The sequence below is a fragment of the Massilia sp. METH4 genome, from assembly GCF_037094685.1.
GTDB lineage: Bacteria > Pseudomonadota > Gammaproteobacteria > Burkholderiales > Burkholderiaceae_D > Rugamonas.
Genome location: NZ_CP146614.1, coordinates 6,743,046 through 6,800,528, shown reverse-complemented (window position 1 = coordinate 6,800,528; position 57,483 = coordinate 6,743,046). Strand labels below are relative to the sequence as shown.

Annotated in this window: 49 protein-coding genes and 1 riboswitch (1 of these 50 cut by a window edge); of the genes, 26 read left to right on the top strand and 23 right to left on the bottom strand. The window is 66.6% G+C overall.

The annotated features are described in order from the left end of the window. The 3 genes in view from V6Z91_RS29535 to dgt are tightly spaced (at most 17 nt apart) and all read right to left on the bottom strand, a layout consistent with a single transcriptional unit that may run on beyond the window. Positions 1-93, bottom strand: the 5' end (the start) of a protein-coding gene (locus V6Z91_RS29535) for a DUF3861 domain-containing protein (protein ID WP_338764772.1). Its footprint begins 234 nt before the window's first position; the window shows 93 of its 327 coding nt (coding positions 1-93); its start codon is at positions 91-93; its stop codon lies beyond the left edge, outside the window. Positions 94-110: 17 nt separating this feature from the next. Beyond that, a complete protein-coding gene (locus V6Z91_RS29530) occupies positions 111-1,235 on the bottom strand; it encodes an acyl-CoA dehydrogenase (RefSeq protein ID WP_338764770.1) in 1,125 nt (374 codons plus the stop codon). Beyond that, complete coding sequence (dgt, locus tag V6Z91_RS29525; protein WP_338764769.1) at positions 1,228-2,445, bottom strand: dGTP triphosphohydrolase; 1,218 nt, start codon at positions 2,443-2,445, stop codon at positions 1,228-1,230. The genes V6Z91_RS29530 and dgt overlap by 8 nt, the downstream gene beginning before the upstream one ends. 83 nt (positions 2,446-2,528) lie before the next feature. On the opposite strand from dgt, the gene V6Z91_RS29520 reads away from it, so the two are divergent. The 10 genes from V6Z91_RS29520 (at position 2,529) to V6Z91_RS29475 (ending at position 22,804) form a co-directional block, all read left to right on the top strand. Next, positions 2,529-3,995 (top strand): sodium:solute symporter, encoded by a 1,467-nt coding sequence (locus V6Z91_RS29520; protein ID WP_338764766.1) that lies wholly within the window; start codon positions 2,529-2,531, stop codon positions 3,993-3,995. A gap of 46 nt (positions 3,996-4,041) precedes the next feature. After that, positions 4,042-5,922: a signal peptide peptidase SppA gene (gene sppA, locus V6Z91_RS29515; protein WP_338764764.1), complete on the top strand. Its 1,881-nt coding sequence runs from the start codon at positions 4,042-4,044 to the stop codon at positions 5,920-5,922. Then, positions 5,919-6,311, top strand: coding sequence for a hypothetical protein (locus V6Z91_RS29510; RefSeq protein ID WP_338764762.1), 393 nt, complete (start codon positions 5,919-5,921; stop codon positions 6,309-6,311). The genes sppA and V6Z91_RS29510 overlap by 4 nt, the downstream gene beginning before the upstream one ends. A 203-nt stretch (positions 6,312-6,514) precedes the next feature. After that, positions 6,515-10,402 carry a DUF4214 domain-containing protein gene (locus tag V6Z91_RS29505; protein ID WP_338764760.1) on the top strand — a complete coding sequence of 1,296 codons (3,888 nt, stop codon included), beginning with the start codon at positions 6,515-6,517 and terminating at the stop codon, positions 10,400-10,402. Between the two features lie 204 nt (positions 10,403-10,606). Continuing rightward, the gene (locus V6Z91_RS29500) at positions 10,607-10,951 is read left to right on the top strand and encodes a hypothetical protein (protein ID WP_338764758.1); all 345 of its coding nucleotides are present in this window, start codon (positions 10,607-10,609) and stop codon (positions 10,949-10,951) included. Positions 10,952-11,179: 228 nt separating this feature from the next. Further along, a complete protein-coding gene (locus V6Z91_RS29495) occupies positions 11,180-12,673 on the top strand; it encodes an efflux RND transporter periplasmic adaptor subunit (RefSeq protein ID WP_338764755.1) in 1,494 nt (497 codons plus the stop codon). Then, entirely contained in the window at positions 12,670-15,774 is a 3,105-nt protein-coding gene (locus tag V6Z91_RS29490) for an efflux RND transporter permease subunit (protein ID WP_338764753.1), read from the top strand. The genes V6Z91_RS29495 and V6Z91_RS29490 overlap by 4 nt, the downstream gene beginning before the upstream one ends. Beyond that, entirely contained in the window at positions 15,771-19,004 is a 3,234-nt protein-coding gene (locus tag V6Z91_RS29485; protein ID WP_338764750.1) for an efflux RND transporter permease subunit, read from the top strand. Before V6Z91_RS29490 ends, V6Z91_RS29485 begins: the two co-directional genes overlap by 4 nt. Then, entirely contained in the window at positions 19,001-20,395 is a 1,395-nt protein-coding gene (locus V6Z91_RS29480; RefSeq protein ID WP_338764748.1) for an efflux transporter outer membrane subunit, read from the top strand. Before V6Z91_RS29485 ends, V6Z91_RS29480 begins: the two co-directional genes overlap by 4 nt. 273 nt (positions 20,396-20,668) lie before the next feature. Then, positions 20,669-22,804 (top strand): S46 family peptidase, encoded by a 2,136-nt coding sequence (locus V6Z91_RS29475; RefSeq protein WP_338764746.1) that lies wholly within the window; start codon positions 20,669-20,671, stop codon positions 22,802-22,804. Positions 22,805-22,854: 50 nt separating this feature from the next. Here V6Z91_RS29475 and V6Z91_RS29470 read toward each other — a convergent pair whose 3' ends face one another. Then, on the bottom strand, positions 22,855-23,274 hold the full coding sequence (locus V6Z91_RS29470; RefSeq protein ID WP_338764744.1) for a DUF1810 domain-containing protein: 420 nt from the start codon (positions 23,272-23,274) through the stop codon (positions 22,855-22,857). Between the two features lie 32 nt (positions 23,275-23,306). Next, entirely contained in the window at positions 23,307-25,256 is a 1,950-nt protein-coding gene (locus V6Z91_RS29465; RefSeq protein WP_338764741.1) for an alpha/beta fold hydrolase, read from the bottom strand. A gap of 169 nt (positions 25,257-25,425) precedes the next feature. Between V6Z91_RS29465 and pnuC the strand changes: the two genes are divergently transcribed. Next, positions 25,426-26,049 (top strand): nicotinamide riboside transporter PnuC, encoded by a 624-nt coding sequence (gene pnuC, locus V6Z91_RS29460; protein WP_338764738.1) that lies wholly within the window; start codon positions 25,426-25,428, stop codon positions 26,047-26,049. Then, complete coding sequence (locus V6Z91_RS29455; protein ID WP_338764736.1) at positions 26,046-26,561, top strand: ATP-binding protein; 516 nt, start codon at positions 26,046-26,048, stop codon at positions 26,559-26,561. The genes pnuC and V6Z91_RS29455 overlap by 4 nt, the downstream gene beginning before the upstream one ends. 224 nt (positions 26,562-26,785) lie before the next feature. Here the strand turns inward: V6Z91_RS29455 and V6Z91_RS29450 are convergent, their stop codons facing one another. Next, positions 26,786-28,879, bottom strand: a complete 2,094-nt coding sequence (locus V6Z91_RS29450; protein WP_338764734.1) for a TonB-dependent siderophore receptor — start codon at positions 28,877-28,879, stop codon at positions 26,786-26,788. A 90-nt stretch (positions 28,880-28,969) separates the two neighbouring features. Continuing rightward, positions 28,970-29,068: riboswitch (TPP riboswitch) on the bottom strand. Between the two features lie 195 nt (positions 29,069-29,263). Between V6Z91_RS29450 and V6Z91_RS29445 the strand changes: the two genes are divergently transcribed. The 3 genes from V6Z91_RS29445 to V6Z91_RS29435 are packed head-to-tail and all read left to right on the top strand — an operon-like array spanning position 29,264 to position 30,490. Continuing rightward, positions 29,264-29,572: a hypothetical protein gene (locus V6Z91_RS29445; protein ID WP_338764731.1), complete on the top strand. Its 309-nt coding sequence runs from the start codon at positions 29,264-29,266 to the stop codon at positions 29,570-29,572. A 24-nt stretch (positions 29,573-29,596) separates the two neighbouring features. Then, positions 29,597-30,052: an Imm26 family immunity protein gene (locus V6Z91_RS29440; protein ID WP_338764729.1), complete on the top strand. Its 456-nt coding sequence runs from the start codon at positions 29,597-29,599 to the stop codon at positions 30,050-30,052. Positions 30,053-30,070: 18 nt separating this feature from the next. Continuing rightward, complete coding sequence (locus V6Z91_RS29435; RefSeq protein ID WP_338764727.1) at positions 30,071-30,490, top strand: GFA family protein; 420 nt, start codon at positions 30,071-30,073, stop codon at positions 30,488-30,490. A 3-nt stretch (positions 30,491-30,493) separates the two neighbouring features. On the opposite strand, the gene V6Z91_RS29430 is transcribed toward V6Z91_RS29435, so the two are convergent. The 6 genes from V6Z91_RS29430 to ompR all read right to left on the bottom strand — a co-directional run bounded on the left by V6Z91_RS29430 (position 30,494) and on the right by ompR (position 35,691). Next, a complete protein-coding gene (locus V6Z91_RS29430; RefSeq protein ID WP_338764724.1) occupies positions 30,494-31,768 on the bottom strand; it encodes an RNA polymerase sigma factor in 1,275 nt (424 codons plus the stop codon). A 5-nt stretch (positions 31,769-31,773) separates the two neighbouring features. After that, positions 31,774-32,472: a YciI family protein gene (locus V6Z91_RS29425; protein WP_338764722.1), complete on the bottom strand. Its 699-nt coding sequence runs from the start codon at positions 32,470-32,472 to the stop codon at positions 31,774-31,776. Between the two features lie 21 nt (positions 32,473-32,493). Beyond that, positions 32,494-32,913 carry a YciI family protein gene (locus tag V6Z91_RS29420; protein ID WP_338764720.1) on the bottom strand — a complete coding sequence of 140 codons (420 nt, stop codon included), beginning with the start codon at positions 32,911-32,913 and terminating at the stop codon, positions 32,494-32,496. Positions 32,914-32,927: 14 nt separating this feature from the next. Then, positions 32,928-33,416, bottom strand: a complete 489-nt coding sequence (locus V6Z91_RS29415) for a VOC family protein (protein WP_338764718.1) — start codon at positions 33,414-33,416, stop codon at positions 32,928-32,930. A gap of 201 nt (positions 33,417-33,617) precedes the next feature. Next, positions 33,618-34,985 carry an ATP-binding protein gene (locus tag V6Z91_RS29410; protein ID WP_338764716.1) on the bottom strand — a complete coding sequence of 456 codons (1,368 nt, stop codon included), beginning with the start codon at positions 34,983-34,985 and terminating at the stop codon, positions 33,618-33,620. A gap of 4 nt (positions 34,986-34,989) precedes the next feature. Continuing rightward, positions 34,990-35,691: a two-component system response regulator OmpR gene (gene ompR, locus V6Z91_RS29405; RefSeq protein WP_229418989.1), complete on the bottom strand. Its 702-nt coding sequence runs from the start codon at positions 35,689-35,691 to the stop codon at positions 34,990-34,992. A gap of 252 nt (positions 35,692-35,943) precedes the next feature. Between ompR and V6Z91_RS29400 the strand changes: the two genes are divergently transcribed. After that, positions 35,944-36,318, top strand: a complete 375-nt coding sequence (locus V6Z91_RS29400; RefSeq protein WP_338764714.1) for a hypothetical protein — start codon at positions 35,944-35,946, stop codon at positions 36,316-36,318. A gap of 136 nt (positions 36,319-36,454) precedes the next feature. On the opposite strand, the gene V6Z91_RS29395 is transcribed toward V6Z91_RS29400, so the two are convergent. After that, positions 36,455-37,429, bottom strand: a complete 975-nt coding sequence (locus tag V6Z91_RS29395; RefSeq protein ID WP_338764712.1) for an IS1595 family transposase — start codon at positions 37,427-37,429, stop codon at positions 36,455-36,457. A gap of 442 nt (positions 37,430-37,871) precedes the next feature. Between V6Z91_RS29395 and V6Z91_RS29390 the strand changes: the two genes are divergently transcribed. Both V6Z91_RS29390 and V6Z91_RS29385 read left to right on the top strand, forming a co-directional pair. Further along, positions 37,872-39,779 (top strand): flagellar assembly protein A, encoded by a 1,908-nt coding sequence (locus V6Z91_RS29390; RefSeq protein WP_338764710.1) that lies wholly within the window; start codon positions 37,872-37,874, stop codon positions 39,777-39,779. Between the two features lie 56 nt (positions 39,780-39,835). Continuing rightward, on the top strand, positions 39,836-40,366 hold the full coding sequence (locus V6Z91_RS29385; RefSeq protein ID WP_338764708.1) for a chemotaxis protein CheW: 531 nt from the start codon (positions 39,836-39,838) through the stop codon (positions 40,364-40,366). Positions 40,367-40,416: 50 nt separating this feature from the next. Here the strand turns inward: V6Z91_RS29385 and V6Z91_RS29380 are convergent, their stop codons facing one another. The 5 genes from V6Z91_RS29380 to V6Z91_RS29360 form a co-directional block, all read right to left on the bottom strand. Beyond that, entirely contained in the window at positions 40,417-42,417 is a 2,001-nt protein-coding gene (locus V6Z91_RS29380; RefSeq protein ID WP_338764706.1) for an ATP-binding cassette domain-containing protein, read from the bottom strand. Between the two features lie 3 nt (positions 42,418-42,420). Then, complete coding sequence (gene prmB, locus V6Z91_RS29375) at positions 42,421-43,305, bottom strand: 50S ribosomal protein L3 N(5)-glutamine methyltransferase (RefSeq protein WP_338764704.1); 885 nt, start codon at positions 43,303-43,305, stop codon at positions 42,421-42,423. A 13-nt stretch (positions 43,306-43,318) separates the two neighbouring features. Beyond that, the gene (gene dapE, locus V6Z91_RS29370) at positions 43,319-44,452 is read right to left on the bottom strand and encodes a succinyl-diaminopimelate desuccinylase (protein WP_338764702.1); all 1,134 of its coding nucleotides are present in this window, start codon (positions 44,450-44,452) and stop codon (positions 43,319-43,321) included. A gap of 4 nt (positions 44,453-44,456) precedes the next feature. Beyond that, positions 44,457-44,807 carry an ArsC family reductase gene (locus V6Z91_RS29365; RefSeq protein WP_338764700.1) on the bottom strand — a complete coding sequence of 117 codons (351 nt, stop codon included), beginning with the start codon at positions 44,805-44,807 and terminating at the stop codon, positions 44,457-44,459. A 233-nt stretch (positions 44,808-45,040) separates the two neighbouring features. Further along, on the bottom strand, positions 45,041-45,232 hold the full coding sequence (locus tag V6Z91_RS29360) for a hypothetical protein (protein WP_338764698.1): 192 nt from the start codon (positions 45,230-45,232) through the stop codon (positions 45,041-45,043). A 258-nt stretch (positions 45,233-45,490) separates the two neighbouring features. Between V6Z91_RS29360 and V6Z91_RS29355 the strand changes: the two genes are divergently transcribed. Continuing rightward, a complete protein-coding gene (locus V6Z91_RS29355; protein ID WP_338764696.1) occupies positions 45,491-46,552 on the top strand; it encodes a PEP-CTERM sorting domain-containing protein in 1,062 nt (353 codons plus the stop codon). Here V6Z91_RS29355 and V6Z91_RS29350 read toward each other — a convergent pair. The 5 genes from V6Z91_RS29350 to V6Z91_RS29330 form a co-directional block, all read right to left on the bottom strand. After that, positions 46,536-47,669, bottom strand: coding sequence for a PilT/PilU family type 4a pilus ATPase (locus V6Z91_RS29350; protein ID WP_338772104.1), 1,134 nt, complete (start codon positions 47,667-47,669; stop codon positions 46,536-46,538). The two genes, V6Z91_RS29355 and V6Z91_RS29350, sit on opposite strands and share 17 nt — an antisense overlap. A gap of 150 nt (positions 47,670-47,819) precedes the next feature. Then, positions 47,820-48,647 (bottom strand): 2,3,4,5-tetrahydropyridine-2,6-dicarboxylate N-succinyltransferase, encoded by an 828-nt coding sequence (gene dapD / locus V6Z91_RS29345; protein WP_338764694.1) that lies wholly within the window; start codon positions 48,645-48,647, stop codon positions 47,820-47,822. Further along, positions 48,644-49,870, bottom strand: coding sequence for a succinyldiaminopimelate transaminase (dapC, locus tag V6Z91_RS29340; RefSeq protein WP_338764692.1), 1,227 nt, complete (start codon positions 49,868-49,870; stop codon positions 48,644-48,646). Before dapC ends, dapD begins: the two co-directional genes overlap by 4 nt. 167 nt (positions 49,871-50,037) lie before the next feature. Beyond that, complete coding sequence (locus V6Z91_RS29335; RefSeq protein WP_338764690.1) at positions 50,038-50,742, bottom strand: Mut7-C RNAse domain-containing protein; 705 nt, start codon at positions 50,740-50,742, stop codon at positions 50,038-50,040. 7 nt (positions 50,743-50,749) lie between these two features. After that, entirely contained in the window at positions 50,750-51,109 is a 360-nt protein-coding gene (locus V6Z91_RS29330) for a MerR family transcriptional regulator (protein WP_338764688.1), read from the bottom strand. A 109-nt stretch (positions 51,110-51,218) separates the two neighbouring features. Here V6Z91_RS29330 and V6Z91_RS29325 point away from each other — a divergent pair, with 109 nt between their 5' ends. The 7 genes from V6Z91_RS29325 (at position 51,219) to V6Z91_RS29295 (ending at position 57,475) form a co-directional block, all read left to right on the top strand. Next, entirely contained in the window at positions 51,219-51,611 is a 393-nt protein-coding gene (locus V6Z91_RS29325; RefSeq protein ID WP_338764686.1) for a hypothetical protein, read from the top strand. 40 nt (positions 51,612-51,651) lie between these two features. After that, positions 51,652-52,041, top strand: coding sequence for a VOC family protein (locus V6Z91_RS29320; protein WP_338764684.1), 390 nt, complete (start codon positions 51,652-51,654; stop codon positions 52,039-52,041). Between the two features lie 66 nt (positions 52,042-52,107). Continuing rightward, positions 52,108-53,373: a DEAD/DEAH box helicase gene (locus V6Z91_RS29315; protein WP_338764682.1), complete on the top strand. Its 1,266-nt coding sequence runs from the start codon at positions 52,108-52,110 to the stop codon at positions 53,371-53,373. A gap of 387 nt (positions 53,374-53,760) precedes the next feature. After that, positions 53,761-54,756 carry an ABC transporter substrate-binding protein gene (locus V6Z91_RS29310; RefSeq protein WP_338764680.1) on the top strand — a complete coding sequence of 332 codons (996 nt, stop codon included), beginning with the start codon at positions 53,761-53,763 and terminating at the stop codon, positions 54,754-54,756. 73 nt (positions 54,757-54,829) lie between these two features. Next, positions 54,830-55,861, top strand: a complete 1,032-nt coding sequence (locus tag V6Z91_RS29305) for an aromatic ring-hydroxylating dioxygenase subunit alpha (RefSeq protein WP_338764678.1) — start codon at positions 54,830-54,832, stop codon at positions 55,859-55,861. Then, positions 55,858-56,664: an ABC transporter ATP-binding protein gene (locus tag V6Z91_RS29300; protein WP_338764676.1), complete on the top strand. Its 807-nt coding sequence runs from the start codon at positions 55,858-55,860 to the stop codon at positions 56,662-56,664. The genes V6Z91_RS29305 and V6Z91_RS29300 overlap by 4 nt, the downstream gene beginning before the upstream one ends. A gap of 10 nt (positions 56,665-56,674) precedes the next feature. Then, positions 56,675-57,475 (top strand): ABC transporter permease, encoded by an 801-nt coding sequence (locus tag V6Z91_RS29295; RefSeq protein WP_338764674.1) that lies wholly within the window; start codon positions 56,675-56,677, stop codon positions 57,473-57,475. Positions 57,476-57,483 lie beyond the last annotated feature (8 nt).

Genomic DNA, 57,483 nt, shown 5'->3' with positions numbered 1-57,483 from the left:
GCCGACCTCGAATGTCAAAGGGGCGCGCGTGACCGGATTGCCGCCGGGGTCCTGCAGGTGATCGACGGTGATGCGGTAGCGATGCTGTTTCATGGTCCCTCCGTATGGGTTCAATCGGGCAGCAGCAGCAAGTGCTGCGTGGCGGTATGGAAGTCGCGCCAGACGCGGTTGATCGCCGTTTCCTCGCGCGCCGCTTGCAGCCCGCAGTACGGATACAACCCGTCGACGGTGCGGCGGCAAGTCTCCACGAGCTGCAAGGATACCCGCTGCAAAGCGGCCTCGTCGGCTGAGGCGTGCCGCACCACATCGTCCCAGGCGCGGTCCAGGGTCGCGTACAGGGCGGCGCGATCGTGCTCCAGGTCCGCTCGGGCCGCCGCCAGCCGTGCCGCTACCGTGGGGACCTCGGCCAGTGGCACACCGGTGCCGTGCTGGCGGCGCACGGCGACCAGCGGTCCGGCCCGCGCGACGAAGTGGCCGGCCATGCCCAGCACGTTTGCCGCCAGCGTCACGTAAGCGAGCGCCATGAACGGGAAGCGGTACAGCGGGCCGTCGGCCGTGGCGTGGGCGGCGTCGATCGCGAAGCCGTGGCTGCCCGGGACGCGGGCCCCGTCGATGCGGTAGGCCTGCGATGCCGAGGCGCGCATGCCGATGGCTTGCCAGGAGGGCTCCAGCGTCACGTGGCGCGCCGGCACGACGAAGGCGCGGATGCGCGGCTTGCCATGTTCATCGCGCAGCACTTCGCCACCGGCGCGCAGCATGGCGTTCAGCGTGAAATGGGTCGCCATCGGCGCGCCGCTGGCGTAGTCCCAGCGCCCGCTGATCAGGAAGTCGTCTCCGTCGAGATCGGCGAATCCGGTCGGGGCGCCGCTGCCGGCCAGGCAGGCGCCGGGCGTTGCCATGATCCCGCGCGCCAGCGCCTGCGGCAGGAAGCCGGCAAACCAGCCGGCGCCCGCGCACAGGGTGACCACCCAGCCCAGGCTGCCGTCGATGGCCGCGACCTGTTCTTCCAGCCGCACGACCTCCGGCAGCGGCAACTCCGCGCCCCCCGCCGCGCGCGGCGCCAGCATTTTCAGCCAGCCCTGCTCGTGGATGCGCGCCTGCTGCTCCGGCAGCAGGAACCCAGCCAGCTCCGCCGCGCGCCACGGATCGTCAAAACCGGTGACAGGCTCCGATATTCTTGCAACGTTTCCTGGAAATCGGAGCCTGTCACCAGTGTTCGGGCAACGATCAGTCATAGATGCGCTCCAGGCTGCCCTTGCCGAAGTATTTTTCGTATTCGGCGGCGGCGTTCACGTCCATCATGCCGGCGAGGTAGTCGAGCACGAGGCGTTCGCGGGAGTCGCGCAGGCAGCGCAGCTCGGGCGGCAGCAGCACGTTGTCGCGGTTGTAGGCGCGGTCGGTCAGCACCTCGAACAGGCCGCGGATGATCTTCTCGCCGCGCTTCTCGTACAGCTGCACGTCCTTCTTGCGCAGGATCGCCTTCCACAGCAGGCTCTTCAAGCCGCGCGCGAGCGGCCCCATCGTGCTGTAGCCCAGTTCCGGGCCATGCGCCCCCTCGACAACGGTGATGTCGCGGCACAGTTCGTGCACGATCTGCGACGTCATTTCCTTGCGCAGCACGATCGAGTATTCCTCGGAACTGGCCTGCGCCTCGCTCTTCAACGCCTCCTCGTGGGCGCCATGGGCGATGCGCGAAAACGGTTCGAAGGCGTCGGCGAAATCGCGGCTGATGCGGAACTCGTGCAGGATCTCGCCCCAGGTGATGATGCCGAAGCTCATCGCGTCTTCCAGGTCGTGCGCCGCGTAGGCGATCTCGTCGGACAAGTCCATGATCTGCGCATCGATCGTCTTGCGGATGGCCAGGCCGCGCCGCGCCATCTCGCCGGACAGGAAGTGGAAGTCCTCGTCGTACAGGAATTTCCTCGGATTGTCGGCGCGCCGATAAAAATACTTGGTGATGCCGGCCAGCGTGCGCACGGTCAGGTTCAGGCCGGCATACGCGTGGTGCTTCTTTTCCAGCGTGCGCAGGATGCGGAACGCCTGCGCATTGCCCTCGAAGCCGCCATGGTCGCGGCCTAGTTCATCGAGGATGCGCTCGCCGTGATGGCCGAACGGCGGGTTGCCCAGGTCGTGCGCCAGCGCGCAGGTTTCGGCCACCACGCTGCGCTCCAGCCCCAGGTCGGCGGCGATCGAGCGGGCGATCTGCGCCACTTCGAGGCTGTGCGTGAGCCGGTTGCGGTTGAAGTTGCCGGCATCCACGCCCAGGAGCTGCATCTTGCCCTGCAGGCGGCGGAACGATGCCGAATACAGCACGCGCGCATAGTCGCGCATGCATTCCTCGCGGCCCTCGGCGCGGCCGTCGGCCTGCGCATGGACGCGCACCTCGAGCGGGGCGATCAGCGCTTCCTGCGCGCGGGCGAATTCTCTGGTGGCGGCACTGTACATGGTGATCCTTCCTGTTGCTTGCCCGATTGTAGCCCGGCCGCGGGTGTATATTGCTGCCGATTCATATCCTGGATGTAAAGAGCATGTCCCCGTTTTTCCTGTTTTTCGTCATCTTCGCGTATTTCGGCCTGTTGCTGGCGGTGGCCTGGGCAACGTCGCGCAATGCCGACAATGCCAGCTTCTTCATCGGTAACAAGAGCTCGCACTGGGGCCTCGTCGCGTTCGGCATGGTGGGTACCACGCTGTCCGGCGTCACCTTCGTCAGCGTGCCGGGCGCCGTGGGCCGCGACGGCTTCGGCTACCTGCAGATCACGCTCGGCTACGTGATCGGCTACCTGGTCGTGGCCTTCGTGCTGCTGCCGCTGTACTACCGGCTCAAGCTCACGTCGATCTATCACTACCTCGACGTGCGGCTGGGGCGCCGTTCCTACCAGAGCGGCGCCGCGTTCTTCATCGTCTCGCGCACCCTCGGCGCCACCGCGCGGCTGTACCTCGTCGTCAACATCCTGCAAGCGACCATACTGGACCGGCTCGGCGTGCCGTTCTGGGCCACCAACCTCGTGATCCTGCTGATGATCCTGCTCTACACGTACGAGGGCGGCGTGAAGACGATCGTGTGGACCGATACGCTGCAGACCACCGGCATGCTGGCCGGCCTGGCGGCCTGCGTGTGGTTCCTGCTGCATGCGATGGACCTGTCGATGGCGGAAAGCCTGGCGCGCATGGAAGCGGCGGGCCTGTCGCGCGTGTTCGATTTCAACGTCGACAGCCCCGGCTACTTCTGGAAGCAAGTTGTGGCCGGCGCCTTCATCACGATCGCCATGACGGGGATGGACCAGGAAATGATGCAGAAGAATATCTCCGTGCGCACCCTCGGCGGGGCGCAGAAGAACATGGTGCTGCTCACCTTCATCCTGGTGGTCGTGCTGGGCGCCTTCCTATTCTTGGGCGGCCTGCTGCACCTGTACGCCCCGCAGGCCGGCGTGACGGCGACCGGCGACAAGCTCTTCCCGGCCGTGGTGATGGAACACCTGCCGGCCGCCATGCAGCTGGTGTTCTTCGTGGCCCTCGTGTCGGCGCTGTTCCCCAGCGCCGACGGTGCGATCACGGCGCTCACCTCGTCGTTCTGCATCGACCTGCTGGGCGTGCAGCGGCGCGCGTTGAACGAGCGCGAGCGGGTGCGCTGGCGCCACCGCGTGCACCTGGGTTTCTGCGCGCTGTTCCTCGTGCTCGTGATGGTGTTCAAGTGGATCGACAGCGCGAGCATGATAGGCGTCATCCTCAAGCTGGCCGGCTACACATATGGCCCGCTGCTCGGCCTGTTCGGCTTCGGGCTGCTGACGCGCCGGCAGGTGGCCGACCGCTGGGTGCCCGTCGTCGTTCTCGCCGGCCCGGCGCTGTGCGCGCTGCTGGAGCACTGGCAGCACGTGTTCTTCGGCAGCTACCGGCTGGGGCTGGAACTGCTGGTGATCGACGGCCTGTTCGTGTTCGCCGGGCTGTGGGCGATTTCCTCACCTGAAAGACGTGGCGCCCCCGTGGCTGCAAACTGATACAGTCTCGCCTATACCCCGTCAACCAATTTATCCGGAGTTGCCCGTGTCCCGATCCGTGTTTTCCTATGTGCGTGGCGGCCTTGGCCGTGCCTGGCGCTTCATCGATGCCAGCCGCCGCGCCGTGATGAACCTGATTTTCCTGGCGATCGTGATCGCCTTGCTGTATGCAATCTTCGGCGGCGGCGCCAAGCCGCTGGGCCAGAAGACGATGCTGGTGCTGAACCTGAACGGCCAGCTGGTCGAGCAGGCGCCGGGCGGCGCCAAGCTTGCCGCGCTGGCCAACCTGGGCGACGAGAACGTGCGCCGCTATATCCAGCTGCGCGACGTGCTGCGTGCGCTGGACCATGCCGGCCGCGATCCGGGCATTGCCGGCGCCGTGCTGCTGGTCGACGAGATGGAAGGCGGCGGCCCGGCCATGCAGCGGGAGATCGCCGCGGCCATCGACCGCTTCCGTGCCACCGGCAAGAAGGTGGTGGCCTGGGGCTCGAACTACAACCAGAGCCAGTTCCAGATCGCCGCCCATGCGAGCGAGGTTTACCTGCACCCGATGGGGACCGTGATCCTGGACGGCTACGGCAAGTATCGCACCTACTACCGGGACGCGCTTGACAAGCTGGGCGTCACCGTCAACCTGCTCAAGGTCGGCAACTTCAAGAGCGCCGCCGAACCGCTGGTGGCCAACGGCCCGTCGCCCGCCGCCGCGGAAGCGGAGGCTTACCTGAACAACGACCTGTGGAGCCGCTACCTGCAGGACGTGGAACAGGCGCGCAAGCTGCAGCCGGGCACGATCGCGCGCAGCATCGAGAACCTGCCCGCGCTGGTGGGGCAGAGCGGCGGCAACCTGGCGAAGCTCGCGCTGCAGGTGAAGCTGGTCGACGGCCTGAAGACGCGCGACGAGATCCGCGCCATGATGGTGCAGCGCGGCGAGGCGGACCCGCAGAACAAATCGTTCCGCCAGATCGCCCACGATGAATACCTGGCCCGTATCGCACCCAAGCTGACCGGCGACGCCATCGGCGTGGTGATGGCCGTGGGCGAGATCGGCGACGGCATCGCCGCGCCGGGCTCGATCGGCGGCCTGTCCACGTCGAACCTGATCCGCATGGCGCGCGAGGACGACAGCGTGAAGGCCATCGTGCTGCGCGTCGATTCGCCCGGCGGCAGCGCCTTCGGGTCGGAACTGATCCGCCGCGAGCTCGAACTCACGCGCGCGGCCGGCAAGCCGGTCGTCGTCTCGATGGGCAACTTGGCTGCTTCGGGCGGCTACTGGATCTCGATGTCGGCCGATGAAGTGATCGCCGACGCATCCACGATCACCGGCTCGATCGGCGTGTTCGCGCTGTTCCCCACCGTCGACAAGGTGATGGACAAGCTGGGCATCCACAGCGGCGGCCAGCCGACCACCTGGCTGGGCGACGCCGGCAACCCCACGCGGCCGATGGACCCGCGCTTCGGCCAGCTGTTGCAGGCATCGATCAACCACGTGTATGCGGAATTCACCACGAAGGCCGCGCAGGCGCGCAAGAGCACGCCGGAGAAGATCGACGCCGTGGCGCAGGGCAGGGTATGGACCGGCGCCCAGGCGCAGGAACGGGGCCTGGTCGACACCTTGGGCAGCTTCAACGACGCGGTGCGCTCCGCCGCGCGCCGCGCCAAGCTGGGGGCCGATCCGCGCATCGTCTACATCGAGCGCGAAACCACGCGCTTCGACAAGCTGCTCGATTTCTTCGGCGCGCCGCAAGCCGTCAGCGACCTGGTCGATGCGGCCGTCGCCCGCCAGCTGGGCACCGTGCTTGCGCCGAGCGGCATCCCCGCCGGCGTGGCCGGGCAGGTCGCCAGGGAGTTGAACTGGCTGAACGAGATGACGGCGCAGAGAAAGCCGTTCATGGCGCTCACCCACTGCCTGTGCGGCGTGCCGCAATGACGGTCGACCTGCGCGTCGGCGACGTGCGGCCCTTTGTCGGGGCCGCCGACTTCGCCCTGTCGAAGGCCTTCTACGCGGCGTTGGGCTGGGCGGTCGAGTACGACGACGACAAGCTGGCGCTGCTGGCCAATGGCGGTCACCGCTTCTACCTGCAGGACTACTATTCCAAGGAATGGGTCGACAATACGATGCTGCATGTGACCGTGGCCGATGCCCACGGCGCCCATGAACAGGTGAGGGCGCTGCTGGCAACGGGCCGTTTCCCCGGCGCGCGCGTGGCGCCGCCCAAGCGCGAGAGCTACGGCGCGCTGGTCACCTATGTATGGGATCCGGCCGGCGTGCTGCTGCACCTGGCCCAGTGGCTGCCGGAGCAGGATGTCGCGGACTGACCCCCTCCCGGGTCAGCCGACTTCCCATATCGTGACAGCGCGACACCGCGGCGGCACAACGCCGCCCGTGCAACTGATTCCCCCAACTGTCGTGCAGCCGCCACGCGCGCGGCGCGTTCATCCAGCTTGTTGATGCGGGGCAATTGCCGAATGAGGCCGGTAGGCATCATGTGATCTCCACAAATTACTGTTGGGAAAGCGCGATGAGTTCCGTAACGACCAAGTTCGACGCTGTCGTGTCGCTGGCACACAAGTTCCTCCGTCCCCAGCTGCCCTACGAAGTGCCCGGCCACAACTGGGACCCCTTCTATTCGATGATCGCCACCGCGGCCGATATCCTGGAGGTCGACCAGAGCAGGCGTGACGAGTGGGTCAACTATACGACGCGCGTGCTGCGTCCCAGCGTGACGGGCAGCTACGACATCACCGTCACCGACTCCGACGACCTGTATATCGCGACGTACTGGGGGCTGGAGAAGGACTCGCAACTCTGGCTGTACGACACCACCTTCGATCCCGAGAATCCGCTCGTCAACATCATCGCATTCAACGAGCAGATCGATCACGAAGGCTACATCTACGGCAGCATCAACTGGCTTTCGCACTTGCCTGGGATGCAGCTGATCGGGGGGCACACCTACGTGGCGGTCATTTCGACCTATGACCCCGAAACCGTCGGCACTGCCTACCTGGAGATCGTCGGTCCGGGCGCGGTTCAGGTCACCGTTCCGGGCGAACCGGACGACACGGAACCGATGATGGGAACGGTCGGCGTGCCAGTGGCGCAAACCTATGGTGTCGGCGACGAGCTCGCTTTCACGGTCGGCCTCGACGAAGTGGTGATGGTGGATACGGCCGGCGGCACGCCAACGCTGGCCGTGACGATCGGCAGCCAGACAGTGCAAGCGCAATACGTGGGGGGCAGCGGCAGCGCGACCCTGACCTTCCGGCTGGTCGTCGACGCCGGGCACGGCGATGTGAACGGCATCGCCGTTACCGCTCTCGCGCTGAACGGCGGCACGATCCGTGACGCCGCCGGCAACGATGCCGATCTCACGCTGCGTGGCGTCGGCGATACGTCGGCCGTGCTGGTCGATGCCGTCGCACCGGTGGTGCAGGCGATCGCGGTGGCGCAGGTCACGCAGGCGTCGGTTTCCTACACCGTCACGCTGTCCGAAAGCGCGACCGGCATCGACGCGGACGACTTCACCGTAACGTCGACCGGCTCCGCGGCGGGCCGGGTCGCGTCGGTCACCGCCGTCGACAGCAGCACCTGGACGGTCACGGTCGGCGGCCTGTCGGGCGACGGCACCTTGCGCCTCGACCTGAAGGATGCGGGTACCGGCATCGCCGACCTGGGTGGCAATGCGATCACCGCCGGTTTCACGGCCGGCCAGGCGCAGGCGATCGATCGCCTGGCGCCCGCCGTGACGGCGGTCACCGCGCCGACACCCGGAACCTACAAGGCAGGCGAACTCCTGGACTTCACGGTCACGCTGGACGAAGCGGTGATCGTCGACACCGCCTATGGCATTCCGCGGCTGGCGCTGGCGATCGGCGGCCAAACGGTCCACGCGAACTACTGGAGCGGTAGCGGTCCCACGGAACTGGTGTTCCTGTATGTGGTGGCACCGGGCGACGCCGGCGCCGTCGCCGTCGGGGCCCTTACGGCCGGGGGGGCCACGCTGAAGGATACGGCGGGCAACGACGCCACGTTGTCGCTGGCCGCGCACCTGCCGCCGCTGGAGGGCGTTGCGGTCGATGCGCGCGGCCCGAAGGTTTCCGGCCCGGTCGCCGTGCCGTCCGCCGGCACCTACACGATCGGGCAGCACCTCGACTTCACCATCACCTTCGACGAGGACATCGCCGTCAGCGGCGACGGGGGCACGCTGGGGCTGGTGATCGGTGCGACGCTGCGCGAGGCGAAGCTGGTTGCAGCCACCGCCAATTCGCTGACCTACCGCTATGTCGTGCAGGCGGGCGACGCGGATGCCAGCGGCATCATCCTGGGGGAGCTCGACGTGTACAACGCCAGCATTCGCGACCTGGACGGCAACGACGCCATTCTTGCGCTGGCCGGGCACCAGCCGGCGCTGGCTGGCGTGCTGGTCGACGGCAGCGCGCCCGACACCGGCGCGCCGGACTTTCTGACGGCCGCCGTCCTTGGCCGCACGCTGGTGATGACCTATGGCGATGCCGGCCAGCTCGACGCCGGGCAGGTGCCGGCACCGGGCGCCTTCACGGTGAAAGTGAACGGGGCGGAATTGGGCGTGACGTCGGTCGCCGTCGATGCCGCCGCGCGCACGGTCACGCTGACGCTCGAGACGGCGGTGCTGCACCAGCAGGCCGTGACGGTAGCCTATACCGACCCGACCAGCGGGGACGATGCGCGGGCAATCCAGGACGGCGCCGGCAACGATGCGGCCACGCTGGCCGCCGCTCCCGTGTTCAACGCCACGCCTCCCTTTGAACAGGTGTATGGCTACACTACGCTGACGGACGGCGTGCTGGTGCACATCGATACGGGCCCGAATGGTGCCGCTCCAAGGCACGTGCTGACGATTCCAATCGTGGTGCCGGAGCGCGAGGAGCGGATCGGCGCCATCGACGCGGCCGACATTTCGCTGGCAGACGACGGCAACTTGGTAAGCCTGCTGACGGCGCAAGTGCCGGTCGGCTTCGGACTGAAGTCCAGCGGCACCGCCACGCTGCGCCCCGCGGCGCTGGCCGACCTGGTGGAGGCGATCCGCGCCCACACGGCCGACGGTTCGGCCGACCAGGCGCGGCTGACGGGAGCGGGCAGCGCCTTCATCGGCACGCTCGATGGCGACGCGCCGCTGCTGGTGCGTACCATCGTGCCCATCGCGGCGGCGAACGCCGTGCCCAGTGAACTGCGCATCGTCGGCGGGTACGGGTTCGGTCACGTCCCCAAGGCGGTGGTGGTCGATGCCCGCGCCTTGCCGGCGGGCTCGACCATCGCCCTGGACGATGTCGAATTCGCTGTCGTGGTCGGCGCCGTGCGCATCGTCGGCAATGGCGCGACGCGGCTCGTGTGGGGGGATGCCAGCGCCCAGCAGATCACGCTGGGCGAGAGGGACGATGTGCTGCACGGTGGCGCGGGCGACGATATCTTGCGCAGCGCCGGGAGCAGCGACCATGTCTTCGGCGAGGAAGGAAACGATATTGTCTACGGCGGGACGGGTAACGACACGCTCGACGGCGGCAGCGGTGCCGATATCGCTCTGATGACCGGGGCCGGGCGTGCCGATTACAGCCTGCGCGTGGTCGATGGCGCTCTCATGGCGACTCACCGCGATGGCGGCATCGACGGCATCGACGTGCTGGCCGATGTGGAGACGCTGCGCTTCCTGAGGGGCGACACGTCGGTTGCCGGCAGCGTCGCGCGCGTGTTCGAGGCACTGACCGGCGCGCGGGCCGGCGTAGCGACGGTCGATGCGTTGGCCGCGACGGTCGCTGCGGGCGCGTCCCTGAAGCAGTTGGCCGGCGTGCTGTACGCGCAGGATGACGCCGGCGCCACGCTGGACGACACGGCTTTCGTCGCCCAGCTGTACCACCGCGTGCTCGACCGCGCGGCGGACGAAGGCGGCTTGCAGTTCTGGGGGGACCGGCTGGCCGATGGCGCGACACGGGGCGAGGTGGCACTGGCACTGGCCGACTCCCCGGAAAAGCTGGCGATGCCGGCCGACGTCGCCTTCGGTGCCACCGACGTGGCCACCCTGGTGCGGCTGTACAGCGCCCTGTTCGACCGGGCGCCGGACGAGGGCGGCCTGAACTGGTGGATCGGCGTCCACGGGGCGGGCAATTCGATGGCGGGGATCGCCGACGCGTTCGTTGCTGGCACGGAAGGCAGCGGCTGGTATGGCGCGCTCGACGATGCCGAATTCACGGCAGCGCTGTACCGCACCGCGCTGCACCGCGAAGCCGGCGCCGGCGAGGCGCAGTACTGGACGGATCTGCTGGCAAACGGTGCGCTCGATCGCGGCGACGTGGCACTTGCTTTTGCCGACAGCCCGGAAAAGATGGCGCTGATCGGTACCATGTCGACCACGCTGGAAACGCTGTACGGCTGACCTGGCGGCGGCGCCGCATCATCGGGTCGGCGCCGTCGCTATTTTGCTGCAAGTGCAAAGCGCCGTTTTACTCGCCCCGCAGGCGGAATTCGCTTGACCGCCCGGCGAGCGGGGGCCTATTCTGGTTGCGCCGCACAACTTGCGCCGCACAACCCCCGCTGCAGCGTTGCACGACGCCCAGCCGCCAACCCGATAGGAATTGCGATGACCACTTACCCACCCCAGGCGCCAGGCCAGGGCGCCGACTTCCTGAACATCATGGCGCAGCTCGGCAATGTCTACACCCATTCATTCCAGTCGAGTGCCCAGGAACTGTGGATGAGCTCGACGCGCATCGTGCAGGAGCACGCGGCGCGCGCCATCGTCAACGCGGCGCAGGATTGCATGGCCGCGCTGGCAAGGAACGCCGTCGAGATCCAGCAGCGCTCGTTCGCCGACATCGTCGGCGCCCACCAGCAGGCGCTCACGCAGATGGGCAGCGCGTTCACCAAGGCCGTGATGGCGGGCGCCACGCCGCAACCGTACACCCATCTCTTCGCGCCTGCCTGAGCGCTGCGCGGAGATTTGTAGCCAGTTTGTAACGACCTGCCGGCGCGGTTCGCGCCGCGCATTCCCCGCCAGTTCAGCCTTCCCGACGCGCGTCTCCCGTTGCGGTCCACGTATCCCACTGTATCGGGGTGTAAATGTAAGCAAAGCGAAACAAACCGCCGAATCCGCTGTGTTAGAGTCGATTTGATAAGCATAGTTACTCTACTGAACAGTCAACAAGGATCAGCGATGACGTCGCCAGCAGCGCCCACGACCCCTTCGAACAAACCCCGCCGCCGTACCCGCATCCTCGGAACCATCATCGCCGTTCTCGCCATCGCCGCCATGGGCGGACTGGCATGGTACCTGACGCACCGGCCCGTGGAAGGCGGGCCGGGCGGGCCAGGCATGGGCGGCCCCGGCGGGCCGGGCGGGCCGGGTGGGCCGGGTGGCCGGCGCGGCGGCATGGCGACGACGGTGGGCGTGGCCACGGCCGAGCAGGCCGACCTGCCGGTGACCCTCGATGCCCTGGGCACCGTGACGGCGGCGGCGACCACGACGGTGCGGCCGCAGGTGTCCGGCATCCTGCAGAAGGTGCTGTTCAAGGAGGGCCAGCTGGTCAAGGCCGGCCAGGTGCTGGCCCAGATCGATCCGCGCCAGTTCGAGATGGCGCTGATGCAGGCCACCGGCCAGCGCCAGCGCGACGAGGCCCAGCTGGAGAATGCGCGGCTGACGCTGGAACGCTACCGCACGCTGCTGTCGCAGGACTCGATCGCCCGGCAGGACGTCGACACCCAGGCCGCCCTCGTCAAGCAGCTGGAAGGCACGGTGATGACGGACCGCGCCGCGGAAGGCACGGCGCGCCTGAACCTGGGCTACACCAAGGTGGTTGCCCCGATCAGCGGCCGCGTGGGCCTGCGCGTGGTCGACGTGGGCAACCTGGTGTCGAGCAGCGATGCCAACGGCATCGCCGTGATCACCCAGCAGTCGCCCATCGACGTGGAATTCGCCGTGCCGCAAGACCGCGTGCCGGACATCATGAGCCGCGCATCGACCGGTGCCGCGCTGGCCGCCCAGGCCTATGACCGCACCCGCACCGAGGTGCTGGCCACCGGCCGCTTCGCCGCGCTGGACAATCAGGCCGACACGTCGACGGGCACCGTGATGGCCAAGGCGCGCTTCGACAACGACAGGATGACGCTGTTCCCCAGCCAGTTCGTCAACGTGCGGCTGGAAATGCGCACGATCAGGAACGCCGTGCTGGTGCCGGTGACGGCGCTGCGCCACGGCACCGACGGCGACTACGTCTGGTTGCTGAAGAACGACCGCACGGTGACGATGCGGCCCGTGAAGCGCGGCCAGGCCACCGTGGACAAGGTGCAGGTCGTTTCCGGCCTGAAGGTGGGCGAGCGCGTGATCACCGAAGGCGCCGACCGGCTGAAGGAGGGCGCGAAGGTCATGCTGCCGGGGGATAAGCAAGGCCCACGCGGCCAGGGGCGCCAGGCGGACAACCGCCCGGCAGCCGCGCCGGACGTGGCGGCGGGCGCCGTGGGCAGCGACGCGGCGAAGATGCCGGCCCGCCGCGCCGAGCAGGGCGAGGCGCCCGAACGCGCCATGCCGGAAGCGGGCGGCCGCAGCGCGCCGAGCGCCGCCGATGCGCAGGAAACGGCGCCTGGCGTGGGCGGCCAGCGCAACAATGAGCGGGGCAATGAGCGCCGCGAGCAGCCGGCAGCCGCGCGATGAGTCCATCGGCACCATTCATCCGCCGCCCGGTCGCCACATCGCTGCTGATGCTGGCGATCATGCTGGCGGGCCTGGTGGGGTTCAAGTTCCTGCCGCTGTCGGCGTTGCCGCAAGTCGATTTCCCCACGCTCCAGGTGCAGACGCTGTATCCGGGTGCCAGCCCGGAAGTGATGGCGCAGACGGTGACGGCCCCGCTGGAGCGCCAGTTTGGCCAGATGTCGGGCCTGCAGCGCATGAGTTCCACCAGCGCGGCGGGGGTTTCGATCATCACGCTGCAGTTCGGCCTGGGCCAGACGCTCGACGTGGCCGAGCAGGAAGTGCAGGCCGCCATCAACGCGGGCGGGTCGCTGTTGCCGACCGACCTGCCGGCTCCGCCCGTGTACGCCAAGGTCAATCCGGCGGACGCCCCGGTGCTGACCCTGGCGATCACGTCGGACACGATGCCGCTGACGGAAGTGCAGAACATCGTCAACACGCGCCTGGCCCTGAAGATCAGCCAGGTGTCGGGCGTGGGCCTGGTCAGCCTGTCCGGCGGCCAGCGCCCGGCCGTGCGCATCCAGGCCGATACGCTGGCGCTGGCCAGCTACGGCCTGGGCCTCGACACGCTGCGCACCGCGATCTCGAACGCGAACGCCAACAGCGCCAAGGGCTCGTTCGACGGCCCCACGCGAGCCTTCACGATCAACGCCAACGACCAGCTGCTCACGGCCAACGACTATAAGAGCCTGATCGTCGCCTACAAGAACGGCGCGCCGGTGCGGCTGACGGACGTGGCGCGCGTGGTCGACTCGGCCGAAAACGTCAAGCTGGGCGCCTGGGCGAACATGAAGCCGGCCATCATCCTGAACGTGCAGCGCCAGCCGGGCGCCAACGTGATCGCCACCGTCGATGCGATCAAGGAGCGCCTGCCCGAGCTGCAGGCCGGCCTGCCGACCGCGCTGCGCGTGGACGTGCTGTCCGACCGCACCACGGGCATCCGCGGCTCCGTGCATCACGTGCAGCTGGAGCTGGTGCTGGCCGTGGTGCTGGTGGTGCTGGTGATCTTCCTGTTCCTGCACAGCGTGCGCGCGACGGTGATCGCCAGCCTGGCCGTGCCGATTTCGCTGATCGGCACCTGCGGCGTGATGTACCTGATGGGCTACAGCCTGAACAACCTGTCGCTGATGGCGCTGACCATCGCCACCGGCTTCGTGGTGGACGATGCGATCGTGATGATCGAAAACATCGCCCGCTACATCGAGGAAGGCGAAACGCCGATGGCCGCCGCCCTGAAGGGCGCGAAGCAGATCGGCTTCACCATCATCTCGCTGACGGTCTCGCTGATCGCGGTGCTGATTCCTCTGCTGTTCATGGGCGACGTCGTGGGCCGCCTGTTCCGCGAATTCGCCGTCACGCTGTCGATCACGATCCTGATCTCGGCCGTGGTGTCGCTGACCCTGGTGCCGATGATGTCGGCGCGCTGGCTCACCTCGCACAAGAACGACGACCCGAAGAGCTTCGGCGGCCGCGTGCAGCATTTCTTCGACCGCGTCATCTTCCACTATGACCGCTCCCTGCAGTGGGTGCTGCTGCGCCAGGGCCTGACGCTGGTCGTGGCGCTGGCCACGCTGGTGCTCACCGTGGTGCTGTACATCCTGATCCCGAAAGGCCTGTTCCCCACGCAGGACACGGGCCAGCTGCAGGCGCGCATCGAGACGGCGCAGGCCGTGTCGTACAGCCGCATGGCCGAGCTGCAGAAGCAGGCCGCCGCGGCGATCCTGGAAGACCCGGAAGTGCAGTCGCTCAGTTCCATCGTGGGCGTGGATGCCGCCAACAACACGATGCTGCACACCGGCCGCATGCTGATCAACCTGAAGGAAGACCGGGGCGACCAGGACGCGCTGATGAACCGCCTGCGCCAGCGCGTGGCCGAGGTGCCGGGCGTGCGCATCTACCTGCAGCCGACACAGGATCTGACGATCGACGCGGAAACGGGTCCCACGCAGTTCCGCGTGTCGCTCGAGGGCGCCGACACGGCCACCGTCAACGAATGGGCGAACAAGCTTGCCGTGCAGATGGCAAGGAAGGAGCAGTTGCGCAACGTGGTGTCCGACGCCGGCGCCACCGGCGCCGCCGCCTACATCAGCATCGACCGCGACACGGCTTCACGCTTGTCGATCACGGCCTCGGCCATCGACGATGCGCTGTACAGCGCGTTCGGACAGCGCATCGTCTCGACCATCTTCACCGAGACGAACCAGTACCGCGTGATCCTGGAGGCGGCGCCGGGCATGCTGTCCACGCCGCAATCGCTGGGCGACTTGCAGATCCGCACCGGCGGCGGCAAGCCCACGCCGCTGTCCGCCGTGGCGACCATCACCGAGGCGCCGGCGCCACTGCAGATCACCCACGTGGCGCAGTATCCGGCCACCACGCTGGGTTTCGATACGGCTGACGGCGTGTCGCTGGGCCGCGCCGTGGACGCGATCAGGGAAGCGGCGGCCGAGATCGGCCTGCCCGGCTCCGTGACGATGACGTTCCTGGGCGCCGCCGGCGCCTACCAGGCTTCGCTGACGAACCAGCTGTGGCTGATCCTCGCCGCCGTCGTATGCGTGTACATCGTGCTGGGCGTGCTGTACGAAAGCTATATCCACCCGCTGACGATCCTGTCGACGCTGCCGTCGGCAGGGGTGGGCGCCTTGCTGGCGCTGATGGTGTCCGGCCAGGACCTGGGCGTGATCGGCATCATCGGCATCATCCTGCTGATCGGCATCGTGAAGAAGAACGCCATCATGATGATCGACTTCGCCATCGAGGCCGAGCGCGATGAAGGCCGCCCGCCGCGGGAAGCGATCCACCAGGCCGCGCTGCTGCGCTTCCGGCCGATCCTGATGACGACGCTGGCCGCGCTGTTCGCCGCCGTGCCGCTGATGTTCGGCTGGGGCGAGGGCGCCGAGCTGCGCCGGCCGCTGGGCCTCGCCATCTTCGGCGGGTTGCTGGTGAGCCAGCTGCTGACCCTGTACACCACGCCCGTGATCTACCTGGCGTTCGACCGGCTCGGCCAGCGCTTCGGGAAGAAGCCCGGCCTCGGCGCCGGCGCCAAGAGCCCGGAGGCATCGTGAACCTGTCCGAACCGTTCGTCCGGCGCCCGATCGCCACCGTCCTCCTGACGATCGGCCTGGCGCTGGCCGGCATTGCCGCGTTCTTCGTGCTGCCGGTCTCGCCGCTGCCGCAGGTGGACTTTCCGGCGATCTCGGTCTCCGCCAACCTGCCTGGCGCCAGCCCGGACACGATGGCCAGCAGCGTGGCCACGCCGCTCGAGCGCAGGCTCGGCGTGATCGCGGGCGTCAACGAGATGACATCGCAGTCGTCTTCCGGCTCGACGCGGATCAACCTGCAGTTCGACCTGAACCGCAAGATCGATGCCGCCGCCCGCGAAGTGCAGGCGGCCATCAATGCCTCGCGCGCCGACCTGCCGGCCACGCTGAAGAGCAATCCGACCTATCGCAAGATGAACCCGTCGGATTCGCCGGTGATCATCCTCGCGCTCACGTCGCCCACGCGCCGGCCGGGCCAGATCTATGAAGCCGTATCGAACATCGTGCAGCAGAAGCTCGCGCAGGTGAAGGGCGTGGGCGATGTGGAAATCGGCGGCGGCTCGCTGCCGGCCGTGCGCATCGAACTGCTGCCGTTCGCGCTGAACCAGTACGGCGTGTCGACCGAGGACGTGCGGGCCGCGATCCAGGCCACCAATGCCAACCGCCCGCGCGGCGCGATCGAGAGCGAAGGCCGGCGGCTGCAGATCTACTCGGCGCCCGGCACGGCGACGGGAGGGCGCACGGCGGCGGACTACAAGGACCTGGTCGTCGCCTGGCGCGACAATGCCGCGATCCGCCTGAGCGACGTGGCCACCGTGGAAGATGGCCCGGAGAACAAGAACACCCTGGGCCTCTTCAACGGCCAGCCGGCCGTGATCGTGCTGATCACGCGCCAGCCGGGCGCCAACATCATCGAAACGGTGGACAGCGTGCGCGCGCTGCTGCCCCAATTGCGCGCCCAGCTACCGCAGGACATTACCGTGTCCGTCGCGTCGGACAGCACCACGTCGATCCGCTCGTCGCTGCACGAAGTCGAATTCACGCTGATCCTCTCCGTCATCCTCGTGGTGCTGGTGGTCAGCGCCTTCCTGCGCAGCGTGCGCGCCACGGTCATTCCCGCCATCGCCACCGTCGTGTCGCTGCTGGGTACCTTCGGCGTGATGTACATGCTGGGCTTTTCGCTCAACAACCTGTCGCTGATGGCGCTCACGGTGGCCACCGGCTTCGTCGTCGACGACGCGATCGTGGTGCTGGAAAACACCGCGCGGCACGTCGAGAACGGCATGGACCGCTTCAAGGCGGCGCTGCTGGGCGCGAAGGAGGTGGGCTTCACCGTGCTGTCGATCAGCCTGTCGCTGATCGCCGTGTTCATTCCCTTGCTGTTCATGGGCGGGCAGGTGGGGCGGCTGTTCCGCGAATTCGCCGTCACGCTGTCGGCCGCCGTCATGATCTCGCTGGTGATTTCGCTGACGACCACGCCGATGATGTGCGCCTGGCTCCTTCGTTCGGAGAAGGACCGCAGGCCGCCGGGCCGCATCTCGCGCGCCTTCGAAGCCGGCTTCAACTGGATGCAGCGCGTGTACGCGCACGCGCTGGACTGGGCGCTGCACAGCGTGGGCCTGGTGATGCTGATCCTGGCCTTCGTGGTGGCGCTGAACGTGTACCTGTTCGCCGCCGCGCCGAAGGGCTTCTTTCCCCGCCAGGACACGGGCCAGATCAACGGCGGCATCCGCGCCGACCAGAGCATCTCGTTCCAGGCCATGCAGCAGAAGCTGCGCCAGCTGGTGGACATCATCCGCAAGGACCCGGCTGTCGATACCGTGGTCGGTTTTACCGGCGGTTCGCGCGCGGGCGGCGGCTTCATGTTCGTCAACCTGAAGCCGGCCGACGAGCGCGACGTGGCCGGGCAGGCGGTGATCGACCGGCTGCGGCCGCAACTGGCCAAGGTGACGGGTGTGCAACTGTTCCTGAATCCGGTGCAGGACTTGCGGATGGGCGGCCGGTCCAGCAATTCCACCTACCAGTACACCCTGAAGAGCGATAACCGCGAGGACCTGAAGAACTGGGCGATGAAGCTGGCCGATGCCATGAAAAATTCGCCGGAGCTGACGGACGTGGACACCGACCAGCAGGACAATGGCGTGGAAACCTTTGTGACGATCGACAAGGAGACCACGGCGCGCTTCGGCATGAGCGCGCGCGACGTCACCAATGCGCTGTACAACGCCTTCGGCCAGCGGCAGGTAGCCACGATCTACGATGAGCTGAACCAGTACAAGGTGGTGATGGAAGTGGCGCCGGAATATGCGCAGAGTCCCGAGGCGCTGCGCGATGTGTACGTGCCGAGCAAGGCGGCCACGTCGACCGACAGCACGGATACGGCGTCCGCGTCGGGCGGCACCAATGCCGCCACGAACAATGCGCAGGGCCAGCGCGATACGTCGACCGGCTCGGCATTGTCCACCGCGCGTGCGGCGATGGTGCCGCTGTCCGGCATCGCCTCGTTCGCGGAGAGCGCAACGCCGACCTCGGTCAATCACCAGGATGGCGAGCTGGCAACGACCATCTCGTTCAACCTGGCCGAGGGATACACGCTGAGCCAGGCGCAGGAGGCGGTGAAGGGGGCCGAGGCCGATATCGCCATGCCGAACAATGTGCGCGGCAGCTTCGAAGGGCAGGCGAAACAGGCGGAAGAATCGAACCGGCAGCAGCCGCTGCTGATCCTGGCCGCGATCGTCGTCATCTACATCGTGCTGGGCATCCTGTATGAAAGCCTGGTGCACCCGGTGACTGTGCTGTCCACCTTGCCCTCGGCGGGCGTGGGCGCGGTGCTGGCACTGCTGCTGTTCCGCATGGAGTTTTCCGTCATCGCGCTGATCGGCGTGTTCCTCCTGATCGGCATCGTGAAGAAGAACGCCATCCTGATCATCGACTTCGCGCTGGAGGCGGAGCGGGCCCGCGGGCTGACTGCCGTGGAAGCGGTGCGCGAAGCATGCCTGCTGCGCTTCCGCCCCATCCTGATGACGACGCTGGCCGCCGCGCTGGGCGCGCTGCCGCTGGCAATCGGCTTCGGCGAAGGCTCCGAGCTGCGCCAGCCGCTGGGCATCGCCATCATCGGCGGCCTGATCGCCAGCCAGCTGCTCACGCTGCTGACGACGCCGGTCGTCTACATCCTGCTGGACAAGCTGCGCACCCGCAATCCCGAAGAACGCAACCTGAGCCGCGCCGCCGGCGTCGAGCCCCTGACCACATGAAGACAACCAAGATGTATCGCCTGTCCGCCATTGCCCTGGCCGCCGCGCTGTGCGGCTGCGCCGTCGGCCCGAAGTACGAGGTGCCGACGGCGGCATCGCCCGCCACCTTCAAGGAAGCCGAAGGCTGGACGCCGGCCGCGCCGGCCGACGCGCTGGAGCGGGGACCGTGGTGGAAGCTGTTCGGCGATCCGATCCTCGACGAGCTGGCCGCCGCGGTCGAGGTGAACAACCAGAACGTGGCGCTGGCCGCGGCGCGCTATGCGCAGGCGCGCGCCGTGGTCGCCGAGCAGCGCGCGGCGCTGTTCCCCACCGTGTCGCTGAACGGCTCCGGCACGCGCTCCGGCGGCGGCGACACGCGCCCATCGAACAACTACCGCGTCGATATCGGCGGCAGCTGGGAACCCGACCTGTGGGGCAGCCTGCGCGCCGGCGTGACGGGCGCGCAGGCGAGCGCCCAGGCCAGCGCGGCCGACCTGGCGGCGGCCCGGCTGTCCGCCCAGGGCGAGCTGGTGGCCAACTACGTCGGCCTGCGCCAGGCCGACGTGGAAAAGCAGATCCTCGACACGACGATCCAGGGGTATGAAAGGGTGCTGCAGATCACGCAGAACCGCGTGAATGCGGGCGTGACGGCGAAATCGGACCTGCTGCAGGCACAGACGCAGTTGTTCAACGCGCGCGCCGAACTGTTGACGGTGGTGCGCCAGCGCGCCGTATATGAACATGCGATCGCCGTCCTGCTGGGCAAGGCGCCGGCCGAATTCTCGCTGGCGCCGGTGTCGTGGAGCATCGTCGTGCCGGAAGTGCCGCTGGGCGTGCCGTCGACACTGTTGCAGCGCCGGCCCGACATCGCCGCCGCCGAGCGCGCCGTGGCCGCGGCCAACGAGGACATCGGCATTGCCCGCTCGGCGTACTTCCCCTCGCTGAACCTTTCGGCCTCTTACGGGTATGGCAACAGCCGGGTGGGCGGGCTGTTCAGTGCCTCGAACAGCCTGTGGTCGCTCGGCCTGTCGGCGGCCCAATCGATCTTCGACGCCGGTGCCATCGCCGCCCGCGTCGAGCAGACCAGGGCGGCCCGCGACGCGGCGATCGCCAGCTACCGCCAGACAGTGCTCGAAGCCTTCGCCGACGTGGAAGACCAGCTGGCGGCCACCCGCGCCCTGGCCGAGCAGCAGGAACTGCGCCGCCAGGCTTCCGAAGCGGCCGACCAGGTGGAGCAGCAGATGGAAAACCGCTACCGGGCAGGGCAGGTGAACTACACGGAAGTCGTCAGCGCCCAAGTCACCGCACTGTCCGCCCGCCGCGCCCTGATCCAGGTGCAGGCCGACCGCCAAACCACGGCCGTCGCGCTCATCCAATCCCTCGGCGGCGGCTGGCGGAGTTCGCTGCCGTAAACGGTCCATGCCTGCGCCGCAACGCCTTGCCGTACAACGCGTACTGTCTGCGGCGTTGCGGCTTGCCCTGAACCGTTTGCGGCAACGTGATGCGTGAGAGGTACGCATGCAGAAAAACCGAACCCCGGTCACAGGCACCGGTTTTCTTGCAACATTTCCCGAAACGCGGTGACAGGCACCGGTTTTTTTGAAATGTTTCCTAAAAATCGGAGCCTGTCACTCGTTTTTTTACCTATACTTCCCCGGCTTTTCATCAACCCAGGGGAACATACCTTGTTCAAAAAACTCGTACTGCCGGCCGCTCTGCTGGCCGCCTTCGGCGTCGCACACGGCGACGAAGGCCAGTGGCAACCCCACCAGCTGCCGCAACTGAAATCGGAATTGAAGCGTGTCGGCATCCAGATTCCCGCCGAACAGATTGCCGACCTGACGAAGCATCCGATGAGCGCCATCGTGTCGCTGGGCGGCTGCTCCGCTTCGTTCGTGTCGCCCGATGGCCTGGTGGTCACCAACCACCACTGCGCCTATGGCTCGATCCAGCGCAACTCCACGGCCGAGAAGAACTACATCGCCGACGGCTTCCTGGCCAAGACCCGCGCGGAGGAGCTGCCTGGCGGTCCGAACGCGCTGGTGTACGTCACCGAGAAGGTCGAGAACGTGACTGGCCGCGTGCTGGAAGGGCTGGAGAACGTGGGCGGCAAGGCGCGCCACGAGCAGATCGAGCGCCGCGTCAAGCAGCTGATCGCAGAGTGCGAGACGGATAAATCGTACCGCTGCTCCGTGCCGGCGTTCCACCGGGGCCTGGAGTACTACCGCATCCGCCAGATGATGATCCGCGACGTGCGCCTCGTCTACGCGCCGGCCGACATGATCGGCAACTACGGCGGCGATATCGACAACTACGAGTGGCCGCGCCACACCGGCGACTATTCGTTCCTGCGCGCCTACGTGGGCAAGGACGGCCGCCCGGCCGATCCTTCACCCGACAACGTGCCGTATAAATCGAAGGACTTCCTGGTGGTGTCGGCCGAGGGCCTGAAGGCCGGCGATCCGATCCTGCTGGCCGGCTATCCGGGCCGCACCAGCCGCTACAAGCTGCCGGCCGAAATCCGCTTCGCGCGCGACACCTCGTACCCGGCCATCGTGGCCGAATACCAGGCCGACCTGGACACGATCGCCGCGGCCACGAAGAACAGCAAGAACGACGAAGTGCGCTACGCGTCGGTCGTGAAGTCGATCAACAACCGCATGAAGAAGACCCAGGGCCTGCTGGACGGCTTCGCGCGCAAGGATATCGCTGCCATCAAGGATGTGCAGGATGCCGAGTTCCGTTCGTGGTATGGCAGGCAGCCGAACGTCTCCCGGGCCATGTTGTCCGAACTGGATGCGGCAATCGCCGCCGACATGGCGCTGGAACAGCAGACCTTCGCCTGGAACGTGGCAACCAATTCCGACCTGTTCAAGTCCGCGCGCACGCTGTACCGCCTGGCGCTGGAACGCAGGAAGCCGGATGCGGAGCGCGAGTCGGGCTACCAGCAGCGCGACCTCGCCATGATCAAGGCACGCCTGACGCGCCTGGAACAGTCGTACGTGGGCAGCGTGGACCAGGCCCGCTTCACGGCCGGCCTGCAGCGCTATGTGAAGCTGCCGGCGGCATTCCGCCCGCAGGGCCTGGATGCGCTGCTGCCGTCGGTGGCCGACCTGCCCGCGCTGTACCAGCAGAGCAAGCTGGGTGACACGGCCATGCGCCTGGCGCTGCTGGACGCCGATGCCGCCACCCTGGAGAAGTCGGACGACCCGTTCATGCAACTGGCCGTCAGGATGCACGCCTTCGCGCTGGCGCTGGAAGACCGCTCCAAGGAATCGGAAGGCAATCTGGAAAAGGTGATCCCGCAGTACATGAGCGCCGTGATCGCGTGGAAGAAGTCGCAGGGCAAGCCGGTATACCCGGACGCCAACTCCACGCTGCGCGTCACCTACGGCACCGTCGACTCCTACTCGCCGAAGGACGGCATCACCAAGGGCCCGTTCACGACGGTGGAAGGCATCGCCGAGAAGCATACCGGCAAGGACCCGTTCAACGCGCCCCAGCCCCTGCTCGAAGCGGTCAAGGCCAAGCGCTACGGCCAGTTCAAGGACCCGATCCTGGGCACGGTGCCGGTCAACTTCCTGTCCAGCGCGGACACGACGGGCGGCAACTCCGGTTCGGCGATCGTCAACAAGCGTGGCGAACTGATCGGCCTGAACTTCGACTCGACCTATGAATCGATCACCAAGGACTGGTACTTCGATACGGCCATCACCCGTGCGATCCACCTCGACGTGCGCTACATGCTGTGGGTGATGAAGGAAGTCGACCATGCCGACAACCTGCTGAAGGAAATGACGATCAGATACCCGAAGAAGTAAGCCGGGATCGTCCTTCCTGAAAGCCGCCGTCCGCAAGGATGGCGGCTTGCTCATTTGCCGAGCAGGCCGAGCGTGGCCTGGTCCGGCGCGCCGCCGTAGAAGGTGTCGAGCGCCGTGGCGAACACGCCATCGCTGTGCGCCGCATTGGCAAACAGCGTCATCGACGAGCGAAATTTCAATGCATCGACGTGGCCGAGGATCACGTCGATCGGCGTGCCCGCGTGCCCGTTGACGAGGTTCGTGCATTCGCGCAGCCGGGCGCCAAGGACCGGGTGAGCCAGGTAGGCCCGCGCCTCGTCCAGTCCCGCGATGCCGTAGAAACGGCTCGTTTCCGACCGGCCCAGTTCTTTCAGCTGCGGAAAGATAAACCACATCCAGTGGCTGGCCTTGCGGCCGGCGCGCAGTTCGGCCAGCACCTCGTCATAGGCGCGGTCCTGGGCGGCGATGAAACGGTCGAGGTCGAACTGCATGCTGTCCTCCATGGGGAGCATGCAGTCTAACCTTATTTGCCGATGTGCTTCGCCAGGAAGGCCTCCAGGCGGCGGTAGACCTCGATCTGGTTTTCCGTGTCATAGAAGCCGTGCCATTCATAGTCGACGTAGTACCACTCGGGTGGCCGGCCTGCCTTCTCCAGCGCATCGCGCATGCGGAACGCATGTTCCTTCGGCGCGATCGTGTCCTTGCCGCCGTGGATGAGCAGCACGGGCGCCTTGATCGTGCCAGCGTGCAGCGCCGGCGAGATGCGGTCCAGTTCCGCGATATCGTCGCCCACGTAGCGCCGGTAGAAGCTCGCAAGGCTCTTCGACCGCTTTGCCCTGTCTTCCTCGAAGAACAGCTTGAGGTCGTACACCCCGGCGTAGCCGACGGCGCACTTGAACAGTGTTGGCTCGCGCGAGGCGAGCGTGAGGGCGGCATAGCCGCCGAAGCTGACGCCGTAGACGCACATCCGATCGGCGTCGATGCCGGCGTTGTCGGTGGCCCAGCGCACGCCATCGACGAGGTCGTCCATGATCTTGCCGCGCCATTGGCGGTAGCCCGCCGCCTGGAACGTTTCACCGCGCCCGCCCGAGCCACGGAAGTTCACCTGCAGCACGGCGTAGCCGCGGCTGGCGAGGAATTGGGCATCCGTGTCGAAGTACCAGCCATCGTGGGGGCCGTGCGGGCCGCCATGGGGAATCAGCACGAGTGGCAGCTTGCCGGCCGCCGGCTGGCGCGGCAGCGTCAGGTAACCGTGCAGTTGCAAGCCGTCGCGTGCCTTGAACGAGATCGGCTTGCGCTCGGCCATTTGCTCCGGATCGAGCGAGTCCATGGCGGCAAAGAGCATGTCCGCGCGGCCGGTGGCGCGGTCGAACAGGTAATAAGTGCCCGGATCGCGATCGCTCTGGACGACGAACAGCAGCTTGGCCCCATCCTGTGTGGCATTGAGGAAGCGCACCACGTCGCCGGGAAACTGCGCGGCGAGCTGCTTGTGCAACGCGACGTCGGCATTGCTGTCGGGCTCGAGGTAACGGACCTGCGGCTTGCCGACGGACGTGAACGCGGCGATCGGCAGGTAGCGGCTGCTGCCGAACATGACGTTGTTGATGGAACCGTTGGCATCTTCGGCCACCACCCGGCGCGCGCCGGTGGCCAGATCTTCCCGCACCAGCACGTGCGGTTCGCCGTGCCGCGAATGCCATGCCATGAACTCGCGGTCATCGGCCGAGAAAGCGAATGGATCGAGCAGCGTGCCGGTCTTTTCCCGAGGGACGCGGATCCAATTGTCGCCTTCGCGCCGTAATAGCGTGAACAGCGCCGCTTCGTCGTTGCCGCTGGCGAACCGCGGTTCGCCATCGTTCTGCACATTGAACCCGAAACGTGGGTAGGGCACGCGCGCGACCGACCGGCGCTTGCCGCTCTGCGTGTCGACGTCGAGCAATTCGCTGAAATCGGCGTCCCACAGGTGGGCGGAAAGGAAGGCCCGGCCATTGGGCCGGGCGGGAATGTCGGCGATGAACGCGGAACCGTAGTCGTCGGCATAGCCGCTGGTGCGGGCCGAATTCTTAAAGCGTTCGAAGCCGTACAGGTATTCCTGCTTCTTGCCGTCGTAATCCATCGCCAGCACCTCGCCATACGACGACGGAATCTCGCGCGAACCTTCCTCGCGGCCCTTGCGCACCACGAGACGGGTATTGCTGACCCAGTCATACGTGAGCGGCACCTGGAATGCGGGCAGGCGCACCACGCTTTCCATCTTCAGGTCGGGCAGGCTGTAGAACGTCATCGTTGGCACGTCGCGCTTGCCGATCGGCATGCGCACGGTGACGACGAGGTGCTTGCCGTCAGGCGACAGCCGGGGTTGGGCGAATTGTTCCTGCTTGACGAAGGCGGAAATCGGGATGGTGGCGGCCGGCGCCTGGGCGAATGCGGGCAGGGCGGGCAGGGCGAAGAGGAGCAGGAATGAGCGGTTCATGAGGATACGTGAAAATTTCGTCCATTATTCTGCAATCCACTAAAATTAACAATATGCAATAATTGGTGAGAATTCTCATCGATCGAGGCCGTGATCCACGCTGTATGCCAGCCGATATGGTTCGGCGGCCACCCCCGTGGCATAATCCGCCGTCCCCCTGAGCTGTCTCATGAACGAAACCCTCCACCTCCTCGGCCTCTCCACCACACCGCTCGAACTGCTGTCCTTCGCGCTGTCGATCGCCACCGTCTGGCTGAACATCCGCCAGAACCACTGGGCGTGGCTGTTCGCGATCCTCTCGTCGGCACTGTATGGCGTGGTGTTCTTCGAGGCGAAGCTGTACGGCGACATGGGCCTGCAGCTGGTGTTCATCACCGTGTCGATCTGGGGCTGGTACCAGTGGCTGCATGGCGACGAGACGCATGCGCGCCTGCCCGTGACACAACTGCCGGGGGCGGGCAGGGCCGCCGCGGCACTCGGCTGGATCGTGGGCTTCATCGCCCTGGCCTGGTTCCTGATGACGTTCACGGATACCGACGTGCCGTTCGCCGATGGGTTCCTCACCGCAGGCAGCCTCGTGGGGCAGCTGCTGCTGTCCCGCAAGAAGCTGGAGAACTGGCATGTGTGGATCATCGTCGACGTGCTGTACGTGGCGCTGTACGTGCACAAGGGCCTGATGCTGACCGCCTTGCTGTACGGGCTCTTCGTGGTGATGGCCGCGATCGGCCTGCTGGCCTGGCGCAAGTCGATGCTGGCCAACGAAAAGGCGAGCGAAGCGATGGTGCTGCCATGAGGACGATGCGCGTGGCGATCGTGGGCAGCGCCTCGTCGGGCAAGACCACCCTGGCCCAGGCGCTGGCCGAGCGCTACCGGGACGCGTGGGTGCCGGAATACCTGCGCGAGTTCGTCGACCTGCGCGAGCGCGTGCCGGTCGAGGGCGACCAGCTGCACATCGCCGAGACCCAGGCCGCGCGCGAAGACCTCGCCCTGGCGCGCGCCAGCCGTTTCCTGTTCTGCGACACCACGCCGCTGATGACGGCCGTGTACAGCCGCCATTACTTTGGGCGTATCGATCCGAAGCTGGGGGAATTGGTGACGGCGCGCCGCTACGACGTGACGCTGGTGTGCGCCCCGGACATCCCGTGGAAGCCGGATGGCTTGCAGCGCGAGCCGGAAGACCAGAGCGCCGCCGTCAACGCGATCCTCGCCGAAGAACTCGCCGCCCGCGCGATCCCGCACGTGCGCATTCACGGGCCGCTGGAGCAGCGGCTGCGGCAGGTCGAAGAGGTGTTGGGGCGTGGCTGAGCCCGTGTCTCTTTGTGCTGTCTCTTGATGCTGTCTCTTGTGCCAGGCACCGCGAGACACGGGCTCAGCCAGAAAAACTTGCTACGCGTTAGCAGGCATAACCTGCGCACACGGTTCCCCGCGGGGCGAATGGCTGGCAACCGCTGACGCCGATGCTGGGCAATAGCTGAGCCCGTGTCCCATGGGTACCTGGCACCAAGGGACATGAGCTCAGCTGTAAAACATCAGAAATTCAGCTGCGCGGACACGCGGAACGTGCGCCCGAGGCCCGGCATCAGGTAGCCGCCCAGGTCGGGCGTGACGTCGCGCCAGTAGAACTTGTCGAAGGCGTTGCGCACCTGGGCGCGCAGTACCAGCGGCATGTCGTTCACGCGCGTGATGTACGAGGCGCCGAAGTTGGCCACGTGGTACTTCGGCACGAACACGGTGTTCTCCTCGTCGAACGCTTTCTTGCCGGCGAACTGCCAGTCGCCGTTCACCTTGAACGCCGGCGAGACCGCATACTCGGCGAAGACGGTGGAGCGGATGGCCGGCACGTTCGTCACCCGCTTGCCGTCGTAGATGCTTTGCCCGGTGCCGCTTTGCTTCGTGTTCAGCGCGGCCAGCGAGGCGCCGACCGTCAGCTCGCGCGTGGCCTTGCCTTGCGCCGAGAATTCGACACCGCGATGCTTCGCCTGGCCATTGCGCACGAAGGTATTGGTGGCGTCGATGTACTCGAGGCCCTTCTCGATCTGGAACAGCGCCGCCGCCATGCTGATGCCGGCGATTTCCGCCTTGGCGCCCAGTTCCACCTGCTTCGACTTCGATGGCGCCAGGGCGCGGTTCTCGTTCGTCGTCTCCATCGGCGCGATGCCGCCGTGTTCCAGGCCGCGGGCATAGGTCGCGTACAGCGACAGGTTGCCGCGCGGGCTGTACACCAGCGAGGCATTCGGCAGCCAGAAGCTGGCGCTCGATGGGGCCACCCCAAGCTCGTCGCGCTTCAGTTTTACGTAGCGCGCCCCGGCGTGCAATTTCAGCTCGCTGGTGATGCCCACGATGTCCTGCACGAACACGGCGCGCTCGTTGTCCTTGCGCTGCACGAACGACGGCCCGGTTTGCAGGTCGCTGCGCGGCGGCACGACGACCGGATGGTAGATATTGCTGGTGCCGGCATACTCGTACACGTCCTCGCCCCAGCTTTCCTTGTTGCCGTAGTAGGCCAGGCCGGTCGACAGGTCGTGCGTCAGCGCGCCGGTGGCGAAGCGGCCTTGCAGCATGGCCTGCGCCGCCAGCGGTTTCTTCTGCTCGTCGAGACTGCGGTAGTCATACACGTCGTAGTCGCCGTTGCCGCAGAAGCCCGGATACAGTTCCTGCGCCGAGCAGCCGTACGGGAAGGCCGTGTAGTCGTCGCGCTTGAACACGTGGCGGTTGGCCTTCACCTCGAGCTTCCAGTCCTGCGCCAGCTGGTACTGGAAGCGGGCGCCGAAGTTCATGCTTTCGGTGGCGACCGGATAGCTCCACGGCTGGTCGTTCAGCAGGGTGGCGGGATCCACGTCCGGCAGCGACACGTTGTTGATCAGCTGGAAGCCCGGCGCCGAGACTTGGGACTTCTTCTGGTAGTCGGCGTCGACCTGCAGCAGCGCCCGCGGCGAGATCTGCCAGTCGAATGCGCCGGATACGAAGCTGCGGCGGCCATCCGCGCCTTCCACGTAGGAGCGCAGGCGCTCGCCGGCCACGTTGATGCGGTAGCCGAAGCGGCGGTCCTCGAAGCGGCCGCCCAGGTCGACGGTGCCGAGCAGCGTGCCGCGCTCGCTCACTTCGAACAGCACCGAGCGCAGCGTGGTGTTGGTGGGGCGCTTGGTCACATAGTTGACCACGCCGCCGGGCGCGGCGACGCCGGCGGTGAGGCCCGCCAGGCCTTTCAGCACCTCGATGCTTTCCTTGTTCTCCAGCGGGATCTGGGTGTCGCCCGAAATTGCCAGGCCATCCTTGCGGTAGCTGGTGGCGTTAGCGAGCTTGAAGCCGCGGATCGAGAATTGCTCGGCATAGCCGACGGCGTTGTAGGCGTCGCTGATGCTGGCGTCGTAGCGCGCCGCGTCGGTGGTGGAGCGGATGTTCAGGTCCTGCATCTGCTCGCGCGTGATCACGCTGACCGAGGCGGGCGTTTGCAGCAGCGGCGTTTCGGCGAAGCCGGCCACCGAGGCGCGGTCGGCGGCGCCGCGCACGGCGGTGACAATGACTTCCGTCATCGCCGGGTCGGCTTGCTGGGCGAAAGCGGCGGATGCGTGTGTGGCCTGCGCGATGGCCAGCGCGGCGGCGGAGATGGTGGTCTTGTTCATCGGTGTGCTCTCTAGTTCTAGTTCTTTGTCGAACCAGCGAGGAGCACAGGAGGGTAAGTTCGGGGAGGTTCGGAGGAACCGACTGGTGACGAACACTGCTTTGCGCTTTCCTTCGCTGGCATTATCCAGATCAGGTACGAAGGGTATCTCTCACCCGGAAAACGCATTCCAGGACCCCTAGCGAAGCCGAAAGCTTATCACATTTGACTACAATGTCGTGCGCCATCGGTCCGGGCGCATTGTTATACTTGTGGAAACATGGGCTTGGACCGACAATATCACCCTCGATGTTATCCTTGATGTCACCCTTGATGTGACCCTTGATGTGACCCTTGGTGGGACCCTTTGTGTCAGTCCATCGTTCCACGCCGACAGGAGGCTGCCATGACGCAGGAACACGTCGTTGAACACCGCGAGGGCCTGGACGCCCAGGTGCTGGACATGCACCGTGCGCTGACCTCGCTGATCGACCGGCTGGGCGCGCTGGACATGTATAACCAGCGCTTCGCGGCCTGCACCGACCCCGAGCTGAAGCTCGTGCTGGCAAGCCAGCGCGACAGCACGCGGAAGCACGTGGCGATGCTGATCGAATGGGTGCGCCGCCGCGACCCGAAGCTGGACAAGGAATTGCGCGATGCGCTGTTCAAGGCCGGCCCGATCGCCGCCCAATATCGCTACGACGAAAATATGTAAGGCAGTCCACACAATGAGAATCGAATGAAGCAGCCGTATCACGAAGGAAGCTGGTTTGCCGTGCCACTGATCAATGGCGGCTACGCGACCGGGCTTGTCGCCCGCATGTCGCCCCAGGGGAAGATCATGCTGGCCTATCTGTTCGGGCCGAAGCGGGCCACGATGCCCATGCTGGCCGATGTGCAGGGCCTGAAGGCGGGTGATGCCCTCAAGGCCATCCGCACGGGCGACATGGCGCTGGCCAACGGCCGCTGGCCGGTGCTCGGCGACGCCGAGCATTTCGACCGCAACGACTGGCCCGTGCCCGTCTTCATCCGCCGTTCCGACGCGTTGAAGCGCGCCTGGCAGGCCACCTACGCGGACGATCCCGCCAAGCCCGAGCGCGAAGTGTCGGTACCCTACGAAACGGCGGGGCTGGAAAGCGACTCGCTGTTCGGCTACGGGTCGACCGAGCTGCTGCTGACGAAATTGCTCGACTAGGGCTGCAAGGAGAAGGCCATGCAGTTGCACCAGGGAGGATGTTTTTGCGGAGCGGTGCGCTACGTGGTCACGGCCGAACCGTTCAACAGCACGCTTTGCCACTGCACGATGTGCCGCCGCGCCAGCGGAGCGCCCTGCGTGGCATGGTTCTCGGTACCGCGCGCCGGGCTGCATTTTTCCGCCGGCAGCCCGGCCTTCTATCACTCGAGTCCCGGCGCGCGCCGCGGCTTTTGCGCCGCCTGCGGCACGCAGCTGACGTTCGAGGACGACCGGTCCCCCGGCGAACTCGATGTCACCACGGCCAGCCTGGACGATCCCGAGCTGGTGCCGCCGGACGACCACACCTTCATGCAAAGCCACCTGCGCTGGCTGCAACTGGCGGACAGCCTGCCCCGCTACCTGCGCACGCGCGGCGAAGGCGCCCGCGAGGTACCCTGAGTCTCATTGCGGCAGCGGCGCGCACGCCGCCGCCCGCGACAGCAACAGCGCCCGTTCGCGCTCGTTCTGCGTCAACCCCGCGGCGCGCAGGAATTGCTCGCGCGCCTCCTCGTACCGCCCCAGCTTGAACAGGAAATCGCCGCGCACGCTGGGCAGCAGGTGGTAGTGCTTCAACGCGGGTTCATCGACGAGCGCATCGGCCACCTCGAGACCCGCGGCGGGTCCGAACGCCATCGCCAGCGCCACGGCGCGGTTGAGCTCAACGACGGGCGAGGGCGCCAGCTGCGCCAGCGCATCGTACAGCGCCGCAATGCCTTGCCAATCCGTGTCGGCGGCGCTGCGGGCGCGCGCGTGGCAAGCGGCGATCGCGGCTTGCAGGCCGTAGGGCCCCAGGCCCTTGCCGAGCCGGCCGGCCCGCTCCAGCGCGGCCAGGCCGCGGCGGATCAGCAGCTGGTCCCAGCGCGCCCGGTCCTGGTCCAGCAGCAGCACCGGCGCGCCGTCGGCGGCGATGCGGGCACGGGCGCGCGAGGACTGGATTTCCATCAGCGCCACGAGCCCGTGCACCTCCGGCTCGCGCGGTACCAGTTCGGCCAGGATGCGGCCCAGCCGCAGCGCCTCGTCGCACAGGGCCGGCCGCATCCAGTCGGTGCCCGCGCTGGCCGAGTAGCCCTCGTTGTAGATCAGGTAGATCACTTGCAGCACCGATTCCAGGCGCCGCACCAGTTCGTGCCCCACGGGCACCTCGAACGGCACGCGCGCCTCGGCCAGCGTGCGCTTGGCGCGCACGATGCGTTGCGCCAGGGTCGGCTCCGGCACGAGGAAGGCGCGGGCGATTTCCTCCGTCGTCAGACCGCCCAGCAGCCGCAGGGTGAGCGCCACCCGGCCTTCGGTGGGCAGCACCGGGTGGCAGGCGATGAAGACGAGGCGCAGCAGGTCGTCGCCAATCGGGTTTTCCAACGCCCGCTCCAGGTCGGGCGCGGCATCTTCCAGCAGGCTTTCGATTTCGTAGGTGAGCTGCGGCTCCTTGTCCTGCGCCAGCCTGCGGTGGCGCAGGTGGTCGAGAGCGCGGTTCTTCGCGGCGGCCATCAGCCAGGCGGCCGGCTTGTCCGGCATGCCCGCTTCGGGCCACGTTTCCAGCGCCGCGACCAGCGCTTCCTGCGCCATTTCCTCGGCCAGGCCCACGTCGCGCAGCATGCGCGCCAGCGCGGCGATGATCTTCGCCGACTCGATGCGCCACACCGCCTCGACGGTGCGATGGACCGCGCTGCTCAATGCCACTGGGCTCAAGCGCGCGGGCTCGCCACGGCCCGCAGTTCCAGCGTTACATCCGGCCAGGGGAATGGATAGCTTTTCACCCAGGCGATCGCTTCATCCACCGTCCTGGCCTGGATCAGCCAGAAGCCGGCGATGAGTTCCTTGATCTCGGTGAACGGGCCGTCGACGACCGTCGGCCGGCCGCCCTTGAACTTGACGCGCGCGCCCTTCGCCGTGCCTTTCAGCCCGTCGCCCGCCAGCAGTACGCCCGCTTGCGCATCCTTGGCGTTGCGCTCGTTCATGCGGGCGATGACTTCCGGCGGTGGAGGCAGCTCCGCTTCCAGGGCGGGACTGGAGCGTATCAGCACCGCGTACGGCGTCAGGTGCGGCGGCGATTGCGAGTCGATGCCGGCGCAGCCGCCGGAGCACCCGGTCTCGCGCACTTCGAGCAATGCCTGCCCTTCCGCGTCGGCCGAGGGCCAGCGCCGCGCCCATTCGATCGCCGCCTCCTTCGACGGTGCATCGATGATCGCGAAGCCGGCCGCCAGTTCGCCGGCGGGGAACGGGCCTGGTTCGATGGACCAGGCCCCGGCGGAGCGGTGCAGGCGCACCGCCTCGCGGCTGGGATGCAGCCAGCGCGCGTCCGGCATGGCACGTTCGAGCGGCTCGCCCGGAAAAGCTTCGCTTTCGGAACCGGCGTCGGCGCGCCGTATCACCATGAAGTGCATCCCATCCTCCTCCTGATCGTGTCAGGAGGTGCTGGCGATGCGGTCGCGCAGCCGGTCCTCCTGTTCGCGTAATTCGGGCGTGAATTCGGCCCCGAAGTCTTCCGCCTCGAATACCTGGCGGATCTCGACCTCGTCGCCATCCTGCATCGGGGCGCGCTTGAGCCACTCGATGGCTTCCTCGCGCGACTTTACCTGAATCAGCCAGAATCCCGCAATCAGCTCCTTCGTTTCCGAGAAGGGCCCGTCGATGACGGTGCGCTCCTTGCCGTGGTAGCGGATGCGCACGCCGTTCGAGCTGGGGTGCAGGCCTTCGCCGGCCAGCATCACGCCGGCGTTGACGAGTTCCTCGTTGTATTTACCCATCGCGGCGAGCAGCTCGGTGGAGGGCATCCTGCCCGCTTCGCTGTCCGGCGTGGCCTTCACGATGATCATGAAACGCATGGCGGCCTCCTTGATTATTGTTGGGCCGCGTCGGGGCAGGGCATCGCCGTCTTCGAGGCTTCCAGCGCCTCTTCCGGCGGCACGTCGCGGATGTGCGTGGCCAGCGACCAGCTGTGGCCGAACGGGTCCCGCAGCACGCCGTAGCGGTCGCCCCAGAACATGTCCTGAGGCTCCATCACCACCTTGGCGCCCGCTTCGACGGCTTGCCGGTAGGCGGCATCCACGTCTTCCACGTAGTGGTGCAGGGTAACGGGGGAATTGGGCAAGTCCTGCGGGCCAATGCTGTTCCACTCGGGGAATTCGTCGACCAGCATCACCGGCGAGTTGCCGATCTTGATCATCGCGTGCATCAGCTTGCCGCCGCCATCGGGCACGGGCATGCGCACCATTTCGGTGGCGTTGAACGCCTTCTTGTAGAACTCGATCGCATCGGCGGCGCCGCGGCAGACGAGGTGCGGCGTCACGGTCGGCATGTCGTGTGGAACTTTCTCTGCTTCGCTCATGGCCTATCTCCTTCATTTGGTTTAGGGAACACGAACTGCGTTCCCATACTCCCACGACGGAGGGCAAAAGGCCAGATCGACAAAACGGCTCAAATTCTTTTCGTGGCGTCCTGCCGCCCGCGCGGGCATGTCGCAGGCCATGGTACGGCCGGACGCTGTCAGTTCCTGTCAGGAGCTTGGCCGACGACTTCCGGCGCTCGTTCAGAGGGCTTCGATCGTGATCTGGATGGCCAGCCCGCCACCTTCGCCATTGCTCAGCTGGAGTTCGGCGCCATGTCGTTGCAGCACCCGTTCGACGATTGCCAGGCCCAGGCCGGCGCCGTTGGCCTGGCTGCGCGCCGTATCCAGCCGGGTGAACGGCTTGAGCAGCTCGGCCATGCGTTCCTCGGGCACGCCCACGCCGTGGTCGCGCACCGCGATCACCACGCGCTTGGCCGTATGCATGCCCTTGACGGTGCAATGGATGTCGATCTCGGCCAGGTCGGTACCCGGCGTCTTGCCGTAGCGGCGCGCGTTCTCGATCAGGTTGTGGATCACCCGCTTCAGGTCCGTGGCATTGCCCCTGATCTGGGCCTTGCAGGAAATGTCGGTCGTGACTTTCACGTCGGGCAGGCGCGACACTTCATGGGCCACTTCCTCCAGCATCGCGCCCACGTCGAGCGGCACGAAGGTGGATGCCTCGGTCGGCTTCGCGTAGTCCAGGAACTGGGCGATGATCGCATCCATCTGCGCCAGGTCCGACTTCATGCCGTCGCGCGCGTCGGGTTCGAGGTGGGCCATTTCCACTTCCAGCTGCATGCGCGTCAGGGGCGTGCGCAGGTCGTGCGAGATGCCCGCCAGGATCACGGCGCGGTCCGACTCGACCTGCTGCAGGTCGTCCACCATCTGGTTGAAGCTGCGGTTGGCTTGCCGGATCTCCTGCGGGCCCTTTTCGGGCAGCGGGGGCGGGCGGCGGCCTTGCGCGATCGCCTGGAACGCGGCCGTGAGGCGGCGCAGCGGGGCGTTGACGAGGCTGGAAATGGCTGCCGCGCCCAGCAGCGAGACGAGCGACACCACGGCGGCCCAGCCGAGCCACTGGATACCGGTCAGCCACGGAATGCGCTCGCGCTCGAGCATCAGCCAGTACTGGTCTTCGCCGATATTGAAGCTGACCCAGAAGCCGCGCATGCCGTTCACGCGCGCCGAGAAACGGGTGGCCTTGCCCAGCTTGGCCTTGACGAGTTTTTCGATATCGGGCATGAGCGCGATGTCGGGTGGCGGGTCGACTTCGTCGTTTTCCTCCAGCAGGAAGACGCGGATGCCTTCGTTGGACACGAGGTCGAACAGCAGCTCGGTGCGCAGCTCGGGCGCCGAGTGGGTGAGCGCCGCGCGCGTGATGGTGACCACGGAAATGACCTGGGCGGCCAGCTGCTGGGCCTGCGGCTCGCGCTGGACCCAGCTGATCATGCCGGTCCAGGAGGCCATCGACAGCGTGGTGAGCACGCCGAGCAGCAGGAAGGTGCGCCAGAACAGCCCGCTCTTGAGGCGGGCCAGATTGGGCCGATGAAACGTCGGTTTGCGGAACGGCATCAGGTCAGCGCGGCTGGCCCTCCGGGATGAACACATAGCCCAGGCCCCACACGGTCTGGATGTACAGCGGGCTGGAAGGGTCGGGCTCGATCAGCTTGCGCAGGCGCGAAATCTGCACGTCCAGCGAGCGGTCGAATACCTCGTATTCGCGGCCGCGCGCCAGTTCCATCAGTTTTTCGCGCGACAGCGGCTGGCGCGCATGGCGGGCGAACACCTTCAGCACGGAGAATTCGCCGGTGGTCAGCGGCACCGTCTCGCCGTTCTTCTTCAGCGTGCGCGTGCCCAGGTCCAGCACGAACTGGCCGAACTCGAACGTCTGCGGGGTTTCCGATGGCGCGCCGGGAATCTCGTCGGGGGCCTTGCGGCGCAGCACGGCGCCGATGCGGGCCACCAGCTCGCGCGGGTTGAAAGGTTTCGGCAGGTAGTCGTCCGCCCCCATTTCCAGGCCGACGATGCGGTCGACGTCCTCGCCCTTGGCGGTCAGCATGATGATCGGCGTCTGGTCGCCCGCGCCGCGCAGGCGGCGGCAGATCGACAGGCCATCCTCGCCCGGCAGCATCAGGTCCAGCACCAGCAGGTCATAGCGCTCGCGCAGCCACAGCTTGTTCATCGCGGTGGCGTTTTCGGCGGTGAAGACGTTGAAACCCTGTTCGGTCAGGTAGCGGCGCAGCAGGTCGCGCAGGCGCACGTCGTCGTCCACGACCATGATCTTGGCCTGGTGGCCGCCATGGTTCGCATGAGTAGTGTTGTTGCCGGTGTCGGTCGAAGTAGTCATATTGCTGTCGGAATTGTCAGAAGCATGTCGCTATGGTAACGTCTTAATGCGATGAAAGGCACGCAAGGCGGTACCCATTACAAAGTGTTACAAACTTTACCCAATCGCTCTTATGCACCTGGGGAAAGGGGCATACACTTCGTCCATCGGGTAGAGGTTACCAGACATGAACGAGGACATGGCATGAGCAACGAGGCAAAGGTTCGGAGCAGGGCGGATGCGCGGCGCGCATTCGCACGCGCGCCCCTTGCCGCGGCGCTGCTGGCGCTTTGCGCGACCCTGCCTTCGTTCGCGCAGACCAACCCGAACGACGGCCCGGCGCGGCGCGACAACCAGCAGTCACGCGACAACCCGCGCGACAGCCGCTGGGGCGACGCGGCCGATTCACGCTCCTTCGAAGCGCGCGCCGAAGAGCAGCGCCGCATCATGCAGGAAAATGCCAATAACGCGGAAATCTCGCGCCGCATGAGCCGCATGACGCCCGACGAGCGCCGCGACCTGCGCCGCCAGATCAACGACGCGCGCATCGAAGTCTATTCGACACCGCCGCGCCGCTGAGGTTACCGCTTGCCTCGTCCGGCCGGGCCGGACATGAATTCCACGACGGGCCGGCCATGCCGGCCCGCTTTCATTTGGCGCTGTTCGCTAACGCTAGGCTTTCCCTCAAGCACGGAACTTTCAGAGGCGGTCCATGTCAACTGCGAGCTGAGCCTTGCTTGTCCGGTGCCACCCCGACGCGCAGCCAGTGCGACGGCGTGGTGAGCGTGGCAGCGTCCAGCACGCGTTGCCAGCCGGTGTAATTGGCCAGGTAGCGGCTGGCCACGCCGTTGAACCGGCGCAGCCACGTCTTGAAGCGGCCATGCCAGCCATTGACGTTCTGGATGTGGACTGCTTCCCGCACTCTCTCCCCGCCCTGCACGTTCACCGATTCGTGCGTGATGCCCGCCTGCCGCGCAAACACCCCGTAAGCCTTGGCACCATCGCTGACGAGAATGACGTCCGGCGCCAGCACGGGCAGCAAGTGCCGGGCCAATTGTCCCGCGCTGACCGGCCCGCGCCCGGTCACGAAGTCGTACGTGAGCTTGTTGCGGTCGCGGGCGACGAGGATGCAGTCGAACTCGCGGCTGATGCCGCGCCGGGTCGCCTTGCCGCCCCGCTTGCGGGCCGGGCGGTTCAGGCGACGCGATCCCTTCTGCGACTCCAGGTGATAGGTTTCGTCGGCCTCCACGACACCGGACAGCTTCGGCCGCCGCTCCTGCCGGACGGCCGCAATGAACCGGTGACGCCATCGGAAACTGGTCGACTTGGCCACCGCCACGCGCTCGGCGGCCTTGCGCACCGTCGTCGATTCGATCAGGCATTGCAGGTACGCCAGCCATTTATCGCGCCGCTTGAGGCGGGCCAGCGGGGTGCCGGTCAGCGCGTTATAAGTGCTGCCGCATCCCGTGCACCGATAGCGTTGCAGGCCGTTGGCCTTGCCGCTGCGGTGGCAATGGGCGCAGGCGCAGTGCGGGCACGGCGGTCTGCCCGCCGCCGCCTCGATCAGGGCAAGGCATTGTCCAGGATGCGTGACCGTGGCCATGAACTCACGCAACGCTGCGACTTCGTCCGGCCCCAGCTGCAGCTGGACCAGTGCCTTGAACAAAAACCGGAAATCCCCAGTCCCCATTTCGGCCTCCTGATATGCATGAAGTAGCTCAACAGGAGGTCAGACAGCGTTGCGCGGAGGAAGTTCCCGTAGCGTTGGCGAACAGCGCCTTTCATTTTGGCCCGCTTTCATTTCGGCCCGGTAGCGATGAGTCGCAGTTCAGATAAGCCGAACCCCATGTGCAAAACCCGGGGTCAGGAGGGAGTGCTGGCATGCAGGCCAGCACCGTTCCGCAGGCCCGGAGCAGTGCTCCGGGCATCCCTGCTCCACCCCGGCGGGCCTGACCCCGGCTTCTCGCCTTTGGGTCAAGGCATGTGCTCTGGCCCGCCCCCCTCGACCCTGTGGTGCCGCATTTTTGCCACACTTGGGGAAGCGCTTCGGCGCGGATCAAAGTTTCCCTGAGAAAAAACTTCTACATTACCCGGCGGGACGGCACGTTGACGCCGGTACAGTGGGGGATGCCATGGAAAACGATCGCTCACCGGCCCACCCGGCCGGCGAGGACGAGGAACCGGCCGACATCGTGCAACGGGAGGACGGCATCTGGCTGCGCGCCGCGGCGCCGCAAGCAGCGTTGCAGGCCGCGTGCGGAGCGGTATTCCTGGCCGCCTCCCGCTTCGCGGGGCTCGACTACGCGGCCTTCCTGCGCCTGCTCTACGGGACCGGCCCGGAGCTGGCGGCGCAGGAACTGCCGCTGGTGCGCGTTGCCGCCGCCATCGTGCCATTTCCGCCCGTGCGCCGGGCGCTGTACCGTTCCGCCAAGATCGTCGCCGGGGCGGCGGATTACTTTTTCGAACCCGTCTTCGAGGACCCGGACGATGCCGGGCCGGCCGCACTCGATATCGACGAATTCGTGGCCGACATGTGGTGCAAGGGCATCCGCTTTGGCATCGACATCGACGCGGCGAGGGAAGCCATCGCCACCGGCAGGCGCGCGCGCATCGTCGTGGCGCACCGCCTCGATCCGGAGCCGGGCAGGGACGCGGCGCTCGTCGAGGTGTCGCCCTGCATCCACCGCTCCAATGCACCGCGCGAGCTGGCCGACGGCCGCTTCGACCTTCACACGTTCGAGAACCGCTTCCCGCAGGTGAAGGCGCAGGCGCGGCTACTGCGCAAGGAGCCGCGCACGCCCGGCCAGCGCGGCTTCGAACTGTCCGGCACGCCCATCGAACCCCAGGCCGGCAAGGACCGCGAGCTCACGGCGGTCGCCGGCGCCGGCACGGTGATCGTCCACCTGGACGGCCACGACCACCTCGTGGCCGCGCTCGATGGTTTCATCCAGGTGGACCGGAAGAGCGGCCGGCTGTCGATCGGGCCGAAGATCGTCGGCCGCGAGGGGGTGAGCGCACGCACCACCGGCAACCTGCAATTGAACGGCGAATACGAGGAATTCGGCGAGGTGCAGGAAAACCGTATGATCGAGGGCGGCGACATCACGATCCACGGCGACGTGTTCGGCCACGTGGCTTCGCGCGGCGGTACGGTGCGGCTCAAGCGCAACCTGGTGGGAGGCAGCGCCAGCAATGCCGGCGGCGCGATCCGCGTCGACGGCGTCGCCGCCAACGCCGTGCTGCGGGCGACATGCGGTGACATCCGGATCCGCAAGGCACAGAATTGCGTGATCAGCGCCGCGCGGGTATCGATCGAGGAAGCGGTCAATTGCGAGATCCTGGCCGACGAGGTGACGATCGGCGAGGCCAGCGGTTGCGCCATCGCCGGCCGGGCCGTGGCACTGCATCGCGCCGGCCCGCGCAAGGGCAGCGAGATGCTGCTGTTCGCGCTGGCGCCGGACACCCGGCGCTATGACGAAGCCATCGCCGACCTGGCCGCGCGCGCCGGCCAGTGCGCTGCTGCCGCGGCGGAGCACAAGGCGGCGATCGACGCCATCGCGGCCCGGCGCGACGTGCAGGCCTACCGGGCGTTGTCGGCCAGGATGCGCGCACGCGAAGTCACGCTGAACGCCGCGCAGCGGGGCCTGTTCGCCCGCATGGCCGAACAGGTGACGCCGGCGCTGAAGGAGCTGGCCCGGCTGTCGTTGGCCGCCAATGGGGCGCAGGCGCAACAGATCCGTGTGCAGCAACAGCTCGACAAGGCGCGCCAGCGGCGCAACGAGATCGCCGCCGTGGCGACATGCCGTGTGAACGCGCTGGCCGGCGACACGGTGCTACGCACGATGCTGTTTCATCCGGATACGGGCCCGCCATACGACCTGGCGCCGCGGGAAGTCAAGGCGAAGCTGCGCTCCGGCGCGTGGGGCCAGGCGAGCGTGTTGCATGCGGCGCACGGTGCGCTCGACTGGTCCTCCACGGCCGGGGATGAAAGCATGGGTCCGGCAGGAAACATTGAGCAGCCTCAACACTGTGCAGGATAGCGACTTTAGCATGGACGATGCGCGATTTTCCCGCGGGACCGGACGAAAGGACCACCATGCAATCCCAACACACGCTCCATAGACCATCGCCATGCGTCGGCCCGCAGCGCGACGACGAGCTTCGGCAATACCTGACCTTCCGCCTCGGCGGACTCGAATACGCGCTGGACTACCGCAATGTGCAGGAGCTGCGGCCGTTGCAGGCGCTCGAACGCTTCGCGACCGACGGTGAAATCATCAGCGGCGTTGCCGTCTCGCGCGGCGTCATCATGCCGATCGTCGACATGCGCATCGCCTTCGGCCCGCGCCCGCCGCAGCACGACCCGCGCACGGACGTGATCATCCTGAAGCTCTCCACCTGCGTAATGGGCATGGTCACCGATGGCGTGACGGACCTCGTCACGCTCGCCGGCAGCGACATCAAGCAGATTCCCAGCCTGGGAACGGACGCCGCCCGGAACGACGCGCAGGACATCGACTATCTGCTCGGGCTCGCCGAACAGGGCACCCGGCGCCTGATCGTGGTGGACATCGACAAGCTGATGGCCATCCGCCGCGTCAGCGAGGACAAGCTGCACGCCGCGTGAAAACAACAACGCCGCCCGTGGGCGGCGTGTTGACGGTCGCGGCGTCCGACTCAGGCGGCCAGCGCCTCGAGCTGTTCCTGCAAGGCCAGCCATTCCTCTTCCAGCTGTTCCAGGTCCTTCGTGTAGAACGCCTGGTCCGCCAGCAGCGTCTTGAGCTTGGGCTTGTTGGCCGCTTCGTAGATCGCCGGGTCGAGCAGCTGCGCATCGACTTCGGCCTTTTGCGCATTGCGCTTGGCGATCTGTTCTTCCAGCCGCTTGATCTTGTTCTCGATCGGCTTGCGCTGCGCCGACAGCTTCTGGCGCTGCTCCGCCTCCAGCCGCTTCTGTTCGCGCTTGTCGATGCCAGGGGCGGCCGGCGGCGGCGCCACGGGCGAGGTGGATGGATACGCTGTCTTGTGCTCCTTGCCGGCGGCCGGCAGCACATCGGTGCCTTTCCCCAGCTTGGTCTTGAACAGCCAGTCCTTGTAGTCGTCCAGGTCGCCGTCGAACGGCTGCAGCCTGCCGTCGGCCACGATGATGAACTGGTCGGTCGTTGCCCGCAGCAGGTGCCGGTCGTGCGACACCACCACCAGCGTGCCTTCGAACTGGGCCAGGGCCTCGGTCAGCGCCTCGCGCGTTTCCAGGTCCAGGTGGTTCGTCGGCTCGTCCAGCAGCAGCAGATTCGGCCGCTGCCACACGATCAGCGCCAGCGCCAGGCGCGCCTTCTCGCCACCCGAGAACGGGGCGATCGGACTCGTCACCATCGTGCCCGGGAAATTGAAGCCACCCAGGAAGTTGCGCAGTTCCTGTTCGCGCACGGTGGGGGCGATCTTTTGCAGGTGCCACAGTGGCGATTCGTCGTGCCGCAGCATTTCCACCTGGTGCTGGGCGAAGTAGCCGATGATCAGGCCCTTGCCCGTCGTCGCGGTGCCGGCCAGCGGCGCCAGCTCCCCCGCCACGGTCTTGATCAGCGTGGACTTGCCCGCGCCGTTCACGCCGAGCAAACCGATACGCTGGCCGGTCTGCAGGCTGAAGTTGATGCCGTGGACGATCGTCTTCTCGGTCACCTCGTAGGTCTTCGGGTCCTCGCTGCGGTAGCCGGCATCCACGTCTTCCATCACCAGCAGGGGATTGGGCGCCGACAGCGGCTCGCGGAACTCGAACGAGAATTCGGCGGCGGCGCGCAGCGGCGCCAGCTCTTCCATCTTGGCCAGCGCCTTCATGCGGCTCTGCGCCTGCCTGGCCTTCGACGCCTTGGCCTTGAAACGCTCGATGAACGATTCCAGGTGCGCCTTCTTGCGCGCCTGCTTTTCCGCGGCACCGGCCATCAGTACCATCTGGGCGGCGCGCTGGCGCTCGAAGCTCGAGTAATTGCCGGTGTAGCGCTTGAGCTTGCGGTCGTCGATGTGCACGATCACGTTCACGATCTCGTCGAGGAAATCGCGGTCGTGCGAGATGATGATCAGCGTGCCCGTGTACCGCTTCAGCCAGTCTTCCAGCCAGATGATCGCGTCCAGGTCCAGGTGATTGGTCGGTTCGTCCAGCAGCAGCAGGTCGGAAGGACACATCAGCGCCTGCGCCAGGTTCAGGCGCATGCGCCAGCCGCCCGAAAAGCTCGCCACGGGTTGCTGCATCTGGTCCAGCGTGAAGCCGAGGCCCAGCAGCAGCTGCTCACCGCGCGACTGCACCGTGTACGCATCCGCGTCGGCCAGCGCGCTGTGCACCTCGCCGAGGGCGATGCCATGGTCGGCCGAATCGGGTAACGCTTCCAGCCGTTCGAGTTCCGCCTGCAGCTTGCGCAGGTTCACATCGCCGTCGATCGCGTAATCGAGGGCGTTGCGCTGCAGCGGCGGGGTTTCCTGCGCCACGTAGGCCATGCGCCACTTGGCGGGGAAATCGATATTGCCCTGGTCCGGGTGCAGCTCGTTGCGCAGCATCGCGAAGAGACTGGACTTGCCGGCGCCGTTCGCGCCGATCAGGCCGATCTTGTCGCCGGGATTCAGCGTCAGGTCGGCATTTTCCAGCAGCGGCTTCACGCCGCGCATCAGGCTGACTTGTTCGAGTCGGATCATTCTTTACAGTTTCAGTTGGTCTGCGGTCAGCAGGAATACCATGTCATCACCTTGGCTCGTGGTCAGCCACGTCAGGCCCATGTCGCCGAAGGCCGCTTCGGCGAACGCCTTCTCGTTGCCGATCTCGACGATCAGCAGGCCGTCGTCGGTCAGGCGCTCGGCGGCGCCCGCCACGATGCGGCGCACCAGGTCCATGCCGTCCACGCCGCCATCGAGGGCGATCTGCGGCTCGTGGCGGTATTCCTGCGGCAGGCGCGTCATCGAACCGGAGTTCACGTACGGTGGATTGGTGATGATCAGGTCGTATTTTTTCGCCGGCACGTTCTGGTACAGGTCCGACTGGATCAGGGTCACGCGGTCTTCCAGCTTGTAGGTCTCGACATTGCGGCGTGCCACCGCCAGCGCGTCGGGCGAGATGTCGACGGCGTCGACGCGCGCCTCGGGGAATGCGTCGGCCAGCATGATCGCCAGGCAGCCGGAGCCCGTGCACAGTTCCAGCACGTTCTCGATGCCTTCCGGGTTGTTCACCCACGGCGCGAAATAGTCGGGAATCAGCTCGGCGATGTAGGAACGGGGCACGATGGTGCGCTCGTCCACGTAGAAGCGGTAATCGCCCAGCCATGCCTCGTTGGTGATGTAGGCGGCCGGGATCCGCTCGGTGGCGCGGCGCTCGATCACGTCCAGCACGCGCTGGATTTCTTCCGGCAGCAGGCGCGCATCGAGGAACGGGTCCAGCTTGTCGAGCGGCAGTTTCAGCGTGTGCAGGATCAGGTAGGCCGCCTCGTCAAAGGCCTCGGCGCTGCCGTGGCCGAAGAACAGTTTTTCCGTGTTGAAGCGGGTGGTCGCGTAGCGCAGCAAGTCGCGCGGCGTGGCAAAAATCGTGCTCATGATATTCCTTCGGTTACGCCAGGAGGTTTTCCAGGGTGCGGCGATAGATGTTCTTCAGCGGATCGATGAAGCGCACTTCCACGTGCTCGTCGATCTTGTGGATGCTGCCGTTCGGCGGCCCGAATTCGATCACCTGCGGGCAGATCTGCGCGATGAAACGGCCGTCCGACGTGCCGCCGGTGGTCGACAGTTCCGTGTCGATATCCGTTTCCGCCTTGATCGCCTCGCAGATGGCCGTCGACAGCGTGCCGCGCGGCGTGAGGAAGGGGTGGCCGGACAGCGTCCATTTCAGGTGGTAGTCGAGGCCGTGCCTGTCGAGGATCGCGTGCACACGTTCCTTCAGGCCCTCGGCCGTGCTGGCGGTGGAGAAGCGGAAGTTGAAGTCGATGACCATTTCGCCGGGGATCACATTGTTCGCGCCCGTACCGGCCTTCACGTTCGACATCTGCCACGAGGTGGGCAGGTAGTACTCGTTGCCTTCGTCCCACACCTCGGCCACGAGGTCGGCCAGCGCCGGCGCGGCCAGGTGGATCGGGTTCTTCGCCAGTTGCGGGTAGGCGATGTGGCCCTGCACGCCCTTGATCGTCAGGCAGCCGGACAGCGAGCCGCGGCGGCCGTTCTTGATCATGTCGCCCAGCGTCCGCGACGACGTCGGTTCGCCGACGATGCAGTAGTCCAGCTTCTCGCCGCGTTCCTTCAGCTTGTTGCACACGACCACGGTGCCGTCGGTGGCCGGGCCTTCCTCGTCGCTGGTGATCAGGAAGGCGATCGAGCCTTTATGGTTCGGATGGGCGGCGATGAATTCCTCGCACGCCACGACGAAGGCGGCGATCGACGTCTTCATGTCCGCCGCGCCGCGGCCATACAGCTTGCCGTCGCGGATCGTCGGGAAGAACGGTTCCGAGGTCCACTGGTCGACGGGACCGGTCGGCACCACGTCGGTATGGCCGGCAAAGACGAACACGGGCTGCTCGGTGCCGCGGCGCGCCCACAGGTTCGTCACTTCGCCGGAAACGATCGTCTCGCACTTGAAGCCCAGCGGCTCGAGCAGGGCGATCAGCTGGTCCTGGCAGCCTTTGTCCTCGGGGGTGACGGAAGAACGGCCGATCAGTTTTTCGGTCAGCGCGAGGGTACGGGATTCGGTCATGGTCTTATTCGTTGAAGATCTGTTGGTACTGTTCCGGCTTGAAGCCCACGTGGCAGGTGCTTGCCGTTTGCAGCACGGGGCGCTTGATCACGGACGGGAATTCCAGCATCAGCGCGGTGGCGCTGGTCGCATCCGTCACGGCAGCCTTGCGTTCGTCCGGCAGGCCGCGCCACGTCGTTCCCTTCGTGTTGACGAGCGTCTTCCAGTCCACGTGCTTCAGCCAGTGCCGGACGGTGGCTTCGTCGAGGCCCTGCTTCTTGAAATCGTGGAAGAGGAAGTCCTGTTGCTGGTCGGCCAGCCAGGTGCGGGCTTTTTTCACCGTGTCGCAGTTGGGGATGCCGTAGAGAGTGATCATTGCAAAAGTGCAGGCTAAAGGGCGTCATTATAGCCGCTGGCACGTAGCGCAACCGTCGCGGCAGCGGTCGGGAAGCCGCGTGCCGCGCCAACAGGGTATCTAGCACGTGAGGGTCGCTGCCAGTTGGTGGTTGTCGGATCGTTGCTCCGGTTTCAGGGCGCCAGCCGTGATTGGCGTCCTGAAACTTGGATCGGACATGCTTGCAGGAACCTCTTACCGCCGCAAGGCCGCCGTCACGCGTTCAGCGTAAATTCCGTAAGCGATGCCTCGGACGGGGCCGGCTTGCGCTCCGCCTCGCCCGCCTGCCGGCTGCGAATCATTGCGCGGTCGCGGATCTCCCTGATCAGGCTGCAGTCCGGCGTCTGGCGCATCGCGTTGCGCAGCGCGGTTGCCAGGTCCCTGGGCGCGTGGCGGCCTCGCCACATCCTTTTTCGTTGAAAGGCGCAAAGCAAAGAAGGCACCGGAAGTGCGATACGATAGCCATTCGAATAACGCAATGGCAGTGTCGGCGCGTCATGCCGCGGCCGGGCAGTCGCGCAATCCTCGCGATCCTCCGGCGCTCCGCGGCATATCCAACACTGCCGCGCAAAGTTATCGCAACAATGTCTCTCCTGGGTATGGGTCGTGCTTACGCGGCGTCGCAAGCGCGCTGGACGTACTTTTCATCGCAAAGGGGACTCACCATGAGAAACACATTGTTTACATTGCTACTCGCGGCGGTGCCGGTGGCCGCCATGGCGCAGGCGCCGCGTTACACAATCGAGCTTCTGACGGCGGCCGGGAACCAGGGCGCCGACATCAACAATAGCGGACTGGTCTTGACCAACGAGTCTCATGAGGTGGGTGGCAGTTGGGTACTCAGTGCGGTATTCCTGACTCCCCGCAGCCGCGTGAATCTTGGCACGCTGGGCGGCACGCAGGTCTTCGGCAACGAACTCAACGATATTGGCATGGCGGTGGGGCGTTCCACGCTGGCAGGAGACGCGACCACGCACGCCTTTGTGTACTCCAATGGCGTCATGCAAGACCTTGGCACGCTGGGCGGCAGCAACAGCGAGGCCGTCGCGGTCAACAACGCCGGCCTGGTCGGGGGAAACTCCGACATCGCGGGCGGCGGTACCCGGGGCTTCCTCTATAGCGCCGCCGATGGCATGCGCGATATCGGTACGCTGGGCGGCGCGCAGAGCCGCGTGATCGATGTCAGCGAATCCGGTACCGTGCTTGGCGAGGCGCAGACGGCATCGGGAGAATGGCGTTACTTCCTCTACCAGGATGGTTCGATGAGGGACTTCGGAAGTCGCGGTTCCACCACGTGGTACGGCATGGGCCCGAACGACGAAGTCTATGGCGCCTACGATTGGGAAGAGAAAGGTCTGCAATTGCTGACGCTACACAACAGCAGTTGGCAGCCGCCCAGCGGCATGGGCCGGCCCTACGACATGGCGAATGGCTACATCGTTGGTGACCACGAGCGCGCGGTGGCTGGGGTGCTCGGCACCCCAGCGGGTTCGTGGCCAGTCGACGAGCTCGTCGATCACGATGGCGAGTGGTGGGTGCCGGAAGCGTCCGGTGTCAACGATGCGGGCCAGATCGTTGGATGGGGGTGCAGTGCGGTGGCCGGTTGCGGTACGGTGTTTCTCAATTTAGTGCCGGAACCTGCCACGTACGGCATGCTTGGGGCCGGGCTTGGCCTGATTGCGCTGGCACGCCGCCGCAAGGCCGCGACGGCTAGCCGTTCAGCGTAAATTCGGTAAACGACGTTTCCGGCGGAGCCGGCTTGCGCTCCGCCTCGGCCGCCTGGCGGCTGTCCGGCCCATTGTTCAGCAGCCACAGCAGGTTGGTGGCCGAGTCGGCATTGGCCAGTGCCTCGTCCTGCGTGACGAGGCCATCCTTCACCAGTTTGAACAGCGCCTGCTCGAACGACTGCGAGCCCGGTGACAGGCTCTGGTCCAGCGCTTCCTTGAGCTGGGCGATGTCGCCCTTCTCGACCAGTTCCGACACATAGCGGGTGTTGACCATCACCTCGACGGCCGGCGTGCGCACGCCCCCGGCGGCCGAGCGCACCAGCCGCTGCGACACGATGGCGCGCAGCGTCGACGACAAGTCCTGCAGCAGGGCGGGGCGGTTTTCGATCGGATAGAAGCCGATGATGCGGTTCAGCGCGTTGTAGCTGTTGTTCGCGTGCAGCGTGGCCACCACCAGGTGGCCGGACTGTGCATAGGCCAGTGCCGCGGCCATCGTTTCGCGGTCACGGATCTCGCCGATCAGGATGCAGTCCGGCGCCTGGCGCATCGCGTTGCGCAGCGCCGTGTCCAGGTCCCTGGCGTCGCTGCCGATCTCGCGCTGGTTGACGATCGCCTTCTTGTTCTTGAACAGGTATTCGATCGGGTCTTCCAGCGTGAGGATATGGCCCGGCCGCAGCTCGTTGCGGTGGTCCAGCATCGACGCGATCGTGGTCGACTTGCCGGACCCCGTCGAGCCCACCACGAGCAGCAGCCCGCGCTTTTCCATGATGAGTTCCGCCAGCACCGGTGGCAGGTTCAGTTCGGCGAGGGCGGGAATGTTGGCGGGCACGTAGCGGAACACGGCGGATACCGTGCCCCGTTGCCGGAAGGCGGAAAGGCGGAAGCGCCCGAGGCTGGGCACGGACACGCCCATGTTCAATTCGTTGGACTGCGCCAGTTCCTTCAGTTGCGCCGGCGTGCAGATCTCCGCCAGCAGCGCATCGATGTTTTCCGGTTCCAGCTTCTGCTGGTTGACCGGAATGAGGGTGCCGTTGATCTTCAGGTGCACCGGCGAATTCACGGCGAAGAACATGTCGGACGCGTTCTTCTCCTTCATCAGCTGGAACAGGCGGTCCATCATAGGGCTTCTTCCGCTCATTGGTAACGTCTCGGTATGAGCCCGGAAAACCGTAGCGAGCGGCAGCAGTTCGGGCCGAGGCGCGCAGTCGTACTTTCGTACGACGAGCACCGCAGGCCCGAAATGCAACGCGCAGTAGGTTTAACGGGCTTATACCCCGCGCAGCAGCTCGTTGATGCCGGTCTTCGCGCGCGTCTGCGCATCCACGCGCTTGACGATCACCGCGCAGTACAGGCTGTACTTGCCATCGGCCGACGGCAGCGAGCCCGACACGACGACGGAGCCGGATGGAATGCGGCCGTAGCTTACTTCACCGGTGGCGCGGTCGTAGATCTTGGTCGACTGGCCGATGTACACGCCCATCGAAATCACCGAGTTCTCTTCCACGATCACGCCTTCCACGATCTCGGAACGGGCGCCGATGAAGCAGTTGTCCTCGATGATGGTCGGGTTGGCCTGCATCGGCTCCAGCACGCCGCCGATGCCCACGCCGCCGGACAGGTGCACGTTCTTGCCGATCTGCGCGCACGAACCCACGGTGGCCCAGGTGTCGACCATCGCGCCTTCGTCGACGTACGCGCCGATGTTCACGTAGGAAGGCATCAGCACCACGTTCTTGCCGATGAAGGAACCGCGGCGGGCCACGGCCGGTGGCACCACGCGGAAGCCGCCCTTGGCGAAGTCGTCGGCGGTGTAGCTGGCGAACTTGGTCGGCACCTTGTCGTAGAACTGCATCGTGCCGTCGGACGGCAGCACCACGTTGTTCTCGAGGCGGAACGACAGCAGCACGGCCTTCTTGATCCACTGGTTCACCACCCAGGTGCCGGTGTCCTTCTGCGCCACGCGCAGGCTGCCGTCATCCAGGCCGGCCAGCACGTGGTTCACGGCGTCGCGCACTTCGGCAGTGGCGTTCGACGGGTTGATCTCGGCGCGGTTGTCCCACGCCTGTTCGATGATTTGCTGGAGTTGTTGAGTCATGATGCGTTGTTCTCGGTGAGGTTTTTGCAGAATCGGACGATGCGCTGCGCGGCTTCCAGCCCTTCGGCCGTTTCGGCCACGAGCGCCATCCGGATGCGGTTGCGGCCGGGATTGCTGCCGTGGGCTTCGCGCGCGAGGTAGCTGCCCGGCAGGACCGTGACATTATATTCGGCGTACAGGCGACGCGCGAACTCGGTGTCCGACAGGCCGGTGCGGCTGACGTCGGCCCACAGGTAGAAGCCGGCGTCCGGCAGTGCCACGTCGAGCACTTGCTGGAGCAGCGGCGTGATGGCATCGAACTTCGCGCGGTATTGCGCGCGGTTTTCCGCGACATGGGACTCGTCGTTCCACGCCGCGATCGATGCGGCTTGCACGGGCGGGCTCATGGCACCGCCGTGGTAGGTTCGGTACAGCAGGAATTTCTTCAGCACGTCGGCGTCGCCGGCCACGAAGCCCGAGCGCAGGCCGGGCACGTTCGAGCGCTTCGACAGGCTGGAGAACACTACCAGCCGCGCATACGGCTTCTCGACGGTGGCCAGGCCAAGGATATGCGCGGCCTGCAGGGCGCCCAGCGGCGGCTCGTCGCCGTGGTAGATCTCGGAGTAGCACTCGTCGGCGGCAATGATGAAGTCGTGGCGCTCCGACAGGGCGAACAGGTTTTCCCAGTCCGTCAGCGACAACACGGCACCGGTCGGGTTGCCCGGCGAGCACAGGTACAGCAGCTGCACGCGTTTCCACACCTCGGCCGGCACGCTGTCGTAGTCGCAGCCGAAATTGCGGGCCGGGTCGGAGTTCACGAAATACGGCTCGGCGCCCGCCAGGAAGGCGGCGCCTTCATAGATCTGGTAGAACGGGTTCGGGCAGACCACCAGGGCATCCGCGGCCGGATCGATCACGGCCTGGGCGAACGCGAACAGCGCCTCGCGCGAGCCGTTCACCGGCAGCACCTGCGTGGCCGGGTCCAGCGGCGGCAGGCCGTAGCGGCGCTCCAGCCAGGCGGCGATCGTGCCGCGCAATGCCTCGCTGCCGGCGGTGGCCGGGTATACGGCCAGGCCGGACAGGTTGTCGGCCAGCGCCTCGCGGATGAACTCGGGCGTCGGGTGCTTCGGCTCGCCGATGCCCAGGCTGATGGGGCGGAAGTTCGCGTCCGGGGTCACGCCGTCGAACAGCCGGCGCAGTTTTTCAAACGGGTAGGGGTGCAGTTTGTCGAGTAATGGATTCACGGCGGGATTCACGGCAGGCTGGAAAAATGGTCGCGTCGGTCTTGTCGCTGGTGTTATCGCTGGTGTTATCGCTGGCGTTGTCGCTGGTCTGGCCAATTAGTCATGCAGGAAAGTCCAGCCGGCCATTATAGCCCGCATGGCGGCGGCGCGTCCGCCAGCGGCACGGGTCAGCCGACATGATCCAGCAGGGCGCGCATGCGGCGCCAATGCGAGCCCTGCCAGAACACGCCGCCGCAGCGCGCGCAGCCGAGGAAAGTGTCGTGCGCCTCCCGCACCGAGGGCGGCAAGCGGTCCAGCACCTCGGCCTTGGCGCGCGGCCGCAGCGGCACATTGCAGGCCAGGCACAGCGAAAACGGCCGCATTGCCGGGCGCAGGCCGAAGCGAATGAACACCTCGCGCAGCTGCTGCTCGGGTTTCAACGCGCGCACGTAGCAGCCGCGCAGCACGCCGCGGCGCTTGAGCAGCTCGCGGTCGCGCGTCAGGGCGATGCGCCCGCCGATCTCGGCGAAGGATTCCACTTCGTCGTCGTCGATATCGTTGTCGTACAGCGTGTCGAAGCCGGCCATGCGCAGCAGCCGGGCCAGGCCGCCCAGGTGGGCGTCGGCCACGAAGCGCGCCTCCTCTGGCGGCAGCACGGCTGGCGCTACCGGCGGCACCTCGACGTCGTCGCCATCTTCCAGCAGCAGGTCGAGCGGGGCGGGCTCGCCGTTGACGAGTACCTTGCCCACTTCCGTGTGCGGCACACCCAGCGCTTCGATCATGTGCTTGACGGTGGCGGCGCGCGCGCACGGCGTGACGATCGCGTGGCCGCGGCGCTCGCGCGGCAGGAAAGGATCCAGCGCCGCGTCGAACCGGAAGGTGGCGGTCACCATGGCGCCATCAGGCGCGCAGCGGCGCGGCCGGGCGCAGGGGACAGTCCGAGACGTCGTCGAGCCGGGCGGCCAGGTCGGCGCGCAGCGCCGCCAGGCCGTCCATGCGCTGATCGATCTCGGCCAGCTTGGCGCGCAGCGCGATGCGGATGGCGTCCGCCGACGAAGCCGGGCCGGCCAGCAGCGGCAGGTCGGCCTCGATCTCGGCCAGCGTGAAGCCCAGCGCCTGCGCGGTACGGATGTAGACCAGCCATTGCACCGCCTCGGGCGCGTACTCGCGATAACCGTTGCCGCTGCGCCGCGCGGTGAGCAGCCCGCGTTTCTCGTAGAAGCGCAGCGTGTCCCGGCTGATGCCGGTCGCCTGGGCCATGTCGCCTATCCGCATCGCTTTCTCCCCTGGAAGCCTGAACTTGAAAACCGCTTGACCCTGGAGTGTACTCCAGGCTTTAGCATCGGCTCATCGTCATCGAGGAGCCGCCATGCATACCGCCACCTATACCCGCATCGTCCGCGCCAGTGGATTGTACGACCTGTTCCTGACCGCGCCGTTCGCCACGCCGTGGACATTCGCGCTGTTGCACGCGCATCTCTCCGCCGTCAATGTACGGCTGGGCGGCCCGCCCATGGCGTCCTTCGAACCCGTGCACGTGCTGTTCGCCTGCCTGATGGGCAGCGTGGTCCTGCTGTGGTCCGTGCTGCGGATCGCCGATCCGCAAGTGCGCTTCGGCCGCTACGACGGCATCGGGCGCTTCCTCTTCAGCCTGTGGATGGCCTGGACGCTGGCGCAGGCCGGCATGCCGGTGCTGTGGCTGTTCATCGTGCCCGAACTGGCCTGGGGCATCGTGCAGTGGCTGCCGGTGCGTGCGCGCTGAATTGCGCTATCCTGTGCCCTCAACTTCGAGGGAGGTGTCCATGCAAGCGCAACCCCTGATCGCCGTGTCCGACGTCGAGGCGGCCAGCCGCTGGTACCAGTCCATCCTGGGCTGCAAGAGCGCCCACGGCGGCAGCGAGTATGAACAGCTGACGTTCGACGGCCGCATGATCCTGCAATTGCATCGCTGGGATGCGCACCATCATGCGCACATCGGCGACCCGCAATGCCGGCCCTATGGCAACGGCGTGCTGCTGTGGTTCTGGACCGACGACTTCGACGACGCGGTCGACCGCGCCGCCGCGGCCAACGCGACCGTGCTGGAAGGCCCGAAGGAAAACCGCAATGCGCAGCACCGCGAGATCTGGCTGCGCGACCTGGACGGCTACGTGGTCGTCATCGCCGGCCCATATGGCGACGTGGGGATGTAGGCGCAAAAACGGGCCGCTTGCCGCCGTGGCTTATACTTCGCCTTTGTCCTCTCGCCGGTATCCGTAATGTCCTTCGCTTCCCTGGGCCTCGCGCCCGCCCTGCTCGATGCCGTGGCCGCCATCGGCTACGACACCCCGACCGCCATCCAGTCGGCCGCCATCCCCGCCGCGTTGCAGGGCAGGGACGTGCTGGGCGCGGCGCAGACCGGCTCCGGCAAGACGGCGGCGTTCGCGCTGCCGATGCTGCACGCACTGCTGGCCCGCCAGGGCACGCGGCGCGGCCTGCACGGCCTGGTGCTGGTGCCCACCCGCGAGCTGGCCGCCCAGGTGGGCGACGCGATCCGCGCGCTCGTGCAGCACCTGCCCTCCACGATCAAGGTGTCGATCGTGTTCGGCGGCGTGTCGATCAACCCGCAGATGATGGCGTTGCGCGGCGGCACGGACATCATCGTGGCCACGCCGGGCCGGCTGCTGGACCTGGCGCGCCATAACGCCATCAAGCTCGAGGGCACCGCCACGCTGGTGCTGGACGAGGCGGACAAGCTGCTGGACATGGGCTTTGCCGACGAGATCGCGCAGGTGCTCGCGCTGCTGCCGGCAAAGCGGCAAAACCTGTTCTTCTCGGCCACCTTCCCGCCGGCCGTGCAAGCCTTGGCGACGGCCCTGCTGCGCGAGCCGGTGCGCACGGAGGTGAACGACGAGGCGGCGCACGAGCCGGACATCGCCCAGCGCGCCATCGAAGTCGATGCGGCCCGCCGTACGCAACTGCTGAAGCACCTCATCAAGGAACACCAGTGGAAGCAGGTGCTGGTGTTCGTCGCCACCAAGTACGCATCCGAGCACGTGGCGGACAAGCTGCGTCGCGGCGGCGTGGCCGCCGAAACCTTCCACGGCGACTTCAGCCAGGGCGCCCGTACCGAGGTGCTGGCCGATTTCAAGGCCGGCCGGATGAACGTGCTGGTCGCCACGGATGTGGCCGCGCGCGGCATCGACATCGCGCAACTGCCCGTCGTCGTCAACTACGACCTGCCGCGCGCCGCGGCCGACTACACGCACCGCATCGGCCGCACGGGCCGCGCCGGCGCCAGCGGCGCCGCCGTCAGTTTCATCACGCCGGATGCGGAAGCGCATTTCCGGCTGATCGAGAAGCGGCAGGGCAAGCGCGTGCCGCGCGAGCGAATCGCCGGCTTCGAGCCGACCGAAAGCGCCCAGCCGGCCAGTGCAACCGCTTCCGCCGGCTCCCCGGCCGGCGATCCGAACGGCGGCATCAAGGGCAAGCGCAAGAGCAAGAAGGACAAGCTGCGCGAGGCGGCGGCCAAGGCGCCGGCCTGATTGCACAAGCACGAGGCGCATCATGCACGCCGGCGCGCCGGCGTGCTTCACGATGGTGCGCCGGTTAGCACGCCGGCGGTCCATCGGCGCCGGCAGCACCATCAAAACGCTGGCACGGCGTTTGCATTAACTGCTGTATGAGTAGAAGCGGCTAGTGTTCCCCGGCGACGGCTCCCGTCGCCATCGTGGAATGCGGGGCATTGCTCTTGTGGATGCGTCTCCTTCGGAGACGGTCATCTGGTTTGCACACAAACCCCACGAGAGAACGCCATGCCGACCTGCCTCGCTCCCTGTTCTTCCCCGTCTTCGCCTTCCCGCAATCCTTCGTTGCCCATGCCGTTTGCGCGGCGTGGCCTTGTTTCGCTCGTCCAACCTTCGAGAGTGCCCATGAAACCGACTCCCGCCGTGAAGCCGGCGCGCCGCGCCGCGCTGCTGTTCTGCCTCGTCTCCGCCTTTGCCGGCACCGCCGCCGCGGCCGACAAGGTGACCTTCCTCACTTCCTGGTATGCGCAGGCCGAGCACGGCGGCTTTTACCAGGCGCTGGCCGAGGGCATCTACAGGAAACACGGTCTCGACGTCACGATCAGGATGGGCGGCCCGCAGGTGAACGGCATGCAGCTCCTGGCCAGCGGCCAGGCCGACTTCTTCATGGGCTACGACCTGCAGGTGCTGAAAAGCGTGGAGCAGGGCATTCCCGCCACCACGGTGGCGGCCAGCTTCCAGACCGACGCGCAGGGGATGATGACGCACGCGGACGTGAAGGGCCTGGCCGACCTGAAGAACGGCAAGACGGTGCTCGTTTCCACGTCCGGCCGCACGACGTGGTGGCCGTGGCTGAAAGCGAAGTACGGCCTCGCCGATGCGCAGGCGCGGCCCTACACGTTCAACCTGCAACCCTTCCTGGCCGACGCGCATCTCGCCCAGCAGGCGTATCCCTCGTCCGAGCTGTTCCAGGCCGCCAAGGCCGGCGCGAAAACAAACTTCTACCTGTTCGCCAGGAATGGTTATCCGCCGTACGGCACCACGGTCGTCGCGATGCAAAAGCTCGTGAAGGAAAGGCCCGACGTCGTTGCCCGCTTCGTGCGCGCGTCGATGGAAGGCTGGAAGAGCTACCTGGCCAATCCGGCCCCGGCCAGTGCACTGATCAGGCAGGAAAACCCGAACATGAAGGACGACCAGCTTGCCTATGCCGTCGGCAAGCTGAAGGAATACGCGTTCGTGACCGGGGGCGATGCCGCTCAACAGGGCATCGGCACGATGACCGACGCGCGCTGGCAGCGCACCTATGAATTCATGGTTGCCGCCGGCCTGCTGAAGAAGGACACGGACTGGAAACAGGCCTACACCACGCAGTTCGTCAGGGACCTGAAAGTGCTGCCCTGATCACCAGAGTTTGAAGTAGCGGGCGAAGGCGACCGTTCTGGCACGCCGGCCCGGCCCAGCAACAGGAGACACCATGCTCGTCACCCAACAAAAAGTCCTGCGCAGATTCTGGTACGCGCTGATGCCCATGAGCGCGCTGGACGACGGCCCGCAGCCGTTCACGCTGCTGGGCGAGAATATCGTCGTGTGGAAGAAGGCCGACGGCAAACCGGCCGCGCTGCGCGACCGCTGCTGCCATCGCACGGCGAAGCTGTCCAAGGGCTTCGTCGAGAACGGCAATATCGTGTGCGGCTACCATGGCTGGACCTACGACTGTTCCGGCGCCTGCGTGCGCATCCCGCAAAGCCCGGCCACGCGCATTCCACCCGGCGCGCGCGTCGCCGCCTATCACTGCGAAGAGCGCTACGGCTATGTGTGGGTGGCGCTGGAAGATCCGCTCCAGCCGATCCCCTACTTCCCCGAGGACGGCGCGCCAGGCTACCGGCGCATCCTGCAGTTCTACGAGAAGTGGAACACGTCGCCGCTGCGCGTGATGGAAAACTCGTTCGACAATTCGCACTTTTCCTTCGTGCACAAGGCGAACTTCGGCATGATCGACAACCCGGTGCCGGCCAAGTACGAGTTCCGCCCGAACGACTGGGGCTTCGAGGCCGAGACGCATGTGCCGGTGCGGAACCCGGAGGCAAGCTTCCGCATCACCGGCACGACCGAGCCTGTCACCGAGCGCCACCTGACGAACCGCTGGTACATGCCGTTCTCGCGCCGCTTCGGCTGCGTGTATCCGGCATCGAACATCCATCACATCATCTACAACTGCGCCACGCCCATCGATGACGGTACCCTGATGCTGGTGCAATGGCTGTACCGCAACGACAGCGAGGAAAGCTGTTCGACGCAGGAGCTGATCGACTGGGACCGGCCGATCACGTCGGAAGATCGCGACATCCTGGAAGCCACCGATCCCGACGCCTGCGTCGATACGCGGCGCCGCGTCGAATTTCACATGGAGTCCGACAAGCCCGGGCTGATGATGCGCCGCATGCTGCTGGAATTGCTGACGCGGCACGGCGAGGTCGAGATCCACCATCCCCCGGAGGCATCATGAAGCGCGACGACGACACCCTGCTGGTACCCGCCGGGACGGCTGTGCTGTATGCGAATAACGTGGAAAAGACCTACCCGAACGGCACGCGCGCGCTGGATCGCGTGAAGCTGGGCATCGGCCGCGGCGAGTTCGTCTCGCTGCTGGGGCCTTCCGGCTGCGGCAAGAGCACGCTGCTGAAGATGTTCGCCGGGCTGGAGCAGCCATCGGCCGGGCAGGTACGCTGGTGGGGCGAAGGGCTGGCCACCGTCGACACGCCGGGCCGCACGCTGGCCATGGTGTTCCAGGAAGCGACGCTGATGCCGTGGGCGAGGGTGGCCGACAATGTGCGGCTGCCGCTCGACCTGAAGGGCGTGCCGCGCGAGCGTGCCGCGCCGCGGGTGGAGGCGGCGCTCGGCATGGTCGGGCTGGCGCGGTTCGGGCACGTCTATCCGCGCGAACTGTCCGGCGGCATGCAGATGCGCGCCTCGATCGCCCGCGCGCTGGCCACCGAGCCGAATGTGCTGCTGATGGACGAGCCGTTCGGCGCCCTCGACGAGTTCACCCGCAACAAGCTCGATGCCGACCTGCGCGCGCTGTGGGCGCAGCGCGATCTCACCGTGGTGTTCGTCACGCACAGCATCTACGAGGCCGTGTACCTGTCTTCGCGCGTGGTGGTGATGGCGGCCCGGCCGGGCAGGGTGATCGCCGATGTGCCGATCGAGGGGCCGCGCGTGCGCGACGACGCTTTCCGCATCTCGCCGCAATTCATGGGCTATTGCAGGCAATTGTCCGACCTGCTGGTCGAGGCGAACGCCCATCATTAGGAGGCAGGCCATGTATGCACGACCATTGATTGCCGATCCGCGCGTGCGCCGTGCGCTGGCGCCGCTGGCGCTCGGCCTGCTGTTGCTGGCGGTGTGGCAAGCCGTCTGCGTGGGAATGCAGGTGCCGGTCTACCTGGTGCCGTCGCCGGCGGCCATCGCCCGCACCCTTGTAGAGGACTGGCAACTGCTGTTCGACGCCCTGCTGGTTACGCTGCGCATCACCTTCCTTGCCTTCGCGCTGGCCACCGTGGTCGGCGTGGCGGTGGCGTTCCTGTTCGTGCAGAGCAAAGTGCTGGAAGCATGCCTGTTCCCCTACGCGATCCTGCTGCAGGTGACACCCGTCGTGGCGATCGCGCCGCTGATCATCATCTGGGTCAAGACACCGGCCGCCGCGCTGACGATCTGCGCCACGATGATGGCCGTGTTCCCGATCATTTCGAACACGGTGCTGGGCCTGCGCAGCGTGAACCCGGGCCTCCTGAACCTGTTCCGGCTGAACCGGGCCACACGCTGGCAGGTGCTGGTGCGGCTGCGCGTGCCGAGTGCCTTGCCGAGCTTCTTCGGCGGCTTGCGCATCGCCAGCGGACTGGCGCTGATCGGCGCCGTGGTCGCCGAATTCGTCGCGGGCACGGGCGGCAGCAGCACGGGGCTGGCCTACCAGATCCTCCAGGCCGGCTTCGAGCTGAACATCCCGCGGCTGTTCGCGGCGCTGTTCCTGATCACCGTGACCGGCGTGCTGCTGTTCGCGCTCATGTCCGCACTGGCGCGGGTGGCGCTGAAGCACTGGCATGAAAGCGAGGCCGAGGCATGAGCCCAATG

Bases quoted from the DNA above. Each gene is read 5' to 3' on its own strand.
- V6Z91_RS29530 (WP_338764770.1), bottom strand. From the start codon at position 1,235: ATGACTGATCGTTGCCCGAACACTGGTGACAGGCTCCGATTTCCAGGA.
- dgt (WP_338764769.1), bottom strand. From the start codon at position 2,445: ATGTACAGTGCCGCCACCAGAGAATTCGCCCGCGCGCAGGAAGCGCTG.
- V6Z91_RS29520 (WP_338764766.1), top strand. From the start codon at position 2,529: ATGTCCCCGTTTTTCCTGTTTTTCGTCATCTTCGCGTATTTCGGCCTG.
- V6Z91_RS29510 (WP_338764762.1), top strand. From the start codon at position 5,919: ATGACGGTCGACCTGCGCGTCGGCGACGTGCGGCCCTTTGTCGGGGCC.
- V6Z91_RS29505 (WP_338764760.1), top strand. From the start codon at position 6,515: ATGAGTTCCGTAACGACCAAGTTCGACGCTGTCGTGTCGCTGGCACAC.
- V6Z91_RS29500 (WP_338764758.1), top strand. From the start codon at position 10,607: ATGACCACTTACCCACCCCAGGCGCCAGGCCAGGGCGCCGACTTCCTG.
- V6Z91_RS29495 (WP_338764755.1), top strand. From the start codon at position 11,180: ATGACGTCGCCAGCAGCGCCCACGACCCCTTCGAACAAACCCCGCCGC.
- V6Z91_RS29490 (WP_338764753.1), top strand. From the start codon at position 12,670: ATGAGTCCATCGGCACCATTCATCCGCCGCCCGGTCGCCACATCGCTG.
- V6Z91_RS29480 (WP_338764748.1), top strand. From the start codon at position 19,001: ATGAAGACAACCAAGATGTATCGCCTGTCCGCCATTGCCCTGGCCGCC.
- V6Z91_RS29470 (WP_338764744.1), bottom strand. From the start codon at position 23,274: ATGCAGTTCGACCTCGACCGTTTCATCGCCGCCCAGGACCGCGCCTAT.
- V6Z91_RS29465 (WP_338764741.1), bottom strand. From the start codon at position 25,256: ATGAACCGCTCATTCCTGCTCCTCTTCGCCCTGCCCGCCCTGCCCGCA.
- pnuC (WP_338764738.1), top strand. From the start codon at position 25,426: ATGAACGAAACCCTCCACCTCCTCGGCCTCTCCACCACACCGCTCGAA.
- V6Z91_RS29455 (WP_338764736.1), top strand. From the start codon at position 26,046: ATGAGGACGATGCGCGTGGCGATCGTGGGCAGCGCCTCGTCGGGCAAG.
- V6Z91_RS29450 (WP_338764734.1), bottom strand. From the start codon at position 28,879: ATGAACAAGACCACCATCTCCGCCGCCGCGCTGGCCATCGCGCAGGCC.
- V6Z91_RS29445 (WP_338764731.1), top strand. From the start codon at position 29,264: ATGACGCAGGAACACGTCGTTGAACACCGCGAGGGCCTGGACGCCCAG.
- V6Z91_RS29440 (WP_338764729.1), top strand. From the start codon at position 29,597: ATGAAGCAGCCGTATCACGAAGGAAGCTGGTTTGCCGTGCCACTGATC.
- V6Z91_RS29435 (WP_338764727.1), top strand. From the start codon at position 30,071: ATGCAGTTGCACCAGGGAGGATGTTTTTGCGGAGCGGTGCGCTACGTG.
- V6Z91_RS29425 (WP_338764722.1), bottom strand. From the start codon at position 32,472: ATGCACTTCATGGTGATACGGCGCGCCGACGCCGGTTCCGAAAGCGAA.
- V6Z91_RS29420 (WP_338764720.1), bottom strand. From the start codon at position 32,913: ATGCGTTTCATGATCATCGTGAAGGCCACGCCGGACAGCGAAGCGGGC.
- V6Z91_RS29415 (WP_338764718.1), bottom strand. From the start codon at position 33,416: ATGAGCGAAGCAGAGAAAGTTCCACACGACATGCCGACCGTGACGCCG.
- V6Z91_RS29410 (WP_338764716.1), bottom strand. From the start codon at position 34,985: ATGCCGTTCCGCAAACCGACGTTTCATCGGCCCAATCTGGCCCGCCTC.
- ompR (WP_229418989.1), bottom strand. From the start codon at position 35,691: ATGGTCGTGGACGACGACGTGCGCCTGCGCGACCTGCTGCGCCGCTAC.
- V6Z91_RS29400 (WP_338764714.1), top strand. From the start codon at position 35,944: ATGAGCAACGAGGCAAAGGTTCGGAGCAGGGCGGATGCGCGGCGCGCA.
- V6Z91_RS29395 (WP_338764712.1), bottom strand. From the start codon at position 37,429: ATGGGGACTGGGGATTTCCGGTTTTTGTTCAAGGCACTGGTCCAGCTG.
- V6Z91_RS29390 (WP_338764710.1), top strand. From the start codon at position 37,872: ATGGAAAACGATCGCTCACCGGCCCACCCGGCCGGCGAGGACGAGGAA.
- V6Z91_RS29385 (WP_338764708.1), top strand. From the start codon at position 39,836: ATGCAATCCCAACACACGCTCCATAGACCATCGCCATGCGTCGGCCCG.
- V6Z91_RS29380 (WP_338764706.1), bottom strand. From the start codon at position 42,417: ATGATCCGACTCGAACAAGTCAGCCTGATGCGCGGCGTGAAGCCGCTG.
- prmB (WP_338764704.1), bottom strand. From the start codon at position 43,305: ATGAGCACGATTTTTGCCACGCCGCGCGACTTGCTGCGCTACGCGACC.
- dapE (WP_338764702.1), bottom strand. From the start codon at position 44,452: ATGACCGAATCCCGTACCCTCGCGCTGACCGAAAAACTGATCGGCCGT.
- V6Z91_RS29365 (WP_338764700.1), bottom strand. From the start codon at position 44,807: ATGATCACTCTCTACGGCATCCCCAACTGCGACACGGTGAAAAAAGCC.
- V6Z91_RS29360 (WP_338764698.1), bottom strand. From the start codon at position 45,232: ATGTGGCGAGGCCGCCACGCGCCCAGGGACCTGGCAACCGCGCTGCGC.
- V6Z91_RS29355 (WP_338764696.1), top strand. From the start codon at position 45,491: ATGAGAAACACATTGTTTACATTGCTACTCGCGGCGGTGCCGGTGGCC.
- V6Z91_RS29350 (WP_338772104.1), bottom strand. From the start codon at position 47,669: ATGGACCGCCTGTTCCAGCTGATGAAGGAGAAGAACGCGTCCGACATG.
- dapD (WP_338764694.1), bottom strand. From the start codon at position 48,647: ATGACTCAACAACTCCAGCAAATCATCGAACAGGCGTGGGACAACCGC.
- V6Z91_RS29335 (WP_338764690.1), bottom strand. From the start codon at position 50,742: ATGGTGACCGCCACCTTCCGGTTCGACGCGGCGCTGGATCCTTTCCTG.
- V6Z91_RS29330 (WP_338764688.1), bottom strand. From the start codon at position 51,109: ATGGCCCAGGCGACCGGCATCAGCCGGGACACGCTGCGCTTCTACGAG.
- V6Z91_RS29325 (WP_338764686.1), top strand. From the start codon at position 51,219: ATGCATACCGCCACCTATACCCGCATCGTCCGCGCCAGTGGATTGTAC.
- V6Z91_RS29320 (WP_338764684.1), top strand. From the start codon at position 51,652: ATGCAAGCGCAACCCCTGATCGCCGTGTCCGACGTCGAGGCGGCCAGC.
- V6Z91_RS29315 (WP_338764682.1), top strand. From the start codon at position 52,108: ATGTCCTTCGCTTCCCTGGGCCTCGCGCCCGCCCTGCTCGATGCCGTG.
- V6Z91_RS29310 (WP_338764680.1), top strand. From the start codon at position 53,761: ATGAAACCGACTCCCGCCGTGAAGCCGGCGCGCCGCGCCGCGCTGCTG.
- V6Z91_RS29305 (WP_338764678.1), top strand. From the start codon at position 54,830: ATGCTCGTCACCCAACAAAAAGTCCTGCGCAGATTCTGGTACGCGCTG.
- V6Z91_RS29300 (WP_338764676.1), top strand. From the start codon at position 55,858: ATGAAGCGCGACGACGACACCCTGCTGGTACCCGCCGGGACGGCTGTG.
- V6Z91_RS29295 (WP_338764674.1), top strand. From the start codon at position 56,675: ATGTATGCACGACCATTGATTGCCGATCCGCGCGTGCGCCGTGCGCTG.